The organism is Mesorhizobium sp. M7A.F.Ca.MR.148.00.0.0 (assembly GCF_003997735.1).
Lineage (GTDB): Bacteria > Pseudomonadota > Alphaproteobacteria > Rhizobiales > Rhizobiaceae > Mesorhizobium.
In genome coordinates this window covers 1-48819 of record NZ_RZTB01000037.1, presented here as the reverse complement: position 1 = coordinate 48819, position 48819 = coordinate 1, and the positions used below count along the sequence as shown (strand labels likewise).

The following is a 48819-nucleotide window of genomic DNA, read 5'->3' as shown; positions in this document are numbered from 1 at the left end:
AATGTCTAGGTGATGGAAGCCACCATTGCCTTTCCCGTGCTGGTCGGCCTCGTCGGCGTCGCGCTGTTCTTCGACTTTCTCAACGGCTTGCACGATGCCGCCAACTCCATTGCCACCATCGTCTCCACCCGCGTGCTAAGGCCGCAATACGCGGTATTGTGGGCGGCTTTCTTCAACTTCATCGCCTTCATGTTCTTCGGCCTCCACGTCGCCGAGACAGTGGGCAAGGGTATCGTCGATGTCAGCATCGTCACCCCGGCGGTCATCTTCTCGGCGCTCGTCGGCGCCATCGTCTGGAACATCGTCACCTGGATCGCCGGCATCCCGTCGAGCAGCTCGCATGCGTTGATCGGCGGCCTGGTAGGTGCCGGTGTGGCAAAGGCAGGCGTGGGCGCCATCGTCTGGACAGGGCTTGGCAAGACGGTTGCGGCAATCGTCCTGTCGCCAGCGACCGGCTTTATCCTGGCGCTCGTCCTGATTCTTGTCGTCTCGTGGCTGTTCGTGCGCCAGACGCCGTTTGCGGTCGACAGCACGTTCCGCGTCATGCAGTTCTTTTCCGCCTCGCTCTATTCGCTCGGGCACGGTGGCAATGACGCGCAGAAGACCATGGGCATTATTGCCGTGCTGCTCTATTCGCAAGGCATGCTTGGCGCGACTTTCCATGTACCGCTCTGGGTTGTCCTCACCTGTCAGGCGGCACTGGCGCTCGGCACCCTGTTCGGCGGCTGGCGCATCGTCCACACCATGGGCTCGAAGATCACGCGGCTGAACCCGATGCAGGGTTTTTGCGCCGAGACCGGCGGGGCGATCACCCTGTTTGCCGCGACCTGGCTCGGCATTCCCGTGTCGACCACGCACACCATCACTGGCGCCATTATCGGCGTCGGCGCCGCCCGCCGCGTCTCGGCCGTGCGCTGGGGCATTGCCGGCAACATCGTCATTGCCTGGATCGTCACCTTGCCGGCCACCGCTTTGATTTCGGCGCTCACCTACCTGGCGGTTGGCCTGGCGAGGTGACGTAAAGAAATCTACCTGTCCACAAGGTTCAGGATGTTGCCGTCCGGGTCCTTGAACCAGGCGACCTTCATTCCGTAACCGACGTGGAGATCGCCCTCCAGCGTCAAGCCCGGCATCTCATAGTGCTCGAAGGTGACGCCCTTCGTCTTCAGTTCCTTGACGATGCTGCCGATCTCGTCGCCAACCATCCATGTCACCGCTGTCGCCTTGTTGGTTCCGGCAAATTGGGAGTGATAGACGTTGATGGTGGTATCGCCACTTTTGTAGACGATCAGTTCGCCCCCCTCGTCGTGCACCTGTTTCAAGCCAAGCGTTCCCTCATAGAAAGCCTTGGCTTTCGCGAGATCCTTCACCGCGAGATTGGCCGTTGCATTGCTGTTTGCGAGCATGATGGTCTCCTTTCCTGGTTGTCGACCCCGTGCTGGTCACCGAAATAGGTCGCCGCGATCGTTTGACGACTGTCGCTCGACCTGATTGTTGGCCGCATCGGCGCTCGATTATCTGGAAGACGTTTGGCGCGGATGAAATCCGACAGGACCCGCCGCTTTTCCAGGCACGCCAAGGCAGCCATTGCTCCACGGCTTGGTTCTGTCCGGAAACTGCATTATCTCAGGTGCAAGCTGCATCTCAGGCGCAAGCTGCGTAAGGAAAAACTGCCATGTCCGTCACCAAGGAAATCGTCATCGAGCGTCTGAAGACGGTCAACGGGCCGGATTTCACCGGCAACATCGTCGACCTCGGCATGGTTTCGGAGATTTTCATCGCCGACGGGAAGGTCTTCTTCTCGATTACCGTTCCCGCCGCTCGTGCCCAGGAAATGGAGCCGCTGCGCGCCGCCGCCGAGCGCGTCGTCAAGGCAATCCCCGGGGTCGCCGGCGCGGTCGTCGCGCTGACGGCCGAGAAGAAGGGCGGCGGCATGGAGGCGCCGGTTCCGTCGCGCCCCGCACCCAGGCCCGTTCCGCCGGCTGCGCCCGCTGCCGCCGCGCCGCGTGCGGCTCCGCACGCGCCCGCCTCGCACAGTTCGGGCAAACGTGGCGTGCCCGGTATCGAGGCGATCATTGCCGTTGCTTCCGGCAAGGGCGGCGTCGGCAAGTCGACCACCGCCGTCAACATCGCGCTCGGCCTCGCCGCCAACGGCCTGCGCGTCGGCGTGCTGGATGCCGACATCTACGGACCGTCCATGCCCAGGCTGCTCAACATCCACGGCCGGCCGCAGACCGTCGACGGCAAGATCCTGAAACCGATGGAGAATTACGGCCTGAAGGTAATGTCGATGGGTTTCCTCGTCGACGAGGAAACGCCGATGATCTGGCGCGGCCCGATGGTGATGTCGGCGCTGACGCAGATGCTGCGCGAGGTCGAATGGGGCCGTCTCGACGTGCTCGTCGTCGACATGCCGCCCGGCACTGGCGACGCGCAGTTGACCATGGCCCAGCAGGTGCCGCTGGCTGGTGCTGTCATCGTCTCGACGCCACAGGATCTGGCCCTGATCGACGCGCGAAAAGGCCTCAACATGTTCAAGAAGGTCGACGTCCCGTTGCTCGGCATCGTCGAGAACATGAGCTATTTCATCGCCCCGGACACCGGCAAGCGCTACGACATCTTTGGCCATGGCGGCGCCCGCCGCGAGGCCGAGCGCCTCGGCGTCACCTTCCTCGGTGAGGTGCCGCTCGAAATGGGCATTCGCGAAAGCTCGGATGCCGGCACGCCGGTTGTCGTCTCCAAGCCCGATGGCCCCGAAGCGAAAATCTACCGCGACATCGCCTCGAAGGTCTGGGACCGGGTCAACGAAGAGCGTGGTGCGGCTGCTGCTGCCGTGCCGAGTATTGTGTTTGAATAGCAGGCGCCGCCGTGCTGCAGCCTAGGCCGCGCCGACCTTCTCGCCAAAGCTGGAAAAAAACTGTCCAGCCAGTTTCTTCGAGGTCGATTCGATCAGACGGCTGCCAAGCTGTGCGATCTTGCCCCCGACATCGGCCTTGGCCGCGTAGTTCAATATCGTGGCGTCGGGTCCATCCGCCGTCAGCGTCACGTCGGCGCCCCCCCTGGCGAAGCCTGCAATGCCGCCCTTGCCTTCGCCCTGGATGGTGTAGGAGTGCGGCGGCTTCAGGTTCTTCAGCGTCACTTCGCCGTTGAACGTCGCCTTGATCGGTCCGATCTTCACCACCACGGTTGCCGCCATCTCGGTCGGCGACTTCATCTCCAGGCTCTGGCAGCCGGGAATGGTCGCCTTCAAGACCTCGGGATCGTTCAGCGCTTCCCACACTTTTTGCAGCGGTGCGGCAATGCGCTCCTCGCCTTCGATCACCAAAGCCATGAAAACCTCCCGGACAAGACTGCCCGAACCCGTAACGCACGGCTCGGTGCGTGTCTATCGCACCAAAGTCCGGTTGCGACCGCACGCCCTCTTGCCTGCTCCCGCGCGTTGCCATATCGATTTGTCTTACAAATACGGAGACCATGATGGCAGGCGCCCCCACCCATAAGAAAAAATTTCGCTCGCAGGAGTGGTTCGACAATCCCGACAACCCGGGCATGACGGCGCTCTATCTCGAGCGCTATCTCAATTACGGTCTGACGCGCGCCGAACTGATGTCCGGCAAGCCGCTGATCGGCATCGCCCAGACCGGCTCGGATCTGTCGCCTTGCAACCGTCACCATATCGAACTCGCCAAGCGTGTGCGCGAAGGCATCGTCTCGATGGGCGGCATTCCTTTCGAGTTTCCTTGCCATCCGATCCAGGAGACCGGCAAGCGCCCGACCGCGGCACTTGACCGCAACCTTGCCTATCTCAGCCTTGTCGAGGTGCTCTACGGCTATCCGCTCGATGGCGTCGTGCTGACCATCGGTTGCGACAAGACGACACCGGCCCTGCTGATGGCGGCGGCCACCGTCAACATCCCGGCGATCGCCCTGTCGGTCGGCCCGATGCTCAATGGCTGGCACAAGGGCAAGCGCACCGGCTCCGGCACCATCGTCTGGGAATCACGCCAGCGCCTGTCGGCCGGCGAAATCGATTATGACGAGTTCATGGACATCGTCGCCTCGTCGGCGCCGTCCACCGGCTATTGCAACACCATGGGCACCGCCACCACGATGAACTCGCTGGCCGAGGCGCTTGGCATGCAGTTGCCGGGCTCGGCCGCCATTCCCGCGCCCTACCGCGAGCGCGGCCAGATTTCCTATGAGACCGGAAAACGCATCGTCGAGATGGTGCATGCGGATCTGAAGCCGTCCGACATCATGACGAGGGAGGCTTTCGAGAACGCCATCGTCGTCAACTCGGCCATTGGCGGCTCGACCAACGCGCCTATCCATCTCAACGCCATCGCCCGCCACCTTGGAGTCAAGCTCGACAATGACGACTGGCAGACGGTCGGCCTCAATGTGCCGCTGCTGGTCAATTTGCAGCCGACGGGCGAATACCTCGGCGAGGACTACCATCATGCCGGCGGCGTGCCGGCGGTCATCGCCGAACTGATGAAGGGCGGGCTGTTGCCGCATCCCGGCGCGCGCACCGTCAACGGCAAGTCGATCGGTGAGAACAGCGAGGGCGTTGCCAACGAAAATCCCGACGTCATCCGCTCTGTCGCCAAGCCGCTGAAGGCCAATGCCGGCTTCATCAATCTTCGGGGCAATCTGTTCGATTCGGCGATCATGAAGACCAGCGGCATCTCGCCGGAATTCCGCGAACGCTATCTCTCCAACCCCAAGGATCCCGAGGCTTTCGAAGGTAACGCCATGGTTTTCGACGGGCCGGAGGATTACCACGCCCGCATCGACGACCCGGCGCAAGGCATCGACGAACACACCATCCTGTTCATGCGCGGCGCTGGCCCGGTCGGCTATCCCGGCGGTGCCGAGGTCGTCAACATGCAGCCGCCGGCCTATCTCATCAAGAAGGGCATCCACGCGCTCGCTTGCATCGGTGACGGCCGCCAGTCGGGCACGTCGGGTTCGCCCTCGATCCTCAACGCCTCGCCGGAAGCCGCGATCGGCGGCGGACTGGCGCTGCTCAAGACGGGCGACCGGGTCCGCATCGACTTGCGCAAGGGCACGGCCGACATCCTCGTCACCGACGACGAGATCACCCGGCGCCGCGCCGAGTTGCAGAACAATGGTGGCTTCCACTATCCCAAGCACCAGACGCCCTGGCAGGAGATCCAGCGCGGCATGGTCGCGCAGTTCTCGGAGGGGATGGTGCTGAAGCCGGCGGTGAAATACCAGGATGTCGCGCACACCAGCGGCGTGCCGCGGGACAATCATTGATCTGAATCGACGGATGGCGGCTTGATCAAATCAGGCCGCCGTCGGTTTTCCGGTCAGCGTGTTGCATCCCGGCCGGGTGGGTCGAGAACGGTCACCGTCCTTGACAAGCGCGCCCAACAAATCCACCATCATGACAAGGGGTGCATCGCGACGACCCCGTGAGGCGTCAGCCCAACGTTCGCGTCCAAGCTTCTCTTTTCAGGAGGTGGACGCCATGCCGTCAACAACCGCTATCACCGTACCGCAATTGTCCCGGCTCATAGGTCTGCCGGGTGCACCTGTCATTGTCGATGTTCGCATAGATGAAGATTTCGACGCCGATCCGCGGCTGTTGCCGGCGTCGTGCCGGCGCGATTTCAAAACCGTTTCGACCTGGGCCGCTGCATTCGCCGGCAAGCCGGTGGCCGTCGTCTGCCAGAAGGGGCAAAAGCTCTCGCAAGGCGTCGTCGCATGGATGCGCCATGAGGGGATATCAGCCGAATCCCTTGAAGGCGGCTTTGAGGCCTGGCGCGATGCCGGGGGGCTTCTGGTCCGCACCGCCAAGTTGCCGCCACGCAATGAAAAGGGCGCCACCGTCTGGGTGACGCGATCCCGCCCGAAGGTCGACCGCATCGCTTGCCCATGGCTGATCCGGCGTTTCCTCGACCCCGACGCCGTGTTCCTGTTTGTCGAACCCGCTGAAGTATTGGCTGTTGCCGACCGCTTTCAGGCCGTGCCGTTCGACATCGACAATGTGTTCTGGAGCCATCGCGGCGAACGCTGCACCTTCGACACCATGATCGAGGAGTTCGGGTTGGAATCCGGGGCGCTCGATCGCCTGGCGTTGATCGTGCGCGCGGCCGACACCGCAAGCCTCGACCTGGTGCCCCAGGCGGCCGGTTTTCTGGCTGCCTCGCTGGGTCTGTCGCGTATGTTCCGCGACGATTTGGAACAACTGGAAGCAGGCATGCTGCTCTACGACGCGTTCTTCCGCTGGTGTCGCGACGCCACCGAAGAAACGCACAACTGGCCCGCTGCGGGGAAACCGACATGAGCGCTCTCGTCCCGGCGGATACAGCGGAAAACATCCCGGTTCCGGCTGCGCCGACCTTCGCGGAAGCCACGAAGGTCTGGGCGAAAATCGGATTGCTCAGCTTTGGCGGTCCGGCCGGGCAGATCGCACTGATGCACAAGGAACTGGTCGAGGAGCGGCGCTGGATCGGGGAACGGCGTTTCCTGCATGCGTTGAATTACTGCATGCTGCTGCCTGGCCCGGAAGCCCAGCAACTCGCCATCTACATCGGTTGGCTGCTGCACAGGACGGCCGGTGGCCTTGTCGCCGGCATCCTGTTCGTCGTGCCGGGCGCGCTTGTCATGCTCGCCTTGAGCAGCCTGTACGTCCTCTATGGCGACATGCCGCTCGTCGCGGCGCTGTTTTTCGGGGTGAAGGCGGCGGTGCTCGCCATTGTCATCGAGGCGGTGATCCGGATCGGGCGACGCGCCCTCAAGAACCGGGTCATGGTGTCGATCGCGGTCGCGGCGTTCATTGCCATCTATGCGTTGAATGTGCCGTTTCCGCTCATCGTCCTTCTCGCCGGCCTGACGGGATGGCTGGGGGACCGCGTTGCTCCCGGCCTGTTTTCCGGCTCGGCCCATGGCAAGGACGGTGTTGCCGACTCCAAGGGAGCGGTCGACCTGATGTTCGAGCGTGGCGAACTGGCCCATGTCAAACCGACCAAATGGCACGCGCCGCGCACCCTCGCCATCTGGCTGCCGATCTGGCTCGGGCCTGTTCTTTTGATCTGGTGGTTCACCGGCTCCGCAAGCGTCTGGACCGAGATAGGCCGGTTCTTCAGCCTGATGGCTGTCGTCACCTTCGGTGGCGCCTATGCGGTGCTCGCCTATGTCGCGCAGGCAGCCGTCCAGTCCTTCGGCTGGCTGGCGCCGGGTGAAATGGTGGACGGTCTTGGACTTGCAGAAACGACGCCAGGACCGCTCATCCTGGTGCTGCAGTTCGTCGGCTTCATCGCCGCGTTCCGCCATTCCGGCTCGCTCGACCCGTTACTTGCCGGATCGCTGGGGGCGCTGCTCACCCTGTGGGTGACGTTCACGCCCTGCTTCTTCTGGATATTCCTCGGGGCGCCCTACATCGAGGCCTTGCGCGGCAACAAGGCATTGTCGGCCGCACTGGGCGCGATCACCGCCGCAATTGTTGGGGTGATCATGAATCTGGCCCTATGGTTTGCTTTGCATGTCATTTTCCGTGAGGTGCACGCGACGGGGCTTGGCATGAACGTGCCGGTGCTTTCGTCCATCGACTGGCGTGCGGCCTTGCTATCCGTGGCCGCCATGGTCGCCATCCTGAAGCTGAAAGTCGGCATGCTGCCGACACTCGCGCTATCCGCCCTTGCAGGGGTCTTGCTGGCGGCGGCTGGTTAGACAGCACCGCCTTTGTAATCCGCTTGCCCACCACCTAAGTGGGCTGGAAACGGAAGGAAACATCATGGCCGGACGGCGCTCTTCCCTCGGCTTCCTCGGAATGTTCGGCCGTTCGGGCGACTTGAGGCAGCTCGACGATGCCTTGCGCGGCGCCGATCTGCATCCAGCCCTTGTGCCGGAGGGCGTGAAGCTTACCCTCGTCAACCTGATGAAGGATCGCTGGCCCGACGAGCCGCCGCCGGGCACCTATGCGTCGGTGGCACAATTATGCAGCTATTGCATCGCGGGTCCGGAAACCTTCGAGCAAGCCAATGGCCATGAGCGGACGCTGGAAGCCGAGCGTCGCATCGAGGCGGCACTTGAAACCGGCGACAGCCTCGACGCGCAGATCGTGCTGATGACGCTGCATGCCAAGCTCATCAACGCTGAAGTCGTCGACCGATACGGGCTCAGCGCGGAATGACGCGAAAGGCAAGATCTGCCTGATCCCCTGCGGCAGCCGAGCCGATCAGGCCCGGCTGATCTCCTCGAGATACCAGCCGATGTAGCGCAGTTCGTTGTATTCCATCGGCGCGATCGGTCCGGGCACGAAATAGTGCGAGCGCACGCCGCGCGCGGTGTGCTCGATGATCTTCTTGTCCTCTTCGGTGGTGACCTTCCACAGCCAGGTCAGCTTCTCCAGATCGTAGTCCTGGCCCTCGACCGCGTCGCCGCGCACCAGCCAGATCAGCTCCATCTCACAGGTACCAGCTGTTTTCGGGATGAAACGATAGATCATGCCGTGATCGGGATAACAGACGAGAAAGGTCGTACCGCCAAGATGGATCGATGTCACGCCACCATCATAGTCGGTGAAACGGCCCATCAGCGGCGCGACCGGCGAGCCGTCCTTGCTGCCGCTGGAAACGCCGTCATAGAGCGCATAGCGGAAAGTGTGGATCGCCTCCTGTCCGGCGGCCGAGTTCTGCCAGCGGTTGGCGCTGCCGATCTCGATGCCGAGCGCGCAGGTGCGTTGCTCCATCGCGGCATTGAGCTGCTCGATCATCTCGGCCGGTTTTTCCAGCGCATGCGTCTGCGAATATTCCGGATGCGCCGGCCCGCAATGGTAACATTCGACATAGTTCTCGACGGCGAGCTTCCAGTTGGCGTCGAGCGCATAGGACTGGCGATACGCCACCTTGGCGTCGCCCCAGCCATATTGGCCGCAGCTCGTGCGCAGCGACTGTTCGATCGGATCGAAATCGAGCGGCGTCTCGGCGAAGGAAATGAAGACCAGCCCGGAAGCGACGCGGACATGAAGCTTCTTCAGCCCGTGCGCCGAGCGGTCGAAATCCTTTGGCATCAGGCGCGCGGCACGCAAGGATCCGTCATTGGAATAGGCCCATGCGTGGTAGGGGCACACGAACATCTTCGCATTGCCCTTCTCCTTGGTGCAGACCTCGGCACCACGGTGGCGGCAGACATTGAGCATGGCATGCACGGTGCCATCCATGCCGCGCGTCAGGATGACCGCCTCGTCACCCAGCTTGAACAGCTCGAAATCGCCCGGGTTCGCGATGACGCTGGCATGCGCCAGGCAGTGCCAGTGGCGGCGAAAGACACGTTCCATGTCGCGCTCGAAGATCGCCAGATCATGATAGAAGGCGCGCACCAGGCCGTGACCTGGCCGATGAGATGCCACCAGCCGATCGATCGCGTCGCCGTCGGTGGGTGCTTGCTGGATAGGATGCACACTCATTTGTCGTTCTGCCCGATGGTTGATCCCGGAGCAATTCCAGGAAAAGTGTGAAGCGGTTTTCTGTTAGGAATTGCGTCAAACGAAGAGCGCAATTCCAGGAAAAGTGTGAAGCGGTTTTCCGTCCTGAATTGGTTCCGGGTGGTGGCTGTATGGCTGCACGAACTCGTCTCCGGTCAGGCACCCATTTGCGTGCGCGGCAGGTGGATCAGGTTGCCGAAGCGGGCACGCAATCTGTCGTCGACCTGTTTTGGCACGTGGCGCGGAAATCGCTCGGCAAGAATGCGTTTCTTCTCGGTGATCGCACGCAGCAATATATCAGGCCGGCCTTTTTCGTTCCATTCCTTCGGCGAGGAACGATCGCCGAGGGCGGGATAGAAGTGCTCGGTCTGCATCAGCTTGAGCGTTTGTTCGTTGTCGAGATAGTGGCCCGGACCCTTGAGGCAGACCTCGGCGATGCTGTCGATCGACAGGGCCTCGTCAGTCACGTCGATGCCACGCGCGCAGCCCAGGCAATGACCGAGCATGTCGTTGTCGATGACCAGGCTCTCCAGGCAGAAGCCGAGCAGCGAGGCATGCATGCCGGCCGCCTCGTAGACGAGGTTGAGGCCGGAGAGGCCGGCCATCACATTGGTGATGCCCTTTTCGTAGCCGGACTGAATATCGGGCAATTTCGAATCCGTCATGCCGGCGGCGGAGCCACCGGGCAGGTCGTAGAATTGCGCCATCTGGGCACAGGCCGCCGTTGCCACCGACTGCTCGGCCGACCCGCCCGCCATGGCGCCGGTGCGCAGGTCCGACATGAACGGCCATGCGCCGAAGATCGCCGGATGGCCGGGCTTGAGCGCGTTGACATAGACGAGGCCGGCCAGCACTTCGGCCACTGCTTGCACGACGGCGCCGGCCATCGCCGCGGGTGCCGTGGTGCCGGACTGGCCGGTCGACAGCAGCAGGATCGGGATGCCGCCTTCGACGCAGGCCTCAAGCACGCCGCAGGCATCCTCGGCGAACTTCATTGGCGGCACGACGAATGAGTTGGAGTTGGAAACGAACGGCCGGGCACGGAAATTCTCCTCGCCGCCGGCGATGGCGTACAGCATTTCAAGCGCAGGCTTCACGTTCTCACGCACGGTGAAGGATGTTCCGACGTGCTTCGATGTTCCCATCACACAGGCATAAAGCGTGTTGAAATCCATCTCGAGCGGATCGGCGATGTCGCGCGCCACCATCGGCCGCTGGAAGAAATGGATGTTGTCCAGCCCGTCGACGATGCGGGCGGCATCATAAATATCCTGCAGCTTGGACTCGCGGTACTCGCGCTTCTCCAGATCCACCAGGTGCACGGCGATGCCTGCCGTGCCGTAGTGCACGCGCTTGCCCTGGACCACCATGTCGTGCCTGGGGTCTTGGCCATGAAGCGTGAAATGTCGTGCCGCTCGCTTGATGGTGTCGAGCACGAGCGCGCGCGGAAAGCGGACGCGGCCATCGTCGCCGTGGACCGCCCCCATCTTGGTCAGCACCTTTATGCAGGAAGGAATGGCGTTGGCGAAACCCACTGTCTCCAAAAGCGTCAGCACGCCCTCGTGGATACGCTCGCGGTCATCCCCGCGCAGCGGCCCGTAGCCGCCGCCCTCGATGGCCTTGTGCTGTGGTCTGGTATCCTCCACCAGGGGAGATAATCGCATGGCATGTCCTGTTTCGCGAAGACCGGAGCGCTGCGGACGACGGTTCGCCGGCGTGTCCTGCTGTTCGACAGCCACTGGCATGGAAGCACTCCACCTTCGTCGGCAGGAATTCGTGGCGGTTGGTCCACCATCGGCCTGCTTCTTCCCCTGACGCCGACTATGCCGCTGGCACTGGCCCATCCTATGGGCCAGCTGGCCCAGTTCCATGTGCCAGAGCTAAAATACCGGAGCCGCTGCGAACGGCTCCGGTCACGAGAGATCGACGATGGATCAGGCGGCCGCGGGTCTGCGTCCGGCGGCCGTGGCCAGTTCGCGAATGCCTGGCTCGATGTGCTGCAGTGCGATCGACGAGATGCCCAGCCGCATGAAACGCGAAGGCTTTTCAGTGCGATCGAAGAAACGGTCGCCTGGCTCGATGATGACGCTGCGCGAGGCGGCTGCCTCGGCCAGCCCGCGCGAATCGGTGCCGCGCGGCCCTTCGAGCCACAGCGACGTGCCGCCGGCCGAATCGGTCGAACGCCATTCCGGCAGGAAGGCGGAAATCGCATGGACCAGCCGCTTACGCCGCTCGTCGAAGGCTGAAGACAGCCGCCGCACCAGCGCCTCGTGGTGGCCGAGCGACAGGAACAGCGCTACGGCGCGCTGATTGTTGGCCGGCGGGTGACGCAGCATGAAGCGGCGCAGCGCCCTGAGCTCCGCGATCAGTCCGGCGGACGCCACGATGTAGCCGAGCCGCAGGCCCGGAGCCAGCGTCTTGGACATCGAGCCGACATAGACGACGCGGCCAGAACGATCGAGGCTCTTCAGTGCTTGCTGCGGTGCCTCGTCGAGAAGCTGGCTGTCATAGCCGTCCTCGATGATGATCTGGTTGTAGCGGTTGGCTCGCGCCAGAAGATCCTGCCGCCGCTCTGCCGACAACGGCACCATGGTCGGGCAATGATGGCTGGGCGTGACGAAGACGAAGCCGGAATCGTTGGGGATAGAAGCAGTTACGATGCCGGACTGGTCGACCGGCACCGGCTGTATCTCCGCGCCGGCAAGGCGGAAGATCGAGCGGGCATCGGGATAGCCCGGGTCTTCCATCGCCACCTTGGAGCCTTTGGACATCAGCAGCGTCGCCAGCATGTAGAGCGCGTTCTGGGCGCCCAGCGTGACGATGATTTCGTCCGGGTTGGCAAAGATGCCGCGCCGGGGCAGGAGCCGCGCCTGGATCTGCTCGATCAACAGCGGATCGTCACGGTCGACCATGTCGGACGCCCAGTTGCGGATTTCCAACACGGCAAGGGCCATGCGGTTGCACTCGCGCCACTCGGCGGTCGGGAACAGCGCCGGGTCGAACTGCCCGTAGACGAAGGGATAGGACGACTTGATCCAGTTCTCGTGCTTGGCCGGCGGCGGCATGTCGCTGGCGGCGATCTTGCGGCGTGCCTTCCAGTCGATCTCGTTGGCCTGGTCGGGCGCCTTCTGGTGCGGCTTGGCCGGTGTCGCCAGCACATCGGGATTGACGAAATGGCCACGCCGCTCGCGCGCCACCAGGAAACCCTGGTCGACGAGCTGCTGGAACGCCAGCACCACGGTTCCGCGAGCCACGCCAAGTTTTTCGGCCAGGATCCGGCAGGAAGGAAGCGGCATAGAAGCGGCGATCTGGCGGTCGAGAATGGCGGCTACGATGGCCTGGCGGATCTGCGCCTGCAGGGTTTGGCCGGATTCGGCCGAAATCCGGAACAGGCCGGACCATATCGCCGTGTCGTTTCGCTGTGGCATGGGAGATTTCCTTGATGGCCAGCCTTTTCCGCTTGGCTGGACCAGCCGAACGTAACCGTGGCACAAGGGGTTGCGCCAATCAATTTTTCTGATCGTTGGGATTTATGCCAGTGATCCTTCACGTCCTTTTGATGCCGCGTTGCGGCATCCTGGGGTGACGCGGCGCCTCATCCCGGCGATGACACCGTACGTGACGTCTGCGTCATCGCCGCGTGACGTCTGCGTCATCGCTGGGTGACGGTGTGCGTCATCGCTGCGCATTGAATCGGGTGGAGTTCGGCCCGATAGATTGTCGCGACGACACGCGCCGGAAACATCCGGTCCGTAATGATGGCTCGAGGTCTCGGAGTTTGGCAGTGGATCAATCGTCCTTTCAAAAACAGCTCGCCGCCTTGCGTGACCACCGCGCGGCGGTGCCCGCCAACATGCGCCAGGCCTTCGCCGCCGATCCCAAGCGGTTCGTGGAATTCTCCGCCACCGACGGCGATCTGCTGCTCGACTGGTCGAAATGCGCGGTCGACGCGACCACCATGGATCTGCTGGAAAAGCTCGCCCAGGCCGCCGATCTCGAAGGCCGCCGCGCCGCCACGTTCGCCGGCAAGAAGATCAACGTCACCGAGGACCGTGCCGTGCTGCACACGGCGCTGCGCAACCTGACCGGCAAGGGCGTCACCGTCGATGGCCAGGACGTCAAGGCTGACGTCATCGCCGTGCTCGACGCCATGGGCGCCTTTGCTGATGCCGTGCGCTCGGGCAAGGCGGCTGGCGCCACCGGCAAGAAGATCACCGACATCGTCAACATCGGCATCGGCGGTTCCGATCTCGGCCCGGCCATGGCGACGCTGGCGCTGGCGCCCTATCATGACGGGCCGCGCGCACATTACGTTTCCAACATCGACGGCGCCCATATCCACGACACACTGAAGGGCCTGTCCGCCGAAACCACGCTTTTCATCATCGCTTCCAAGACCTTCACCACCGTCGAAACGATGACCAACGCCGAAACCGCTCGGAAATGGGTGCAGGAAGCACTGGGTAAGGAAGCGGTCGGCAAGCATTTCGCCGCCGTCTCCACCGCACTCGACCTGGTGGCCAAGTTCGGCATCGAGCCGGATCGCGTCTTCGGCTTCTGGGACTGGGTCGGCGGCCGCTATTCGCTCTGGGGCGCCATCGGCCTGCCGGTGATGATCGCTGTCGGCCCGCGGAATTTTCGCGCCTTCCTCGATGGCGCGCACGAGATGGACGAGCATTTCCGCACCGCGCCGGTGCAGGAGAACCTGCCGGCGCTGCTTGGACTGGTCGGCTGGTGGCATCGCGTCATCTGCGGCTACCCGGCGCGCGCCGTCATCCCGTATGACCAGCGCCTGTCCAGGCTGCCGGCCTATCTGCAGCAGCTCGACATGGAATCGAACGGCAAGAGCGTCACCCTCGAAGGCACAGAGGTGACGACGCCGACCGGACCGCTGGTCTGGGGCGAGCCCGGCACCAACGGCCAGCATGCCTTCTTCCAGCTGCTGCACCAGGGCACCGATTTCATCCCGGTCGAGTTCCTCGCCGCGGCGGTCGGCCACGAGCCGGAACTCAAACACCAGCACGATCTGCTGCTCGCCAACTGCCTGGCGCAGTCGGAAGCGCTGATGAAGGGCCGCACGCTGGACGAAGCCCGCGCCCAGATGCTGGCCAAGGGCATGAAGCCGGCCGAGGTCGACAAGATAGCCCCGCACCGCGTCTTCTCGGGCAACCGGCCCTCGCTGACCATCCTCTACCGCAAACTCGACCCGCGCACCTTCGGCCGGCTGATCGCGCTCTACGAGCACCGCGTCTTTGTCGAGGGCACGCTGTTCAACATCAACTCCTTCGACCAGTGGGGTGTCGAACTCGGCAAGGAACTGGCCACCGGCCTGTTGCCTGTCGTGAAGGGCAAGGAAAGTGCCGCCAAGCGGGATGCATCGACCGCTGGCCTCGTGGGATTCATCCACCATTTGCGTGGCTCGGAGTGAAAAGTTTGGCAGACATCAAGGGAATATTGTTCGACAAGGACGGAACGCTTGTCGACTTCAACGCCACCTGGCTCGGCATTGCCGATTTCATGGCCATGGATGCGTCCGAGGGTGATCGCTGGAAAGCCGACAGGCTGCTGGCCGCCGCCGGCTTCGATTTCGCCAACAAGCGCTTCAAACCGGACTCGATCTTTGCGTCCGGCACCAATCTCGACGTCGTCGAATTGTGGTTCCCACGCCTGTCCAACGAGGACCAGATGCTTGCGGTTGCCCGCTTCAACGAAATCACCTCGATACAGGGCTCGACAATGGCTGTGGCATTGCCCGGCATCGTCGACACCTTGACGGCCTTGCACAGGAAATCCTACCGGCTTGGCGTCGCCACCAACGATTCGACCAGCGGCGCGGAAAAGACGCTGGTGACGCTCGGCGTCGCCCAATTGTTCGACGCGGCCTATGGCTACGACGCGGTGGCCAATCCGAAGCCGGCGCCCGACACCATCCTGGCCTTCAGCGACCTCACCGGCCTCAAGCCGGCGGAAATCGCCATGGTCGGCGACAACAGGCACGACCTCGAAATGGCGCGTGCCGGCGGCTGCGGGCTGGCGGTCGGCGTGCTCTCCGGCACCGGCACCCGCGAATCGCTGGCCGGCATTGCCGATGTGGTCCTGGATTCGGTCGCCGACCTGCCGGATTTTCTCTCGGCGCGGGTCAAGGAGACGATCTGACGGCGGAGGCCGGGCAAATTAACTTGGGCTTTCCCGCCCACGGCTGAGATTGGTGGAAAGGAGACGGGCTGTTCCCTCAAAGGCGGACCTTGGTCCACCGCCAGATTTGGGACCGCTACGCACCTGCAGAAGGGCGCGATCGATTTTGCACGATCAGGGCTACCTCGGACGTATGATGAGTTCCCCATTCGCACAAGGGCGCGAGTACTCCGGCCAGGCTTTGACCAAAGTCGGTTAGTTCATACTCGACGTGCGGCGGCACCGTCTGAAAGTCAATGCGACGAATAACGCCATCATCCGTCAGTTCTTTCAGGTGCTGGATCAGCATTTTCTCGCTCACGTTGGTAACGAGCCTGCGGAGTTGACCGGTGCGTTTGGGCCCGCTGGCCAGATGATAGACGACAAGCGGCTTCCACTTGCCTCCAAGGATGGCAAGAACCGCTTCCAGGCCGCATTGGAAATTTGTCTCGGTCACGTCGATCTCCGAATTTTGGCACTTACCAAATAGTCGGTACTGGTTTGCAGGTCTGTTCTGACTTACCTGGATCGGACGACGGTGTCGATGTGCAAAAGCCCAAAGGAAATCACCATGGCCAAGATCCTCGTAACCGGCGCAACCGGCAATATCGGCCGAAAAACTCTCCAACATCTCCTGAAGCGGTTGCCCGCCAGCGATCTCGTCGGCCTGGCCCGCGATCCCGCCAAGGCGGCCGATCTGGCGGCCGATAGGATTGAGATCCGCCAGGGCGACTATCTCGAATATGACGGACTGGTGCGCGCGTTCGAGGGCATTGATAAGCTAATGCTCGTATCCGCCACCGCCTTTACCGATCGCAATACCCAGCACCAAAATGCCATTAGCGCAGCTCGGCAGGCGGGCGTTAAGCACATCGTCTATATGCCGATCATCCACGAAGCAGGATCCGCCTTCACCTTGCCGGATATCACCGAGCAGGATTTGTTCGTCGAGGAAAAACTGAAGGCATCCGGCCTAGCCTACACGCTCGTCCGTCATCCGCCCTTTATCGAGAGCATCCCATTCTACATCGGCGGAAACGCCCTGGAGACCGGGGTTCACGTGCCGGCTGGTGCGGGCAAGGCGGGCTATGCCAGCCGTGACGACCTAGCAGAGGCGCATGCCATTGTGCTGAGCCAAGACGGCCATGAATACAAGACATACTCGCTGTATGGCGATCCCGCCGTGTCCTTCGCGGATGTCGCACAGATCCTGTCGGATGTCAGCGGCAAGCGAGTGCCGTTTGTTTCCGGCTCGGATCACGATTACATCGCCCACTTAGTGGCGGCGGGTCTGCCCGAGCAGGCCGCCCGCTTCGCGCTTGTGTGGGTGCAAGGCATCAACGCCGGAGAATGGGGCGGCACGGCGGGGGATCTCGAGAAACTCTTGGGCCGCAAGCCGATGACAGCGGCCGAGTTCTTGCGGGCCAACCATGCGGCACTCCAAGCTTGAGACGGGGACCTTGAAGAACTGAGCGTTAGACAACGCAACATCGACATTGCCGGGGGTGATGGCAGCAACGCGCCATCCCGCCGTTTTGCGACTCGCCGAGCCACCCTACGACGCCCGAATAACGCGCCTTGGATCATACCCCAATTTTGCGCCGCCGAATGTCAGCTCTGTATGGCAGCCTTCTGGCAGTCGTACTCACCTGACAAAGGTCCGGGACGAGGTCGAACCCGGCCATTCCGAGTGACTGGGATTGATCTCAGCGTCAGCGCTCTTCCGCCTCAAACGAAAAGACACCGCTCGGCTTGGTTGCAGCACCCTTCGCGTCGCCGAAATCCGGCACCTGGTATTCGGCGAGCAACCGCAGTCGGGACAGCGGCAGATCGTTGCGACGGGGATCGCCGACCAGCACGTCGATGCCGGCTGCCAGGCAGCGATCGAGGAACGGGGTGACGCGTAAAGCAACGTCGCGCCCGTAGAAAACATCGCCTGCGAGCACGAGGTCAACTGCCGGCGGCGGACCGGCGGTGATGTCTTCGCCTATTATTGTGATGGCAACGCCGTTGGCGACCGCGTTGAGCTCAAGAGCGGCAACGCCGTTGCGGTCGATCTCGGCGGCGATCACTTCGCGTGCCCCGGCCTTGGCGGCAGCGATGCCGACAAGGCCGGAGCCGGCACCAAGGTCGAGCACGCGGCGTCCCGCCACGGTTGTTGGATGGTCAAGGACATAGCGTGCGAGCACGGTGCCGCCGGCCCATGCATAGGCCCAGTAGGGCGGTTGTGGCTCCGGCGCGTCTTCCGCATCGTCTTCGGGCTCGACGAGCCGCCTCAATCCGCTGCCGGGGTGAGCTGTATAAAACTGGATTTCTGGAAGCGCAGGCACGGGGACAAGGCGCATGTTCGCCTTGATGAAGGTTGCCGGGTCGAGGCGTGAGCATCGATCCAGAGCATCGTTGTCGGCAAGATCGCCGTCCACTATTCGCGCAACGCTCGCCGCAGGATCTTGCCGACCGGCGTCTTCGGCAGCTCGGTCCTGAATTCTATGTATTTGGGCCGCTTGTAGCCGGTCAGGTTCTCGCGGCAGAAGGCGGTGAGCGTCTCTGCGGTCAGCGCCGGATCCTTCTTGACCACGAACAGTTTCGGCACCTCGCCCGAATGCTCGTCCGGCACGCCGACCGCCGCCACTTCGAGCACGCCCGGATGCATGGCCACGACTTCCTCAAGCTCGTTGGGATAGACGTTGAAGCCCGAAACCAGGATCATGTCCTTCTTGCGGTCGACGATCTTGGTGTAGCCGCGCTCGTCCATGAAGCCCATGTCGCCGGATTTGAAGTAGCCATCCTTGGTCATCACCTTGGCGGTCTCATCGGGCCGGTTCCAGTAGCCCGCCATCACCTGCGGTCCTCGGATGCAGACCTCGCCGACCTCGCCGAGCGGCAAATTGTTGCCGTCGTCGTCGCGGATGGCGATCTCGGTCGAGGGCAGCGGCAAGCCGATGGTGCCGGTGAAGTCGCCGGCGGTGAACTTGTTGGCGGTGGCGACCGGCGAGGTTTCCGAGAGGCCGTAGCCTTCGGTGACCGAACAACCGGTCAGCGTCTTCCAGCGTTCGGCGACGCCCTTCTGCACCGCCATGCCGCCGCCCAGCGTCAGGACCAGCGGCTTGAAGTCAAGCTTGCGGAAATCCTCATTGTTGAGCAGCGCGTTGAACAGCGTGTTGAGGCCGGGAAAGATGTGCACCGGATACTTCTGCAGTTCCTTGACGAAGCCGGGAATGTCGCGCGGATTGGGAATGAGCACATTGCGGGCGCCTTGCTGCATGCCCATCAGTGCGTTCACGGTCAGCGCGAAAATATGATAGAGCGGCAGCGCGCAGATAAAGTTGGGGTGCGCCGGTTTCGGCTTGATCGTGTAGGCGTCCTCCATCCACTGCGCGTTCTGCGCGACGTTGGCGAGCACGTTTCTGTGCAGCAGTGTGGCGCCCTTCGACACGCCCGTGGTGCCGCCCGTATATTGCAGGAAGGCGACATCGTCGGCTTCCACCTTGGCCGGCTTGAAGCCCATGCCGGCGCCGGCCTTCATGGCGGCATTGAACTTGACATGGCCGGGCAAGGACCATGCCGGCACCATCTTCTTCACCCGGCGAACGACGAAATTGACGATGGTGCCCTTCAGGCCGCCGAGCATGTCGCCCATCGCGGCGACCACCACATGCTTGACCGCCGTCCTCGCGATCACCGCCTGCAAGGTGTTGGCGAAGTTTTCCAGGATGACGATGGCTTGCGCACCGGAATCCTTCAACTGGTGTTCGAGCTCGCGCGGCGTGTAGAGCGGATTGATATTCACCACGACATAGCCGGCGCGCAAGATCGCCATCATCGCCACCGGATATTGCAGCACGTTCGGCATCATCAGCGCGACGCGCGCGCCTTTCTGCAGGCCTTTCGATTGCAGGTAGGCGCCGAAGGCCGCCGACAGCCGCTCGACATCGGTGTAGCTGATGGACTTGTCCATGCAGGTGAAGGCCGGCTGCGCGGAAAACTGCTTGCAGGCGCCGACGAGGAAATCGCCGATCGAGCTGTAGGGCAGGGCGCCGATCTCCGCCTGCACGTTTTTCGGATAGCTCTTGAGCCACGGCTTTTCCGGCAAGCCGGCGGCCAGCGCCGTCAATGCTTTCGGCAATCGGTTGGCGATGGCGTCGGCCGGCCTTGCCGCCGGTGGGGCCTTCACCGCCGCCGCAGCCTTCGACGCCTGCTTGACAGCAGGCTTTGCCGCACCCGCTTTACTCCCCGGCGCCGTCTTTCCGGCCGCGGCCTTGGCCGGGGCTTTCACCGCCGGCTTTGTGCTTGCCCTTACGGGCGCCGCGGCCGCCTTCGGCGTGGCGGCTTTGGCAACGGGTGCTTTCGGCTTGGCAGTGCCGGCTGCTTTCGACGGCGCCTTGGCTCCCGCTTTCACCGTCGTCGTCCTTGATGCTTTTGCCACCCGTTCCTCCCTGGACAAGTCTTGTTCATTCGCGCCGCGCTCGCCCCTGAATTGACCTCGCCTCTGAATTGACAAGGGCGCCCTCCGCTGCGGTCGTTATACCCTATGTATTGCCTCCCTTGGTGACCGTGCAAGTCTTGCCCTTGCGGCAACACGGCGAAAGATTTGCCGTCGAAAGTCCTTGCCGCCGCCAGCGCTGCCAAACGGTGTTCTGGCGCCTCCCTCGGCCGCTCGGAAGCGCGGGGAACATTTATATCGTCAGCTTGGCGATCAATAAAAAAAGTCGGTTGTTAACAATCTCGTGAATGGAAGAAACTGCTAATTTTTTCTGCAATCTGGCAAAATAGCGGATTTTTTTCCTGCTTCCCGCGGGGTAAGCAAACGGGGTGTTCCAAAGCCGGAAAAACGGTGCTTATATGCGCGCTTCGCGAGCCTGATAGAGGGGCTTGGAAGAACATCAGGGAGTGCTCAATGAATAAGAAGCTGACTTTTGCAGCCGCGTTGCTGGCTGCAAGCGTCCTGGGCGGCGTGGCCAATGCGAAAACTCTGGTCTACTGCGCGGAAGCTTCGCCGGAGGGTTTCGATCCGGCGCCGTATACCGCAGGCCAGACGTTCGACGCGTCATCGCGCACCGTCTTCAACCGCCTTGTCGAATTCGATCACGGCAAGACGACGACCTCGCCGGGCCTGGCCGAGAGCTGGACGATCTCCGACGATGGCAAGGAATATGTCTTCAAGCTGCGCAAGGGCGTCAAGTTCGCCGCGACCGACTATTTCACCCCGACGCGCGACTTCAACGCTGACGACGTGGTGTTCTCGTTCGAACGCCAGGTCGACAAGAACGGCCCTTGGTTTCAGTACATTCCGGGTATTGCATACCAGTATTACAATGACCAGTTCGGCGAAAACATCGCCAAGGTCGAGAAGGTCGACGACCTGACGGTGAAGTTCACCCTCAAGGAGCCGGCGATCACCTTCATTCCAACGCTGGGCATGGATTTCGCTTCGGTCGTCTCCAAGGAATATGCCGACAAGCTGCAGGCCGACAAGACGCCTGAGCTGTTCAACCAGAAGCCGATCGGCACCGGTCCGTTCATCTTCGTCGACTACCAGACCGACGCCGCCATCCGCTACAAGGCCAACCCGGACTATTGGGGCGGCAAGCAGAAGATCGACGATCTGGTCTTCGCCATCACCACCGATCCGGCGGTGCGCGCGCAGAAGCTCAAAGCCGGCGAATGCAACATCATGTCGTACCCGGCACCGGCCGACATCGCCGGCCTGCAGGCCGATCCGAACCTGAAGGTCGAGGAGCAGGAAGGCCTCAATGTCGGCGCGCTGATGTACAACACCCAGCAGAAGCCGTTCGACGACGTGCGCGTCCGCAAGGCCCTCAACATGGCCATCAACAAGAAGGCCATCATCGACGCCGTCTTCCAGGGCGCCGGGCAGGTGGCGATCAATCCGATCCCGCCGACCATGTGGTCCTACAACAAGGAAGTGAAGGACGATCCTTACGATCCGGATGCGGCCAAGAAGCTGCTTGAAGAGGCCGGCGTCAAGGACCTCAAGATGAACGTCTGGGCCATGCCGGTGTCGCGCCCATATATGCCGAACGCGCGCCGCACCGCCGAACTGATCCAGTCGGACTTCGCCAAAGTCGGCGTCACCGTCGAGATCGTCAGCTACGATTGGGGTGAATACCTCAAGCGCGCTTCCGCGGTCGATCACGACGGCGCCGTCATCGTCGGCTGGACCGGCGACAATGGCGATCCGGACAACTTCCTCGGCGTGCTCCTGAGCTGCGCTTCCGTCGGTTCGAACAACCGCGCGGAATGGTGCAACAAGGACTTCGATGCGCTCATCAACAAGGCCAAGACCGTTTCGGACCAGGCCGAGCGCACCAAGCTCTATGAACAGGCACAGGTCATCTTCAAGGAACAGGCACCCTGGGCGACGCTCGCTCACTCCAAGGTGTTCATGCCGATGCAGAAGACCGTCACCGGCTTTGCGATGGATCCGCTCGGGATCCACCGCTTCGACGGCGTCGATATCGCCGAATAAGGTTGCGAAACGGGGGCGCCACCATGTGGTGACGCCCCCACTCGCCCGCCATGCTGCGTTATATCCTCGGCAAGCTCGCCCTCATCATCCCGACCTTCATCGGGATAACCATCCTCGCCTTTGGCTTCGTGCGCATCCTGCCCGGTGATCCGGTGCTGGTGCTTGCGGGCGAACGCGGCCTGTCGCCCGAACGCCACACGGCGCTGATGCACCAGTTCGGTTTCGACCTGCCGATCTGGCAACAATATCTGACCTATCTGACCAACATCCTCAGCGGTGATTTCGGCACCTCGTTTTCAACCAAGACCCCGGTGCTCAAGGATTTCCTGGTTCGCTTCCCGGCAACGGTCGAGCTCGCCATCTTCGCCATGATCTTTGCCGTTGTCCTGGGTGTCGCCGCCGGCATCTTCGCCGCCATCCGCCGTGGTTCCTGGTTCGACCAGCTGACCATGGGCACGGCGCTGGCGGGCTATTCCATGCCGATCTTCTGGTGGGGCCTGCTGCTGATCATCGTCTTCTCCGGCACGCTGCACTGGACGCCGGTTTCCGGCCGCATCGACCTTCTCTATTTCTTCAAGCCGGTGACCGGTTTCATGACCATCGATTCGCTGATCTCGGGCCAGAAGGGCGCATTCCGCTCGGCACTGTCGCACCTCGTCCTGCCCACGATCGTGCTCGGCACTATCCCGCTCGCAGTCATCGCCAGGCAGACGCGCTCGGCGATGCTCGAAGTGCTGGGTGAGGACTATGTCCGCACCGCGCGTGCCAAGGGCCTGGCGCCGCGCCGCGTCATCGGCCTGCATGCCTTCCGCAACGCGCTGATCCCGGTCGTCACCACCATCGGCCTGCAGGTCGGCACGCTTTTGACCGGCGCCATCCTGACCGAGAGCATCTTCTCCTGGCCCGGCATCGGCAAATGGATGATCGACGCCATTTCCAAGCGCGACTATTTCACCGTGCAGGGCGGGTTGCTTTTGATCGCGCTGATCGTCATGTCGGTCAACCTCATCGTCGACGTGCTCTACGCCGTCATCAACCCACGCATCCGGGCCAACTGACATGAGCAACGAAGGCCCAGCCACCATCGAAGCCGCGACCGTCGTCAAGCCGCAGGACGCGAGGCTGCAGATGTTCGGCGAGTTCTGGCACTACTTCTCCGTCAACAAGGGCGCGGTGATCGGGCTCTTCGTCTTTGCGCTGCTGATCCTGATCGCCATCTTCGCGCCGCTGCTGGCGCCCCATTCGCCGGACGATCAGTTCCGCGACTTCTTCCTGACGCCGCCGGCCTGGCAGGAAGGCGGCAACGCGCAGTTCCTGCTCGGCACCGACGCTGTCGGCCGCGATATACTGTCGCGGCTGATCTACGGCTCGCGGTTCTCGCTCGCCATCGGCTTCGTCGTCGTCACGTCAGCGCTGATCTCAGGCGTCATTCTCGGCCTGCTCGCCGGCTACTGCCGCGGCTGGGTCGACACGCTGATCATGCGCGTCATGGACATCATCCTGGCCTTCCCGTCGCTGCTGCTGGCCCTGGTGCTTGTCGCGGTTCTCGGCCCTGGCCTCGTCAACGCCATGATCGCCATCGCCTTTGTGCTGCAGCCGCATTTCGCCCGGCTCACCCGCGCCGCCGTGATGGCCGAGAAGACCCGCGAATATGTCGTCTCGGCCAAGGTCGCCGGGGCCAGCCATCTCAGGCTGATGCTGGTCACCATCCTGCCCAACTGCATCGCGCCGCTGATCGTGCAGGCGACGCTGTCCTTCTCCAACGCCATCCTCGAGGCGGCGGCCCTTGGCTTCCTCGGCATGGGCGCGCAGCCGCCGACGCCGGAATGGGGCACCATGCTGGCCGAAGCGCGCGAGTTCATCCTGCGCGCCTGGTGGGTGGTGACCTTCCCCGGCCTCGCCATCCTGATCACCGTCTTCGCCATCAACCTGATCGGCGACGGCCTGCGCGACGCGCTCGACCCCAAGCTGAAGAGGTCGTGAGCATGCCTCTGCTCGAGATCAAGAACCTCACCGTTTCCTTCGACACCGCGGCCGGACCGTTCATGGCCGTGCAAGGCATCGACCTGTCGGTCGAGCCGCGCGAAGTGCTGGCGATCGTCGGCGAGTCCGGTTCCGGCAAGTCGGTGGCGATGCTGGCGGTGATGGGCCTGTTGCCCAACACCGCAACCGTCAAGGCCGACCGCATGGCCTTCGACGGCGTCGATCTGCTGAAGCTCAGCCCGTCCGAACGCCGCAAGATCGTCGGCAAGGACATCTCGATGATCTTCCAGGAGCCGGTCGCCAGCCTCAACCCGTGCTTCAACGTCGGCTTCCAGATTGAGGAGGTGCTGCGCTTCCACATGGGCATGGATCGCGCTCAGCGGCGGGCCCGCGCCATCGAATTGATGAAGCTGGTCGGCATCGCCGATCCGGAAGAACGGCTGAGCTCGTTTCCGCACCAGATGTCGGGCGGCCAATGCCAGCGCGTCATGATCGCCATCGCCATCGCCTGCAATCCGAAGCTGCTGATCGCCGACGAGCCGACGACGGCGCTCGACGTCACCATCCAGAAGCAGATCCTCGATCTGCTGGTTTCGCTGCAGGCCAAATACGGCATGGGCCTGATCATGATCACCCACAATATGGGCGTGGTGGCCGAGACCGCCGATCGCGTCATCGTCCAGTACAAGGGCCGCAAGATGGAAGAGGCCGACGTGCTGTCGCTGTTTGAATCGCCCAAGAGCAACTACACGCGGGCGCTTTTGTCGGCGCTGCCGGAGAACGCCGTCGGCGACCGGTTGCCGACCGTTTCCGACATGATGTTCGAGCCGGCGCCTTCGGCAGTTGGAGCCGCCTCATGAGCACCACGGTTCTCGAAGGCAAGAACATTGTCCGCGACTACCACATCGGTGGTGGCCTGTTCACCGGGCCGCGTACCGTGCACGCGGTCAAGGGCGTCTCGTTCAAGGTCGACAAGGGCAAGACGCTGGCCATCGTCGGCGAGAGCGGCTGCGGCAAGTCGACGCTCGCCCGCATCATCACGCTGATCGATCCGGCGACGTCAGGCGACCTGTTCATCGACGGCAACAAGGTCGACATCGCCAAGGGCGGATTGACCAAAGAGATGCGCCGCAAGGTCCAGATCGTCTTCCAGAACCCCTATGGATCGCTCAATCCGCGCCAGAAGATCGGCGACGTGCTGGGCGAGCCTCTGCTGATCAACACCGACAAGCCGGCGGCCGAGCGGCGCGACCTTGCGATGAAGATGCTGAAGAAGGTCGGCCTCGGCCACGAGCACTACAACCGCTATCCCCATATGTTCTCGGGCGGCCAGCGCCAGCGCATTGCCATTGCCCGCGCGCTGATGCTCAACCCAAGCCTGCTGGTGCTGGACGAGCCGGTCTCGGCGCTCGATCTTTCTGTGCAGGCACAGGTGCTCAACCTGCTCGCCGACCTGCAGGACGAGTTCCAGCTGACCTATGTCTTCATTAGCCACGATCTGTCCGTGGTGCGCTACATCGCCGACGATGTGATGGTGATGTATTTCGGCGAGGCGGTCGAATACGGCTCGCGCGACGAGGTCTTCGCCGACCCCAAGCACAGCTACACCAGGACGCTGTTCGCCGCGACCCCGCGCGCCGACGTCGCCTCGATCAAGGCAAGACTGGCGAAGAAGAAGGCGGCTTGAGCCAAAACCCAATTACTCTGAACGATTGAGTTTTGCCCGAACACGACTTACGTCTTCCGCGAAGTGGACGGCAGCTTTGCGCCCAAGTCGTCCACCAAACTCTGTTTGCGCGATGCCTGAAAGCTGATAGCAAACCGATCGCGTTTATCTGAGGAAGTCAGTGACTACTTTCACCGTGGCGACCGGATTCTCCTCCATGATCCAATGTCCCGAACCGGGAATGACGCCCTCGGTAACGTTGTCCGCGGCGAAGCGCATCACCGTCGCCATTTGAGTACCGAACGACATTTCTCCTCCGATTGCCAGCAAGGGCATCTTCAGCTTTCCTGACGTTTCCAGGATCGCCTTGTTGTCGAGCGCGTCCTGGTCGAAGGCTGCGAACTGCGCGAAGCCGGAGTGCATCGCGCCCGGCAAAGCGTAGAGAGCGGCATAGTGCTCACGGGACGCTTCGTCGAAAAGTGATGGATCGGCAGAAAACTCGTTCCAAAATCGGTCGAGATAAATCCGCTCCCGACCTGCCACGAGCCGCTCCATATCCGGTCCACCGAACCTGAAATGCCAGAGAAGCGGGTTCTTGAGTATTTCTTCCCAGGGGCCGACGCCGGGAACAGGTGCGTCGATCAGCACAAATTTGGACACCTGATCCCGATGCTGCGCAGCAAAGGCAAAACCCACCATATTGCCAATGTCATGCGTGACGAGATCGACGCTTTGGATATTTAGGCTGCGCAGCACTGCTTCCATGTCGGCAGCCTGAGTTTTCTTGTCGTAGCCAGTCTCAGGATGAGACGACAGACCCATGCCACGTAGATCCGGCACGATGACCATGTGATCCTTTGCCATTTCAACGGCGAGCGGCTCCCACATGTCTCCCGTCTCACCGTACCCGTGCAGCATTAGTACCGCAGGACCGGAACCACCTACGCGCACGTGGATCGTCACACCGTCCGTCTTGACCTCGCGCGCTTCGAAGCTGGCCGGAAACGGTTTAACGTTGGCGCTGGCGGTCTGCGTGGCCAGCAACAGCGCAGTACAAAAGATCAACAGCTTCGACATCGCTTCACTTCCCCATTGTCTACCGATCGGTATATAAAAGGCAGATCGATTCACGCGTCAAGCGATAATATACCAGTCGGTACAATAAAGAGAGTGAGTGACTATGGGCAGGCCGAGAGAGTTCGATACCGAGAAAGCACTCGTGCAGGCGATGCGGCTTTTCTGGCGCAAGGGCTACGAGGGCACATCGCTGACTGACCTTACTGAAGAGCTAGGCATTACGCGCCCCAGTCTCTACGCGGCGTTCGGCAACAAGGAAGAGTTATTCCTGAAGGTGCTCGACCGCTATGACCGCGAGACGTCGCATTTCATCCAGAATGCCTTGGACGCGCCAACTGCACGCGCGCTTGCTGCGGGGCTGATATATGGTGCATGCGCGTTCCACTCCGACACGAGAAATCCGCCAGGTTGCCTTATGGTGCATGGTGCCCTGATAGGGAGCGACGACAGCGCGTCGGCCCGCAAGGAGACAAATCTTCGACGCGGGCAACTTAGAAACCAAATAGCTAAACGTCTCGAACGTGCTCAGATAGACGGTGATGTCGGCAAGGACACCGATACAGGTGCCCTCTCAGGATACCTGGTTGCAATTCTGCGCGGCATCGCCGTCGAGGCCGCGAGCGGAGCCCAGCCAGACGAACTCCACCGCATCGCTGATGTCGCGATGAGAGCCTGGCCGACTCAATAGCCATTCTACCGATAAATGCTGACAGTCCGTTGTCGGCCCCGTTCCCACCGTCCCCAAAATGCATATCCGAATGGCCGCTTCGGGCGCGATCCTAACGTCCATTTCAGCTAGGTGGAATAACTTGGCGTCGCACAAATGCGCTGAAGGTAGATGGAGCCCACGCCGGTTCGGCCTGACTGCATCTCGCTCTAGACGCCGATCACGACAGCTTGGCGATGATGGCGCGCAGTGCCTCGCCGAAACGTTGGATCTCCTCGACCGTGTTGTAGTGGACCAGCGAGGCCCGGATGGCGCCGCTGTCCATTGAGAGGTTGAGACGCTTCATCAGTCGCGGCGCATACATATGGCCGTCGCGGATGCCGATCTGCATCTCGGCCATTTCCTCGACGACCCGCTGCGGCGACAGTGTGCCGATGTTGAAGCAGAAGGTCGGCACACGCTCAGTGATGCGGGCCTCGTCGGCAACGCCGTAGATGGTCGCGCCGCAACCTTTCAGCACGGCCAGCATCTCACGCGCCAGCACCAGCTCATAGTCGCGGATGGCGCCCATGCCGGCAACGATGTTGTCGCGCCGCGAGCGGTTGTTGGACGGCGCCAGATTGCGGCCGATCAGTTCCAGATACTGCACGGCGGCATCCATCCCCGAGACGTTCTCGTAGATGAAGGTGCCGGCCTCGACCTTGTACGGCGGCTCGTTGGGGATGAAATCCTCGCGGAAGGTCGGCAGCCGCTTCAGCGTTTCGAAGCGGCCCCACAGGAAGCCCATATGCGGCGAGAAATTCTTGTAGCCGGAGCAGACGAGATAGTCGCAATCCCAGGCCTGCACGTCGATCAGCCCATGCGGTCCGTAATGCACGCAGTCGAGGAACACTTCGGCGCCGACCGCGTGCGCGATCTCTGCCACCGAAGCGACATCGACGATCGAGCCGATCGAATGCGCGGTGACCGTGCAGGCGACGAGGCGGGTGCGGTCGGAAACCAGCGGGCGCAGATCGTCGACATGCAGATTGCCGTCCTCGCGCATGCGCCACCATTTGAACTTGGCGCCGGCCGATTCCAGCGCCAGCCAGGTCGCGATGTTGGCGTCATGGTCCATGTCGGTGACGACGATCTCGTCGCGCTCCTGCAGCATCTGGCCGATGCCGAGGCTGACCAGGCGGATGAACGAGGTGGCGTTCATGCCGAAGCAGATTTCCGCCGGGCTATAGGCATTGATCAGCAGCGCGACGCTTGTCCGCGCATCGGCGACCGACTGGTCGACCGTGACGCTGCGGCCATAGCGGCCGCCACGCTGCACATTGTGCGAAACCAGATGGTTGGTCACCGCGTCGAGCACGCTCTGCGGAATTTGCGCGCCGGCGGCATTGTCCAAAAAGATGAAGTCGCCGGCCCGTTGCAGGGCTGGAAACATGGCGCGGATGGCGTCGACGGGGAACGCGGTGGCATTCGCATTGTCGGTCTGGTGCTTGTTCACGGGGTAGGCTCCTGCGGAGGACTTGGGCGGGGTGGGATCGGTTGACGAGGTCAGCGCTTCTTTTCGGTCTTGAAGCGCTCTTCAAGCAGGCTCACGAGGCGGACCATCGGCCAGAGAAAGATGAGATAGACAAGGGCTGCGCCGATCAGCGGCGAGGGGTTGGCGTAAAGCGACTGCGCGTTGGTCGCTTCCTTCAAGAGTTCCGGCAGCGCCACGGTCGAGGCGAGCGAGGTGTCCTTGAACATCGAAACGCAGTTGCTGGTCATCGGCGGGATGACGACGCGGATCGCTTGGGGCAGCACCACTTTGCGCAAAGTCAGGAGGAACGGCAGGCCAAGCGCCTGCGACGCCTCGAACTGGCCCCGCGGAATGCTCTCGATGCCGGAACGGAACACTTCTGCCGAGTAAGCCGACATGATGAAGGCAAAGGCCGTCACCGCCGAGGCCCAGGACGACAGGCGTATGCCGAGGAAGGGCAGCGCGTAGTAGATCAGGATCAGCACGACCAGCACCGGCAGGGCGCGGAAGATGTCGGTGTAGCCGACCGCGAGCCAGCGCAGCGGCTTCGGCGCATAGAGCCGCACCAGGCTGATCCCCAGGCCGATGGGGATCCCGATGCCGATGCTCAAAATGCCGAGCAGCAGCGTGTTCAGGAAGCCGCGCAGCAGCGCCGGCAGGCTGGACATGATGACGTCGGGGTTAAAGAAGGTATCCAGCAGCGACATGGGAGCGTTCCCGAACCCGAGAGCAATCATGCTCAGGTTAAAACCAATATGCCTCGCAGATAGCGAGGCGGTCGGCGCGGAAGCCGGCGCTGGAGCATGAAATGAATCGTGCCGGCCTGGAAAGCCGGCACGATGTCAGCGCAGCTTTCAGCTCAGGCCTTCGGCAGCGGCATTTCCTTCATGGTCGAGGAGTCGGCCGGCGCGTCGCTGCCGAACCACTTCTTGTGGATGGCGGCCAGGGTGCCGTCCTTCTTCATCGCGCTCAGCGCATCGTTCAGCTTGCCCAGCAGCGGGTGGTCCTTGGTCATCATCAGGCCGTATTGCTCACCGGTCTTGATGCGCTCCTTGACGACCAGGTCCTTCATCTTGGTGAAGGAATACTCCATGCCCGGAATGTCGCTGACGGCCGCATCGACGCGGCCGGCGCTGAGGTCGAGCAGCAGATTCTGCTGCGTGTCGTAGCCCTTCACGTCGCTGAAGCCATCGGCTTCCTGATGCGCCTTGACCCAGGTTTCGCCGGTCGAGCCGGACAGCACGCCGATGATCTTGCCCTTGAGGTCGGCCTCGGCCTTGATCGCGCTGTCGGTCTTGGTGGCGATGCCCATGTCCGAATCATAATAGGGCTGCGTGAACGACTGTGACTTCAGCCGCTCCGCCGTGATGGTGATCGACGAGATGGCGACGTCGATGCGCTTCGAGGTGGTGGCGGCAAACAGTGCCTGGAAACCGAGATCGGCGATGTCGGTGGTCATGCCGATGCGCTTGGCGGCTTCGTTGACGATGTCGACTTCAAAGCCTTCGAAAGTGCCGCTCTCGTTCTTGTACTCGAAGGGTGGATTGGTCGGGTAGGCGCCGACATTGAGCACATCGGCGGCATAAGCGGTGGCGGGGCCGGCGGCGATGCCGATGGCGGCGGCGAGAAGAAGCAATTTGCGACGTGTGAAGCTCATTTGTGTTCCCTCTGTTGTTGATCGGGCGGGTTGCTCCCGCACGGTTTTTTGCCGCCCCGCACCGCAGGGCGTCAATTCATGGCAGCGACCAATGCCGTCATGGTTGGCGACGTTTTTTGTTGCAGATCGCGGATCTGCGCGCGCACGTCATTGAAGGCATGGCGCGCATTGGATGACGACTGGGACAGTATGAACGACAAGAACTGAGACTCCCACCCGGAGCACCCACGATGGACTGGCCGGCACGATGGACTGGTCTGCACGATGGACTGGCCGGCAAGCCCGTCCGGCAAGGCAATCGCCATCGACTGTGGAATGCTTATCCAAAGTGCGGCGCTTTTCAAGGCGAAAGTTTTAAGCTTAAAAAGCTGCGGTGTCGGTTGCGTGGCGGACACCGTGCGGCCCGCTGGAACCGATACCCGCGAGCGATGGCGACCCGAAGCTATTTCAGGCTTGAAATATCTCGGCGCGGGCCTAGCGTGTGCTCTCTCGCCGGGAGGTCGCGACATGAACAAACCACCCCCTTTGCACGGCCCGAACAGATTGAAGCTTGGCGTCTTTTCGACCAATGCCGATGGCGGCCTTGCTATCACAGACGTTCCGGAACGCTGGACGGCGAGCTGGCAGGATAATGTGACGGCGGCTCAGATCGCCGACCGCGCCGGGCTGGAGTTCATGCTGCCGATCGCGCGCTGGCGCGGTTTTGGCGGCCGCAACAAGGTGCGGGAATGGTCGTTCGAGACCTTCACCTGGGCGGCGGCTCTTGCCATGGCCACCGAGCAGATCGGGCTGTTCATGACCGTGCATGTGCCGCTGGTGCATCCGCTCTATGCCGCCAAGGCGCTGGCGACGGTCGACCATATCAGCCAGAGCCGCGCGGGCTTGAACATCGTCTGCGGCTGGAACCCGAAGGAATTCGGCATGTTTGGCACGCCGTTGGTCGAGAAGGGCTACGATCAGGCGGCCGAATGGATCGAAATCCTGGAAAAGCTTTATGCCTTGGCCGAGCCGCTCGACTATGAGGGCACCTATTACCGCCTCAAGGAAGCCGTCAGCCGGCCGGCCAGTCTGCAGGTTCCGCGCCCGGTGACCATGAACGCCGCCTTCGGTGGGCCGGGCCGCGATTTCGCCGCTGCCCGGTGCGACTATCTGTTCACGACCTTTTCCGAAATGGGCGATGCCGGCAAGCATGTCGCCGATATCAGCGAACGGGCCGACAAGGCAGGCCGCGACGTAGGCGTCTACACGGTTGCGCATGTCGTCTGCCGCCCGACGATGGAAGAGGCGCAGGCCTACTACGCGCGCTATGCGGTCGATATGGCCGACCACGATGCGGTCGATGCCCATATGGCCGGCAAGAAGGAATTCTCGCAGTCGCACGACCCGCACGCCTATGACCGCTACCGGCAACGCTTCGCCGGCGGCGCCGGCACCTACCCGCTGATCGGAACGCCGGAAACGATCGCTGCCGACATGGCCGCCATCGCCGGGCATGGCTACCAGGGCATCGCGCTGTCCTTCGTCAACTACACCAGGGAGTTGCCCTATTTCTGCGATCACGTGCTGCCGATTTTGAGACAGGCGGGACTGCGGGAGTAGTAGCTTTGCTCCGGGAAGCGGCTGCCTGTTGGCGGTCAGGGATTTCATCATCAGTTTAGGTAGAGCATTCGGAATTTGCCGAAGCCTCCCCAACTTCGTCATCCACGGGCGGAGCAGGAGCGAAGCTCCGTCGCGGAGACCCGAGGATCCATGCCGCGACATCGGCCAGCAAGTGCGACGGAGCAGAACCATGCATTGCTGCAACGCTTTGAGGTCCCGGCATGGATCCTCGGGTCTGCGCCGCGTCGCTTCGCTCCTTGCTCCGCCCGTGGATGACGAAGCGAGGGGCGTTTACTCCGGACGAACGAACTCCCTATTCCGGGATGACGGCAGTTGCCTGAATCTCCACCTTGGCGCGATCCTCGACCAGCGCCATCACCTGCATGGCGGCCATCGCCGGAAAATGCCGGCCGATGACCTCGCGATAGGCCTCGCCGATGCCCCTGAGGTTGGCCAAATACTCGGCCTTGTCGGTGAAATACCAGGTCATCGAGGTGATGTGCTGCGGCCCGGCACCGGCTTCCGCCAGCACCGCGACGATGTTCTGAAGCGTTTGCCGCACCTGGCCGACAAAATCGTCGGTCTCGAACTGGCATTGCCCGTTCCAGCCGACCTGTCCGCCGACGAAGACGAGCTGCCCGCGTGCCGCGACGCCATTGGCGTAGCCGACAGGTTTCGCCCAGCCTTCCGGCTGCAGAATCCTGTGCATTCAAAACCTCCCGGTATTCCAAAACCCAATTTTCAAAATCGAACGCTCGTCAAAATCTCTGCCGTCAGGCCGCGCCCATCACTTGCCTCGCGATCACCACTTTCTGCACGTCGGAGGCACCTTCATAGATGCGCAGCGCGCGGATCTCGCGGTACAGGCTTTCGACGATATGGCCTTTGCGGACGCCGTCGCCGCCATGCAACTGCACGGCCTTGTCGATCACCTCTTGCGCCTTGTCGGTGGCAAACAGCTTGGCCATCGCCGCCTCGCGGGTAACCCGCGCGGCACCCATGTCCTTGGTCCAGGCGGCGCGGTAGACCAGCAGCGCCGCCGCATCGACGTCGAGCGCCATGTCGGCGATATGCCCCTGCACCATCTGCAGTTCGGCCATTGGCGCGCCGAACAGTTTGCGTTCGGCCACCCGTTTGATGCTTTCATCCAGCGCGCGGCGGGCAAAGCCGAGTGCCGCCGCCCCGACGGTCGAGCGGAACACGTCGAGCACCGACATGGCGATGCGGAAGCCGTCGCCGGGTCTGCCGATCAGCGCAGCGGCCGGCAGGCGGACCTGATCGAAAGACAGCCGTGCCAGCGGATGCGGCGCGATCACTTCCAGCCGTTCCGCGATGCCAAGGCCCCTGGCGTCGCCAGGCACGACGAAGGCGGAAAGCCCCTTGGCGCCCGGCGCCTCGCCGGTGCGGGCAAAGACGACATAGAGGTCGGCGATGCCGCCATTGGAGATCCAGGTCTTTTCACCCGACAGAACGTAATTGTCGCCGTCGCGGGTCGCCGTCATTTCCGTGTTGGCGACATCCGATCCCGAGCGCGGTTCCGACAGGGCAAAGGCTGATATCGCCTTGCCGGCACGTGTCTTCGAAAGCCATTGCTGCTGCCCCGGCGTGCCGAACAGGCTGAGCGCGCCGGTGCCAAGCCCCTGCATGGCGAAGGCGAAATCGGCCAACCCGTCATGACGGGCGAGTGTCTCGCGCGTGATGCACAAAGTGCGGACGTCGAGTGGCCCCGGATTGTCTGGGTCGAGCGCCGTCGGCTTCAGCCAGCCGTCTCGCCCGAGCTTGCTGACCAGCTCGCGGCAGGCGGCGTCGACATCATGGTGGGAGACCGGCAGGTTTTTCGCGCACCATACGTCGAGCTGCTCGGCCCACTTGCGATGGCGGTCTTCGAAGAACGGCCAAGAGAGGAAGGAGCGGTCAGGCATGGGTGCTTCCACCACTATTCTCCAGGCCCTGCGCTCTACGGCGCCGGTAGGACAGAGGGGAGCGCTGCCCCGCCGACGTCTCCACGGAATGCATCATCCTCAATCCCCCTCGAACACCGGCTTTTCCTTGGCCACGAACGCCTTGTAGGCGCGCTCGAAATCGCGGGTCTGCATGCAGATCGCCTGTGCCTGGGCTTCCGCCTCGATCGCTTGGTCGAGACCCATCGACCATTCCTGGTTGAGCTGCGTCTTGGTGATGCCGTGCGCAAAGGTCGGGCCGGAGACGATGCGCGCCGCCATGTCGAGCGCGTCGGCCTCCAGCAAGGCGGCATCGACCAGCCGGTTGTAGAAACCCCAGCGTTCGCCTTCCGTCGCCGTCATGGTGCGGCCTGTGTAGAGCAGTTCTGCGGCGCGGCCCTGGCCGATGATGCGCGGCAGGATCGCGCAGGCGCCCATGTCGCAGCCGGCGAGGCCGACGCGGGTGAACAGGAACGCGGTCTTGGCTTCCGGCGTGGCGATGCGGATATCGGAGCTCATCGCAATGATGGCGCCGGCGCCGACCGCGACGCCGTCGACCGCCGCAATGATCGGCTTGCCGCAATTCAGCATCGCCTTGACGAAATCGCCGGTCATGCGGGTGAAGGCGAGAAGCTGCTTCATGTCCATCTTGACCAGCGGCCCGATGATGTCGTGGACATCGCCGCCGGAGCAGAAATTGCCGCCATTGGAGAGGAACACCACCGCGTCGACATCGTCGGCATAGACGAGGTCACGGAACGTGTCGCGGAGTTCCGCATAGCTGTCGAAGGTCAGCGGGTTCTTGCGCTCCGGCCGGTCGAGCCGGACCTTGGCGATCCTGCCCTCGACCTCCCACAGGAAATGCTTCGGCTTGCGCCCGGCCATTGCGGTCATTCGCGTCCCTCCCAGTTGCTGCGAAACGAGGTCAGCATGCCGGTCAGCTGGCGCGCGTCGTCCTCGCTGACCTTGCCGAGCAATTCACCGATCCAGCCTTCATGCGCCGCGGCGATTGTGGCGAAGGCCTGCGTGCCTTCCTCGGTCAGCCGCACCATCGACGTGCGGCGGTCGCCATTGCGCCTCGCGCGGGCGACAAGTCCTTCCGAAACCAGCCGGTCGACGATGCCCGTGACATTGCCGTTGGAGACCAGCAGGAAACGCGACAGGTCGCTCATCAGCATGCCTTCCGGCATCCTATAGAGTGCTGCCATCACGTCGAAGCGCGGCAGCGTCGTGTTGAACTCCTTCTTCAGCCGTTCGCGCAGCTCGGCCTCGATCGTGCGCGAGGCGCGCAGCAGCGTGATCCACAGCCGCAAGCGGTCCTTGCCGGGTCCCGACGGCGCGGGCAGGGGGCCGGCTACCATGTTTCGCCTCCTGAGATGGAAATCGCCTGTCCGGTGATCGACTGGGCGGCGTCGCCGCACAGCCACAGCACGGCGGCGGCGACCTCATCCGGCTGGATGAAGCGGCCTTGCGGGTTGGTCGAGGCGAGGCTTGACCGCGCTTGCTCGACCGAGCGGCCGGTCTTCTCGATGATGCGCTGGATGGACTCTTCCAGCATTTCGGTTTCCACAAAGCCTGGGCACACCGCGTTGACGGTGATGCCCGATTTTGCCGTTTCGGCGGCAAGCGCCCGCATCAGGCCAACGACGCCATGCTTGGCGGCGACGTAAGACGCGACGTAGGCGTAGCCTTTCAGGCCGGCGGTCGAGGCGATGAAAACAATTCGTCCTGTTTTCCGCACGGCCATGCCGGCCAGCGCCGGCTTCACCGTCAGGAAGGCGCCGGTCAGATTGACGTCGAGCGTTCGCTGCCAGTCGCTGAGCGCGGTTTTGTGCGCCGGGGCGCTGCCGGCCATGCCGGCATTGGCGACGACGATGTCGAAGGGGCCGCGCGCGGCTTGCGCCGTCTCGTAGAGCGCCGCCATTGCCACTTCGTCGGTGACATCGGCGGCAATGCCGAAGATGCTGTCGTTCTCGCCGGCCACCTCAGCGAGCTCTGCTTCCCGGCGGCCGCAGATGGTGACGTCGATGCCGGCAGCAGCCAGCGCCAGCGCGATGGCCCGCCCGACGCCGGAGCCGCCGCCAGTGACCAGCGCATGCTTGCCGGGTATCGTCGCGGCGGCCGTCATACTTTCAGCCCCGCTGCGGCGTCGCGCTCGGCCAGACGGTAGAGCTGGTCGCGCCCGGGCAGATAGGGATCCGGCCATTTGACACCACGGTCGCCGAGCGTGACGGCGGCATGCAGTGTCCAGTAGGGATCGGCGAGATGCGGCCGTGCCAGTGCGACGAGGTCGGCGCGGCCGGCCATCAGGATCGAATTGACATGGTCCGGCTCGTAGATGTTACCGACCGCCATCGTCGCCATGCCGACTTCGTTGCGGATGCGGTCGGAAAACGGCGTCTGGAACATGCGGCCATAGACAGGCTTGGCCAGTGCCGAGGTCTGGCCTGCTGAGACGTCGCAGATGTCGACGCCGGCCTCGTGCAGCAGCCGTGCGATCTCCACCGCGTCGGCCGGTGTGACGCCCTCGATGCCCACCCAGTCATTGGCCGAAATGCGCATCGAGATCGGCTTCTCCGCCCGCCAGGCAGCGCGCACCGCGCGGAAGATTTCGAGGGGATAGCGCATCCGATTGTCAAGCGAACCGCCATATTCATCCGTGCGCCGGTTGGTGACCGGCGTGATGAAGGACGACAAGAGATAGCCATGCGCAGCGTGGATCTCGAGCATGTCGAAGCCGCAACGATCGGCCATCTCGGCCGAAGCCACGAATTCGTCGCGCACGCGGTCCATGTCCGCGCGATCCATCGCCTTCGGCACCTGATTCTGCGGCGACCACGCCACGGCCGAGGCGGCGATCACCGGCCAGTTGCCGGAGACCAGCGGCACGTCGGTGCCTTCCCAGCCAAGCCGGGTCGAACCTTTGGCGCCGGAATGGCCGATCTGGGCGCAGATCTTGGCTTCTGTCTCGGTGTGGACGAAATCGACCAGCCGCTTCCACGCCACCTCATGTTCGGGCGCATAGAAACCGGGACAACCAGGCGTGATGCGGCCTTCCGGGCTGACGCAGGTCATCTCGATATAGAGGAGCCCTGCGCCGCCCTTGGCCCGCTCGGCATAATGGGTGAAATGCCAGTCGGTCGGGCAACCGTCGACCGCCTTGTACTGCGCCATCGGTGAGACGACGACGCGGTTCTGCAGCCTCATGTCGCGCAGCTTGAACGGCGCGAACATCGGCGCGCGGCGCAGGGTGTTGCCGCCGGCGCCCGCCTGGCGCTGGAACCATTCCTCCGCGCTTTCAAGCCATTCGGCATCGCGCAGCCGCAGATTCTCGTGACTGATACGCTGCGAGCGGGTCAAAAGCGAATAGTTGAACTGCACCGGATCGAGGCCGAGATAGCGCTCGACCTCCTCGAACCATTCCAGCGAATTGCGCGCCGCCGATTGCAGCTTCAGCACCTCGGTGCGGCGGGCATCCTCATATCTACGGAAGGCGGCATCCAGGTCCGGCTCGGTTTCGACATATTCGGCCAGCGCCACGGCACTTTCCAGTGCCAGCTTGGTGCCGGAGCCGATCGAGAAATGGGCTGAGGCCGCCGCATCGCCCATCAGCGCCAGATTCTTGTAGGACCAGCGCTCGCACAGCACGCGCGGGAAATTGATCCAGGCGGAACCACGGATATGGTTGGCATTGGTCATCAGCGCGTGGCCGCCGAGGTGTTTTTCAAAAATCCGCTCACAAACGGCGATCGATTCCTGCTGCGACATCGCGCCGAAGCCGAAGGCAGCCCAGGTCTGTTCGCTGCACTCGACGATGAACGTCGCGGTGTCGCTGTCGAACTGGTAGGCGTGCGCCCAAACCCAGCCATGCTCGGTCTTCTCGAAGATGAAGGTGAAGGCGTCGTCGAATTTCTGGTTGGTTCCGAGCCAGACGAACTTGCATTTGCGGGTGTCGATGTCTGGCTTGAAGATGTCGACGAAAGCGTTGCGCGCCCTGGAGTTCAGGCCGTCGGCCGCGACGACCAGATCATGCGTCTCCATGTAGGGCTTGGGATCTGCAATGTCGGTCTCGAACATCAGCTTGACGCCGAGTTCGCGCGCCCGGCGCTGCAGCAGGACCAGCAGCCGCTTACGGCCGATGCCGCAGAAACCGTGACCTGACGAGACCGTGCGCACGCCGTCATGGATGACGGCGATGTCGTCCCAGTAGGCAAAGTGCTTCTTGATCCAGACAGCGCTGACCGGGTCGTTTTTCGACAGATTGTCGAGCGTCTCGGCCGACAGCACGACGCCCCAGCCGAACGTGTCGTCGGCGCGGTTGCGCTCGAACACCGTCACATCGTGCGCGGCGTCCCTCAGCTTCATCGAAATGGCAAAGTAGAGGCCGGCTGGTCCGCCGCCGAGAACCGCAACCTTCATGTCTGCGATCTCCTCTTCGCTTGCTGGAGTTCAGTATCGCGCCGGCGACACGATATTTCAAGCTTAAAGTTTTATATCAAAACGATTGTCCTGACATGGCGAAAGCGCGCCTGCGTGTCATCGCGCAAGCGCGCTGCCGGATCACTTTTCCGGGTTCTTCGGGCTCCACAGCACCGTCTCGGCGCCCTTCTCATAGGCCATTCCATCGGGATAGCTGATCGCTTCCAGTTGCAGTCCCCACGGCGCCTGGAAATAGAGGATGGTCTGGCCGGCGGCCGGCCCTTCCTTGACCGGCAATGGTCCCATTCTGGTCTTGACGCCCTTGCCTTCGAGATAGGCTTTGGCAGCGGCGACGTCGTCGACATAGAAGGCGATGTGGAAGCCGCCAATGTCGCTGTTCTTCGGCGTTAGGTTCTTCTGGTCGGGCGCGGTGTATTTGAACAGCTCTATGTTCGATCCATAGCCGCAGCGGACCATGGTGACCTCTTCGATCACCGCCTTCGGGTCGACGCCAAGGAGATCCTGCATGAAGGTGCCCTTGTCGTCGGCGAACGGACCGAACGACATCGCCTTCTTGCAGCCGACCACTTCGGTGAAGAAGTCGACCGCTTGCTTCATATCGGGAACGGTGATGCCGGTGTGGTCGTGGCCGCGCATGCCCGGGATCGAATCCGCCGAGGCGATGCCGGCGCTGCCGAGCATCCCGGCGGCCAGCGTTGCAATTGCGATTGTGGTCTTCATGTCAGTCCTCTCCATTTGGCGGGACTTGGGTCTTTGTGGTCGCACGTTCGAGGCCCGCTCTTCGGCGTGCGTATGCATTCATGTCGGCGCCTTGACGGCGGAAGGAATGTCCAGCCAGCTCGCATCGATCTCGGGCAGCGGAATGGTCGCGATGAGATCGCGCGTGTAGCTTTGCCGCGGCTTGTCGAACAAGGCGTCGGTGGCGCTCGCTTCGACGATCATGCCTTCGCGCATGACGATCACTTGCCGGCACAGCCGCCGAATGACAGACAGATCGTGGCTGATGAAAGCGACGGTCAGCCCCATTTCCGCCGCCAGCTTCTCCAGCAGGGTCAGGATCTGCGCCTGGGTCGACACATCCAGCCCGGAGACGATCTCGTCGGCCAGCACGAATTTCGGCGACAGCGCCAGCGCCCGCGCAATGCCGACGCGCTGGCGCTGGCCGCCCGACAGTTCGTGCCGATAGCGGCTGGCGAAACTTTGCGGCAGGCCGACACGCTGCAGCGCCTCGGCGACTCGCGCCTTCAGATTGTCGCCAAGGCCGTTCTGTTTCAGCGGCGCGGCAATAATGCTGGAAATGGTGCGGCGCGGGTTGAGCGACGACATCGGATCTTGAAAAATCATCTGCAGATTGCGGCGCAGAGGCCTGAGCTCCGCTTCCGGCAGATGGGTGATGTCGCGGCCGTCGAAAGTGATGCTGCCTGCGCTGGGTTCCAGCAGGCGCACCAAAGCGCGGCCGAGCGTCGACTTGCCGGAACCGGATTCGCCGACGATGCCGGTCACCGAGCCCCTGGGCAGGTCGAAATCCAGGCCCTTCAGGATTTCGACCAATGGCGCGCGGCCGATCAGTGGCTTGCGCGTCATGTCGGGCAGCGCGACCTTCAGCCCGCGCACGGAGAACAACGGTTCAACCATGCGGCCGCCTCCAGGCTTGGTCGGCGGCAGCGATCTCCGAAGCAAGCCCGGCCAGCACCGCCTCGTCCACCGGCTTCAGCGAGGCGAAAGGATCGGTGTAGCGTGGCGTCGCCGCCATCAGCGCTCGCGTGTAGGGATGCTGCGGTGCTGCGAAGAGGGCAGCCGTGTCGGCCTCCTCCACCACCTTGCCGGCATAAAGCACCGAGACCCTCTGGCTGATTTTGGCGACGACGCCGAGATCATGGGTGACGAACAGGATCGCCGTGCCATGCTCGCGCTGCAACTGCACGATCAGCCGCAGGATCTGTTTTTGCACGGTCACATCAAGCGCCGTGGTCGGCTCGTCGGCGACGATCAGCCTTGGCTCCGCGGCGAAGGCCGCAGCGATCAGCACGCGCTGGCGCATGCCGCCGGACAGTTCGTGCGGATAGCTTTTCAGCACGCGGTCGGGATCGCGGATTTGCACCTCGTCCAGCAATTGCCGGATGCGGGTATCGGCCTTCTCGCCACTCCAGCCGAGGATGCGCACCAGCCGGTCGGTCATCTGCGAGCCAATGCGCCGCGACGGGTTGAGCGCGGTCAGCGGGTCCTGCGGGATCAGCGCCGTGCGCGCCCCGATCAGCGTGCGTCGTGCCTTGGGTTGCAATTTGCCGAGGTCTTCACCCTCGAGCAGCATGTCGCCTTCGACAATGCGCACGCTCGACGGCAGCACACCGAGCACCGCCTTGCCGATCATCGTCTTGCCGGCGCCGCTTTCGCCGACCAGCGCGCGGACCTCGCCGGGCTGGACGGAGAGCGACACCGAGCGCAATACGCGCTGGCCGTTGGGCAGCACGGCGCTCAGATCCCTGATGTCGAGACAGGCGCTCATCGCAGCACCGGATCGAAACGCGTCTTCAGCGCCTCGCCGAACTGGCTGAACGACAGCACGGTGAGGATCAGCGTGATCAGCGGGAACACGAGCACCCACCAGGCCTGATGGATCGACAGCCGGCCCTCGGCGATGATGCCTCCCCAGGTCGGATCGTCGGTCGAGATCGACAGATTGACGAAGGACAGGATCGCCTCGACGATAACGGCGATGCCCATTTCCAGCGACAGCAATGCGACGATCGACGGCACCACATTGGGCAGCACTTCGCGCAGCATGATGCCGATGCGGCCATGGCCGGCGATGCGGGCATTCTCGACATAGTCCATGCGCGACTGACCCATTGTCTCGGCACGGATCACCCGGCAGAAACGCGTCCAGTCGATGATGGCGATGGCCAGGATGACGGAACTCAAGCCCGTGCCGAGCACCGCCACCAGCAATATGGCGAACAGCACCGGCGGAAAGGCCATCCAGACATCGACGACGCGCGAGATGATGCGGTCGGCCCAACCGCCGAAATAGCCTGCGATCAGGCCTAGCGTCGAGCCGACCAGGCACGCAGCGACGGCTGCGGAAAAGGCGACGATGAAGGCGATGCGGCCGCCAAAGATCAGCCTCGACAACAGATCGCGGCCGAGGCTGTCGGTGCCGAGCCAATAGCCGGGTTCGGCTCCATTCATCCAGAATGGCGGCAACCGCTCCAGCATCAGATCCTGCGCCAGCGGATCCTGCGGCGCGACCAGCGGCGCGAAGATTGCCGCCAGAAGCGCCAGCAGCAGCCAGCCGCCGGCCAGCCACAGGCGTGGCGACACACCTCGCCTTCGAGCACGGCCCTCATCCATGGCGCAGCCTCGGATTGAGCAGCGCATACATCATGTCGACGCTGAGGTTGATCAGCACGAACAGCAGCGCGAAGACCAGCACGATGCCTTGAATCAAAGGCAGGTCGCGGTTGATGACCGCGTCGATCGCCATATTGCCGAGGCCCTCATAGGAGAACAGCCGTTCGACGATGACGGTGCCGCCGATCAGGAAGGTGAACTGCACGCCGACCAGTGTCAGCGTCGGCAAAGCGGCATTCTTCAAGGCCTCGCGCAGGATGACCTGCGTTTCCGAAAAACCCTTCACCCGTGCCAGCACGACGTAGTCGAGGTCGAGCACTTCCTTCAGCGACTGTTTCAGCAGCTGCGAGATGATTGCTGCCAGCGGCAGCGCCAGCGCCACGGCCGGCATCAGCATGTGCTTCAGCAGATCCCAAGTGAGGTCGAGGCGCAGGCGCAACAGGCTCTCGAACAGATAGAACTGGGTGACGAAGGGCAGGTCCAGTTGCGGCGACACCCGCCCGGAAATGTCGAAGATCGGCACCAGCACGCCGAACAGCAGGATCAGCACCAAGCCCCACAGGAAATCGGGAATCGAAAGCGCCGCGCCGCTGGCGATGTCGATGCCGGCCTCGACCGCCGTGCCGCGTTCGCGCGCGCCGATGATCGCCGTCGTGCCGCCGATCGCCACCGCCATCACAAGCGCGACGATGGCGAGTTCCAGCGTCGCCGGCAGCCGGTTGAAGACGAGACCCAGCACATCCTGCCGCAGCGAAATCGAAGTGCCGAAATCGCCCCGGGCCACGCCCGACAGCCAGATGAAGAATTGCTGGACGATGGTCTTGTCGAGGCCGTAGAGCGCGCGCAGCCGGGCAATGTCGGCATCCGTCGCGCCGGGCGGCAGCATCATGGCGATCGGATCGCCGGGTGCGACGCGGATCACGACAAAGACGACGACGGCCACGCCGAACAGCGTGATCAGCATCGTCAGAAGACGGATCATGAATCTTTGCAGGAGCATTCTGGCGCAGGCCTAATGCGTTTCAGTGATTAATCGGACGAACAGCCCCCTCATCCGGCCGCTTGCGGCCACCTTCTCCCCGAGGGGAGAAGAGGTCGCTGACGGCTGAGCCAGTCTCTTCTCCCCAGCGGGGAGAAGGTGGCCCGAAGGGCCGGATGAGGGGGCCTGCGCAAGTTGGGAGAAGACACGCCGTCTCGCGACGGGGCGCCTTCCCATATTGGTCAGGCCGGGGTCATCAGGGCCGGCAGCAGCGCGCCGGACACATGCTGCACCACATTGACGCCCTTGGCATGCACGATCGGCTGCGCATACTGGATCAGCGGCAGCACATAGGCCTGCTCGGCGATGTGTTTGTCGACAGCCTTCCAGCCGGCGATGCGCTTGGCCTCGTCCTTTTCGCCCCACAGCGGGTTGATCATGTCGATCAGGTCCTGGCTGTCCCACACCGAATGCGGGCTCGGGCCGTACATGGCAAAGCCGGTCGAGGTGGTCGGATCGCCGATGGCATTGCCCCAATTGTAGAAGGCGGCCGGCGCAAGCTTGTCGGCGGCGCGCAGTTCGTAGTGCTTGGCGATCTCGTAGACTTCGATCGTCGCCTCGATGCCGACCTTGCGCCACATGCCGACGATCGCCTGGATCATCTCATAGTCCTTGGGCTTGAAGCCCTTGGTCGTCTGGATGGTGAACTTGACCGGCTTTTCCGGCGAATAGCCGGAAGCGGCTAGCAATTCCTTGGCCTTTTCCGGATTGTGCTCGACCTTGATCGACGCGTCGTAGGATGCGTATTCCGGCGTTTCCAGCGTATCGATCGGCTGGCCGTAGCCGCGCAGCAGGCGATCGACCAGCAGCTTCTTGTCGACGGCCATCACGGCGGCCTGGCGGACGTTCTTGTCCAGCATCGCCTCGATGTCGTTGAAGAAGATCATCCCGATGTCGGAAACGTTCTTGCACGAGCCGGCAAGCCCGTCCTTGGCGATCAGCCGGTCATACTCCTCATAGGGAATTTCGAGCGTCACTTGCGAGGAGCCGGATTCGATCTCTGCGACTCGGCTTGCCGCGTCGGCGACGAACTTGATCGTCACATTCTCGAAGGCCGGCTTGCCGCCCCAATAGTTCGGGTTTGCCTTGAGCCGCAGGAAGGCGTTGCGCTCGAATTTTTCGACCATGTAGGGGCCGGTGCCGATCGGCGCCCTCTCGAAACCTCCGGCGCCGACCTTCTCGTAATAGGCCTTCGGCATGATGTAGCCGGTCAGGAACGACATCCATTTGAAATAGACAGGGTCGAACTGCACGACGTCGCCCGTGATCTTGTTGCCGTCGATCTTGAAGTTGTTGACGTTCTTCCAGACGAACTGGATCGGATTGCCGGTCTTTTCGTCGCCTGCCCGCTGCAGCGACCAGACGACGTCCTCGGCAGTGAACGGCGAGCCGTCATGCCAGGTCACGCCCTCGCGCACCGTCATCATGATCTTGGTGCGGTCGTCGTTCCAGCCCCATTCGGTGAGCAGGCCCGGCGCGAAGGACAGGTCGGGCTTCTGTGGGATGAACTGGTCGAACACCGACTGGTACAGCCCCTGGATGGTCGGGTTGACGGCCGAGGGGCCGGTGGTTGGATCCCAGGATGGCAAGTTGACGTTGTAGGCGATGGTCAGTTCGCCGGCAGCCGCCCTAGCGATCGGCGGCAGGCCGACGGCGGCCACCCCGAGTGCCGCGGCGCTGTATCCCAGCAATTCACGTCTGTTGATTGTCATGGTCGTTCCCCTTGTTGGTTTTGTTTCTGCGCGCGGCGTCTTAGTTCATTGGTTCAGGCTTCTTGGGCAGCAGCGCCTTGCCCCTTGCAGCCTCAAGGAAATCCTCGGCTCCTACCTCCCGCCAAGATGTTGTGCGAGCATGAAGCCCGACGCCGCACCGGTGCCGGCGCCCGGCCATGTCGCGGCTCCAGTGAGGTGCAGATGCGCCACCGGCGTGTTCCAGCCGGCATAGCCGCGCGCCGGGCGGAACAGGAAGTTCTGCGCCAGATGGTGGCTGCCGCAGACCTGATCGCCGCCGACGAGGTTCGGGTTCTCGCGCTCGAGATCGATGGGCGAGAAGACGGCACGGCCGAGGATCTTGTTGCGCAGGCCGGGCGCGTAGGTCTCAATGATGTCGAGGACGCGGTCGGCGTAGACCTCCTTGACCTTGTCCCAATGCGCCGGCGCGATCTTGCCGGCGGCATCGCCCAGGATTTCGGCGGGCAGCATGCGCACCTGCACCCACAGCACATGCTTTCCCTGAGGCGCCCGCGACGGGTCGATCGCCGTCGGCTGGCCGACAACCAGCACCGGCTCGTCCGGCAGCATGCCCGCCATCGCCAGCTGATAGGTGCGCGACATGGCGTCGAGCGACGGAGACAGATGCACATAGGCGAACTGCCGAAGCTCCGCTCCGGCGCGCCAGTCCGGCAGATCGTCGAGCGCCAGGTGGATCATCATGGTGCCCGGCGCGTGGCGGAATGTTTGCATCGCCGTATCGAAGCCGGCATCGCCCGAACCGTTCGCCAGCAGCTTGCCGGTCAGCGCCTTGGGCGCGACGCCGGCAATGACCGCCTTGGTGGCGCTATGCGTTTCACCCGAGGCGAGCCGCACGCCGGTAGCCTTGCCGGCTGAAACCGTGATTTCCGCTACCTCGGCCCCGGTGACGATCCTGCCGCCGGCGGAGGTCACCATGCCCGACAGCGCCTTGATGATGGTGTCGGCGCCGCCCTTGCCCAGCACCATGCCGAAGCTCTGGTTGGCCATCGATTCCAGATAGGGGAAGACGGCGCCGCCGGCGATGTCCGGCGCGAAGTCGAGATGCATGCCCCAGGTGGCGAGCGTTGCCCTGATATGCGGCGACTCGAAAGTTTCCTCCAGCCAGGCGCGGGGTGAGGACAGCAGCAGCCGGCCCGTATCGAGCGCGCCGGCAATGCCCTTCTTGCGCCACAGGTTCCACGCCGTGCCGGCAAGCGCGCGGGCACTCATCGGCGAACCCAGCAGCCGGAACAGATGCTCGGCCTCCGCCGGGAAGGCGGCGACCAGCCTGCGCCATGTGGCGGCGTCGGCAGCGGAGAAGGCGGCGATGCGCGCGGCGGTCTTTTCCAGATCGTTGCTGACGCCGAACCAGCGTCCGTCGGGGAATGCGCTGGCGAAACAGTCGACGACCGGGGCGAACTCCAGCCCCTGCGCTTTCAATTCATTTGCATATTTCCGGTGGAAGGCCGAGCCGGCGAAGAGGCTGAGATTCATCGCGCCGAAATCGTGGCGGAAGCCGGGGAGGGTGAATTCGCGCGTCTGGACGGCGCCGCCGATTGTTGCACTGCGCTCGAAAATCCCGGTTTTCCAGCCTTTGAGCGCCAAATGCGCGGCGGATGCCAGACTGTTGTGGCCCGCCCCGACAAAGATGGCGTCGAACTCGCTCACGCCTCGTCCCCATTTCCTTTATGCTTAAAGATAATTGCAGATGCATATGTTTTCGTCTAGTAGGATATTAAGGGCCGAGACGAGCCTTGATCATCACACGAAAGAGGGAACTTCAAACCATGGACACCCAAAAACTCCTCGGCGAAGTCGCCGGCCAGCTTCTTTCAGGCGCCATCAAGGTGGTCGACCTGTCGGCGCCGCTCGGGCCGGACACGCCGTTGATCAAGCTGCCGCCGGAACTCGCCGTCGACACGCCGAAGGTCGAGATCCACAACATCTCCCGTTACGACAAGAACGGTCCGTGGTGGGCCTGGAACTGGCTGAAGCTCGGCGAGCATTCCGGCACGCATTTCGACGCGCCGCAGCACTGGATCTCCGGCAAGGATTATCCGGACGGCGCTACCGACACCATTCCGGCGCAGAATTTCGTCGGCCCGGTCAATGTCATCGACTGTTCGAAGGAAGCCGCCGCCGACCCCGATTTCCTGCTCACCGTCGACCACATCAAGGCCTGGGAAGCCGAGCATGGCGCGATCAATGCCGGCGAATGGGTGGTGATGCGCACCGACTGGTACAAGCGCAACGGTTCGGAAGCCGAGTTCCTCAACGCCAACGAGACCGGGCCGCACACACCCGGGCCGACGGCCGAAGCCATCCAGTTCCTGATCAGCAAGGACATCAAGGGCTGGGGCTCGGAGACGATCGGCACGGATGCCGGCAAAGCCGGCGGCATGGAGCCGCCATTCCCGGCGCACACGCTGATGCACAAGGCCAACCGCTACGGTCTTGCCAGCCTCTGCAACCTCGACCAGCTGCCGCCGAAGGGCGCCATCCTGATCGCAGCGCCGCTCAAGATCGAACATGGCACCGGCAGCCCGATCCGCGCGCTGGCGCTGGTTTCGAAGGGCTAAGCGAAAGCGTTTGCCGTGACCCAGCCGGATCACATCATCGTCGGCAGCGGCATCAACGCACTGGTCTGCGCGGCGATGCTCGGGGGCAAAGGGGCGCGTGTGCTCGTCCTGGAGCGCAACGACCGCATCGGCGGCTGCCTGCGCACCGAGGAGATCACCGCGCCCGGCTTCATCCATGACGTGATGGCGACGACCTTCGTGCTGTTCATCACCTCGCCGGCCTTTGCGGCACTGGGCGCCGACCTCGCGCGACACGGGCTGGAGTTCTGCCACACGGGAACGCCGACCGGCGTGCTGCGGCCGGACGGCAGCCATGCCGTGTTCACCACCGACCGTGCCGCCAACGTCGTCGCCCTTAATGCGATCGCGGCAGGTGACGGCGACCGGCACGCGGACGATGTCGGTGGCATCGAGCGCAATGCCGGCCTGCTGTTCGGCCTGCTCGGCGGCAGCCTGTGGTCCTATCCGACCGCCAAGCTGCTGGCCGGTGATGGCTGGCGGCGGGGCCCGCGTGGCCTTGCCGCTTTTCTCGGCGAGGCACTCGTGCCGGCGCGCGGCTGGCTCGAAAGCACCTACCAGTCCGAAACCATTCGTGCGCTGTGGGCGCCCTGGGTGCTACATGCTGGATTAGGCCCTGAAGATGCATTCTCCGGCCAGATCGCCAAGGTGATCGCCTTCGCACTTGAGGCGGCCGGAGCCCCTATCGTCAAGGGTGGCGCGCAGAACCTGCTGGCGGCCTTCGAGGCTTTGATCCGGGAACGCGGCGGCGACATCCGCACCGGCGCCGATGTCGCTTCGATTGTCCAGAGTGGTGGTCGCGCAACCGGCGTGCGACTGGCATCGGGCGAAACGATCACGGCCAACAAGAGCGTCATCTGCTCGGTCACACCGACCCAACTCTATGGTCGGTTGCTCGGCAGCGAGGCTCCCAAAGCCGATGTCGAGGCGACGCAGAAATATCGCTACGGCAAAGGCAATTTCCAGATCCACTACGCCTTGGACAAACCGCCCGCATGGCGCGGCGAAGGCCTGGACAAGGTCGCGCTGCTGCATTTGACGCCTGGGCTGGATGGCGTCTCGAAAGCCTGCAACGAAGCGGCGCGCGGCATGCTGCCGGAGGTGCCGAGCATCTGTGTCGGCCAGCCGCATGCGCTCGATCCGTCGCGCTGTCCGGAGGGCAAGGCCATCCTGTGGCTGCAACTGCCCGAAGCTCCCCGCCACATCAAGGGCGACGCCGCCGGCATGCTGCAGGCGCCGGCTGACGGGCAATGGACCGACGCTTTGCGGGAAGCCTATGCCGACCGCGCAGAAACGATCCTTGCCAGCCATATCGAGGGCTTCAAGGACAGCGCCATCGCGCGCCGCGCCTATTCGCCGGCCGATCTCGAGGCGATGAACATCAATCTGGTGGGTGGTGATCCCTATGGCGGTTCCTCGACCATCGACCAGTCCTTCCT

At 63.1% G+C, this 48819-nt stretch carries 44 protein-coding genes; 18 read left to right on the top strand and 26 right to left on the bottom strand.

Going from position 1 to position 48819, the window contains the following annotated elements; all coding sequences use genetic code 11:
• Positions 1-12 precede the first annotated feature (12 nt).
• Entirely contained in the window at positions 13-1017 is a 1005-nt protein-coding gene (locus tag EOB49_RS16310) for an inorganic phosphate transporter (RefSeq protein WP_127381560.1), read from the top strand.
• Positions 1018-1028: 11 nt separating this feature from the next.
• Here EOB49_RS16310 and EOB49_RS16305 read toward each other — a convergent pair whose 3' ends face one another.
• The gene (locus EOB49_RS16305) at positions 1029-1406 is read right to left on the bottom strand and encodes a VOC family protein (RefSeq protein WP_127317735.1); all 378 of its coding nucleotides are present in this window, start codon (positions 1404-1406) and stop codon (positions 1029-1031) included.
• Positions 1407-1675: 269 nt separating this feature from the next.
• Here EOB49_RS16305 and EOB49_RS16300 point away from each other — a divergent pair, with 269 nt between their 5' ends.
• The gene (locus tag EOB49_RS16300) at positions 1676-2857 is read left to right on the top strand and encodes an Mrp/NBP35 family ATP-binding protein (RefSeq protein WP_127381559.1); all 1182 of its coding nucleotides are present in this window, start codon (positions 1676-1678) and stop codon (positions 2855-2857) included.
• A 21-nt stretch (positions 2858-2878) separates the two neighbouring features.
• Here the strand turns inward: EOB49_RS16300 and EOB49_RS16295 are convergent, their stop codons facing one another.
• On the bottom strand, positions 2879-3331 hold the full coding sequence (locus tag EOB49_RS16295; protein ID WP_127381558.1) for a carbon monoxide dehydrogenase subunit G: 453 nt from the start codon (positions 3329-3331) through the stop codon (positions 2879-2881).
• Positions 3332-3477: 146 nt separating this feature from the next.
• Here EOB49_RS16295 and EOB49_RS16290 point away from each other — a divergent pair, with 146 nt between their 5' ends.
• The 4 genes from EOB49_RS16290 (at position 3478) to EOB49_RS16275 (ending at position 8164) form a co-directional block, all read left to right on the top strand.
• Positions 3478-5283 (top strand): IlvD/Edd family dehydratase, encoded by a 1806-nt coding sequence (locus tag EOB49_RS16290; protein ID WP_127317739.1) that lies wholly within the window; start codon positions 3478-3480, stop codon positions 5281-5283.
• A gap of 214 nt (positions 5284-5497) precedes the next feature.
• Positions 5498-6316 (top strand): chromate resistance protein ChrB domain-containing protein, encoded by an 819-nt coding sequence (locus EOB49_RS16285; protein ID WP_127381563.1) that lies wholly within the window; start codon positions 5498-5500, stop codon positions 6314-6316.
• The gene (gene chrA, locus EOB49_RS16280; protein ID WP_127381557.1) at positions 6313-7701 is read left to right on the top strand and encodes a chromate transporter; all 1389 of its coding nucleotides are present in this window, start codon (positions 6313-6315) and stop codon (positions 7699-7701) included. The genes EOB49_RS16285 and chrA overlap by 4 nt, the downstream gene beginning before the upstream one ends.
• 64 nt (positions 7702-7765) lie before the next feature.
• Entirely contained in the window at positions 7766-8164 is a 399-nt protein-coding gene (locus EOB49_RS16275) for a hypothetical protein (RefSeq protein ID WP_127330695.1), read from the top strand.
• A 45-nt stretch (positions 8165-8209) separates the two neighbouring features.
• On the opposite strand, the gene EOB49_RS16270 is transcribed toward EOB49_RS16275, so the two are convergent.
• The 3 genes from EOB49_RS16270 to EOB49_RS16260 form a co-directional block, all read right to left on the bottom strand.
• Positions 8210-9439: an aromatic ring-hydroxylating dioxygenase subunit alpha gene (locus EOB49_RS16270; protein WP_127381556.1), complete on the bottom strand. Its 1230-nt coding sequence runs from the start codon at positions 9437-9439 to the stop codon at positions 8210-8212.
• A gap of 173 nt (positions 9440-9612) precedes the next feature.
• Positions 9613-11202 (bottom strand): trimethylamine methyltransferase family protein, encoded by a 1590-nt coding sequence (locus tag EOB49_RS16265; RefSeq protein WP_127381555.1) that lies wholly within the window; start codon positions 11200-11202, stop codon positions 9613-9615.
• A gap of 189 nt (positions 11203-11391) precedes the next feature.
• The gene (locus tag EOB49_RS16260) at positions 11392-12885 is read right to left on the bottom strand and encodes a PLP-dependent aminotransferase family protein (RefSeq protein ID WP_024503382.1); all 1494 of its coding nucleotides are present in this window, start codon (positions 12883-12885) and stop codon (positions 11392-11394) included.
• Between the two features lie 356 nt (positions 12886-13241).
• On the opposite strand from EOB49_RS16260, the gene pgi reads away from it, so the two are divergent.
• Both pgi and EOB49_RS16250 read left to right on the top strand, forming a co-directional pair.
• The gene (gene pgi / locus EOB49_RS16255; protein ID WP_127381554.1) at positions 13242-14885 is read left to right on the top strand and encodes a glucose-6-phosphate isomerase; all 1644 of its coding nucleotides are present in this window, start codon (positions 13242-13244) and stop codon (positions 14883-14885) included.
• 5 nt (positions 14886-14890) lie between these two features.
• Complete coding sequence (locus EOB49_RS16250; protein WP_127381553.1) at positions 14891-15613, top strand: HAD family hydrolase; 723 nt, start codon at positions 14891-14893, stop codon at positions 15611-15613.
• A 115-nt stretch (positions 15614-15728) separates the two neighbouring features.
• Here EOB49_RS16250 and EOB49_RS16245 read toward each other — a convergent pair whose 3' ends face one another.
• Complete coding sequence (locus tag EOB49_RS16245; RefSeq protein WP_127267317.1) at positions 15729-16088, bottom strand: helix-turn-helix domain-containing protein; 360 nt, start codon at positions 16086-16088, stop codon at positions 15729-15731.
• Between the two features lie 114 nt (positions 16089-16202).
• Here EOB49_RS16245 and EOB49_RS16240 point away from each other — a divergent pair, with 114 nt between their 5' ends.
• Positions 16203-17081 carry an NAD(P)H-binding protein gene (locus tag EOB49_RS16240; RefSeq protein WP_127381552.1) on the top strand — a complete coding sequence of 293 codons (879 nt, stop codon included), beginning with the start codon at positions 16203-16205 and terminating at the stop codon, positions 17079-17081.
• 262 nt (positions 17082-17343) lie between these two features.
• On the opposite strand, the gene EOB49_RS16235 is transcribed toward EOB49_RS16240, so the two are convergent.
• Entirely contained in the window at positions 17344-17976 is a 633-nt protein-coding gene (locus EOB49_RS16235) for a methyltransferase (protein ID WP_127381562.1), read from the bottom strand.
• A gap of 77 nt (positions 17977-18053) precedes the next feature.
• Positions 18054-20057: a long-chain fatty acid--CoA ligase gene (locus EOB49_RS16230; RefSeq protein WP_127381551.1), complete on the bottom strand. Its 2004-nt coding sequence runs from the start codon at positions 20055-20057 to the stop codon at positions 18054-18056.
• A 471-nt stretch (positions 20058-20528) separates the two neighbouring features.
• Between EOB49_RS16230 and EOB49_RS16225 the strand changes: the two genes are divergently transcribed.
• The 5 genes from EOB49_RS16225 (at position 20529) to EOB49_RS16205 (ending at position 25791) form a co-directional block, all read left to right on the top strand.
• A complete protein-coding gene (locus tag EOB49_RS16225; RefSeq protein WP_127381550.1) occupies positions 20529-22121 on the top strand; it encodes an ABC transporter substrate-binding protein in 1593 nt (530 codons plus the stop codon).
• Between the two features lie 50 nt (positions 22122-22171).
• On the top strand, positions 22172-23179 hold the full coding sequence (locus EOB49_RS16220; protein ID WP_013891362.1) for an ABC transporter permease subunit: 1008 nt from the start codon (positions 22172-22174) through the stop codon (positions 23177-23179).
• Positions 23180-23249: 70 nt separating this feature from the next.
• Positions 23250-24104 (top strand): ABC transporter permease subunit, encoded by an 855-nt coding sequence (locus EOB49_RS16215; RefSeq protein ID WP_245472727.1) that lies wholly within the window; start codon positions 23250-23252, stop codon positions 24102-24104.
• A 2-nt stretch (positions 24105-24106) separates the two neighbouring features.
• Positions 24107-24964, top strand: a complete 858-nt coding sequence (locus tag EOB49_RS16210) for an ABC transporter ATP-binding protein (protein ID WP_127381561.1) — start codon at positions 24107-24109, stop codon at positions 24962-24964.
• A complete protein-coding gene (locus tag EOB49_RS16205) occupies positions 24961-25791 on the top strand; it encodes a dipeptide ABC transporter ATP-binding protein (RefSeq protein ID WP_023811483.1) in 831 nt (276 codons plus the stop codon). Before EOB49_RS16210 ends, EOB49_RS16205 begins: the two co-directional genes overlap by 4 nt.
• 144 nt (positions 25792-25935) lie before the next feature.
• On the opposite strand, the gene EOB49_RS16200 is transcribed toward EOB49_RS16205, so the two are convergent.
• Positions 25936-26847 (bottom strand): alpha/beta hydrolase, encoded by a 912-nt coding sequence (locus EOB49_RS16200; RefSeq protein WP_127381548.1) that lies wholly within the window; start codon positions 26845-26847, stop codon positions 25936-25938.
• 103 nt (positions 26848-26950) lie between these two features.
• Between EOB49_RS16200 and EOB49_RS16195 the strand changes: the two genes are divergently transcribed.
• Positions 26951-27535, top strand: coding sequence for a TetR/AcrR family transcriptional regulator (locus EOB49_RS16195; RefSeq protein WP_245472726.1), 585 nt, complete (start codon positions 26951-26953; stop codon positions 27533-27535).
• A gap of 199 nt (positions 27536-27734) precedes the next feature.
• Here EOB49_RS16195 and EOB49_RS16190 read toward each other — a convergent pair whose 3' ends face one another.
• From EOB49_RS16190 to EOB49_RS36490, 4 genes are all read right to left on the bottom strand, one after another.
• Positions 27735-29009, bottom strand: coding sequence for a cysteine desulfurase-like protein (locus tag EOB49_RS16190; RefSeq protein ID WP_127381546.1), 1275 nt, complete (start codon positions 29007-29009; stop codon positions 27735-27737).
• A gap of 50 nt (positions 29010-29059) precedes the next feature.
• Entirely contained in the window at positions 29060-29734 is a 675-nt protein-coding gene (locus EOB49_RS16185; RefSeq protein WP_023811481.1) for an amino acid ABC transporter permease, read from the bottom strand.
• Between the two features lie 152 nt (positions 29735-29886).
• Positions 29887-30684, bottom strand: a complete 798-nt coding sequence (locus tag EOB49_RS16180; protein ID WP_127268313.1) for an ABC transporter substrate-binding protein — start codon at positions 30682-30684, stop codon at positions 29887-29889.
• Between the two features lie 71 nt (positions 30685-30755).
• A complete protein-coding gene (locus tag EOB49_RS36490; RefSeq protein ID WP_164781702.1) occupies positions 30756-31079 on the bottom strand; it encodes a hypothetical protein in 324 nt (107 codons plus the stop codon).
• A 112-nt stretch (positions 31080-31191) separates the two neighbouring features.
• On the opposite strand from EOB49_RS36490, the gene EOB49_RS16175 reads away from it, so the two are divergent.
• On the top strand, positions 31192-32283 hold the full coding sequence (locus EOB49_RS16175) for an LLM class flavin-dependent oxidoreductase (protein ID WP_127381545.1): 1092 nt from the start codon (positions 31192-31194) through the stop codon (positions 32281-32283).
• Positions 32284-32596: 313 nt separating this feature from the next.
• Here the strand turns inward: EOB49_RS16175 and EOB49_RS16170 are convergent, their stop codons facing one another.
• From EOB49_RS16170 to EOB49_RS16110, 13 genes are all read right to left on the bottom strand, one after another.
• Complete coding sequence (locus tag EOB49_RS16170; RefSeq protein ID WP_127381544.1) at positions 32597-32992, bottom strand: RidA family protein; 396 nt, start codon at positions 32990-32992, stop codon at positions 32597-32599.
• A gap of 64 nt (positions 32993-33056) precedes the next feature.
• Positions 33057-34205 (bottom strand): acyl-CoA dehydrogenase family protein, encoded by a 1149-nt coding sequence (locus tag EOB49_RS16165; RefSeq protein ID WP_127381543.1) that lies wholly within the window; start codon positions 34203-34205, stop codon positions 33057-33059.
• A 99-nt stretch (positions 34206-34304) separates the two neighbouring features.
• The gene (locus tag EOB49_RS16160; RefSeq protein WP_127381542.1) at positions 34305-35117 is read right to left on the bottom strand and encodes an enoyl-CoA hydratase family protein; all 813 of its coding nucleotides are present in this window, start codon (positions 35115-35117) and stop codon (positions 34305-34307) included.
• A complete protein-coding gene (locus EOB49_RS16155; RefSeq protein ID WP_127381541.1) occupies positions 35114-35584 on the bottom strand; it encodes a MarR family transcriptional regulator in 471 nt (156 codons plus the stop codon). The genes EOB49_RS16160 and EOB49_RS16155 overlap by 4 nt, the downstream gene beginning before the upstream one ends.
• The gene (locus EOB49_RS16150; protein ID WP_127381540.1) at positions 35578-36351 is read right to left on the bottom strand and encodes an SDR family NAD(P)-dependent oxidoreductase; all 774 of its coding nucleotides are present in this window, start codon (positions 36349-36351) and stop codon (positions 35578-35580) included. Before EOB49_RS16150 ends, EOB49_RS16155 begins: the two co-directional genes overlap by 7 nt.
• On the bottom strand, positions 36348-38642 hold the full coding sequence (locus EOB49_RS16145) for a bifunctional salicylyl-CoA 5-hydroxylase/oxidoreductase (RefSeq protein WP_127381539.1): 2295 nt from the start codon (positions 38640-38642) through the stop codon (positions 36348-36350). The genes EOB49_RS16150 and EOB49_RS16145 overlap by 4 nt, the downstream gene beginning before the upstream one ends.
• Positions 38643-38783: 141 nt before the next feature.
• Complete coding sequence (locus EOB49_RS16140) at positions 38784-39383, bottom strand: VOC family protein (protein ID WP_127381538.1); 600 nt, start codon at positions 39381-39383, stop codon at positions 38784-38786.
• Between the two features lie 78 nt (positions 39384-39461).
• The gene (locus EOB49_RS16135) at positions 39462-40298 is read right to left on the bottom strand and encodes an ATP-binding cassette domain-containing protein (RefSeq protein ID WP_127381537.1); all 837 of its coding nucleotides are present in this window, start codon (positions 40296-40298) and stop codon (positions 39462-39464) included.
• Positions 40291-41169 carry an ABC transporter ATP-binding protein gene (locus EOB49_RS16130; RefSeq protein ID WP_127321774.1) on the bottom strand — a complete coding sequence of 293 codons (879 nt, stop codon included), beginning with the start codon at positions 41167-41169 and terminating at the stop codon, positions 40291-40293. The genes EOB49_RS16135 and EOB49_RS16130 overlap by 8 nt, the downstream gene beginning before the upstream one ends.
• Entirely contained in the window at positions 41166-42014 is an 849-nt protein-coding gene (locus EOB49_RS16125) for an ABC transporter permease (RefSeq protein ID WP_127381536.1), read from the bottom strand. Before EOB49_RS16125 ends, EOB49_RS16130 begins: the two co-directional genes overlap by 4 nt.
• On the bottom strand, positions 42007-43014 hold the full coding sequence (locus tag EOB49_RS16120; protein ID WP_127381535.1) for an ABC transporter permease: 1008 nt from the start codon (positions 43012-43014) through the stop codon (positions 42007-42009). Before EOB49_RS16120 ends, EOB49_RS16125 begins: the two co-directional genes overlap by 8 nt.
• Before the next feature lie 221 nt (positions 43015-43235).
• Positions 43236-44765, bottom strand: a complete 1530-nt coding sequence (locus tag EOB49_RS16115; protein WP_127381534.1) for an ABC transporter substrate-binding protein — start codon at positions 44763-44765, stop codon at positions 43236-43238.
• Between the two features lie 111 nt (positions 44766-44876).
• Positions 44877-46451, bottom strand: a complete 1575-nt coding sequence (locus EOB49_RS16110) for an NAD(P)/FAD-dependent oxidoreductase (protein ID WP_127381533.1) — start codon at positions 46449-46451, stop codon at positions 44877-44879.
• Positions 46452-46570: 119 nt separating this feature from the next.
• Here EOB49_RS16110 and EOB49_RS16105 point away from each other — a divergent pair, with 119 nt between their 5' ends.
• A complete protein-coding gene (locus EOB49_RS16105; RefSeq protein ID WP_127271588.1) occupies positions 46571-47362 on the top strand; it encodes a cyclase family protein in 792 nt (263 codons plus the stop codon).
• A 15-nt stretch (positions 47363-47377) separates the two neighbouring features.
• A partial coding sequence (locus EOB49_RS16100; RefSeq protein WP_164781701.1) for an NAD(P)/FAD-dependent oxidoreductase occupies positions 47378-48819 on the top strand: 1442 nt, incomplete at its 3' end.

Coding starts and splice junctions, on each gene's coding strand:
- EOB49_RS16310 (WP_127381560.1), top strand. CDS start 13: ATGGAAGCCACCATTGCCTTTCCCGTGCTGGTCGGCCTCGTCGGCGTC.
- EOB49_RS16305 (WP_127317735.1), bottom strand. CDS start 1,406: ATGCTCGCAAACAGCAATGCAACGGCCAATCTCGCGGTGAAGGATCTC.
- EOB49_RS16300 (WP_127381559.1), top strand. CDS start 1,676: ATGTCCGTCACCAAGGAAATCGTCATCGAGCGTCTGAAGACGGTCAAC.
- EOB49_RS16295 (WP_127381558.1), bottom strand. CDS start 3,331: ATGGCTTTGGTGATCGAAGGCGAGGAGCGCATTGCCGCACCGCTGCAA.
- EOB49_RS16290 (WP_127317739.1), top strand. CDS start 3,478: ATGGCAGGCGCCCCCACCCATAAGAAAAAATTTCGCTCGCAGGAGTGG.
- EOB49_RS16285 (WP_127381563.1), top strand. CDS start 5,498: ATGCCGTCAACAACCGCTATCACCGTACCGCAATTGTCCCGGCTCATA.
- chrA (WP_127381557.1), top strand. CDS start 6,313: ATGAGCGCTCTCGTCCCGGCGGATACAGCGGAAAACATCCCGGTTCCG.
- EOB49_RS16275 (WP_127330695.1), top strand. CDS start 7,766: ATGGCCGGACGGCGCTCTTCCCTCGGCTTCCTCGGAATGTTCGGCCGT.
- EOB49_RS16270 (WP_127381556.1), bottom strand. CDS start 9,439: ATGAGTGTGCATCCTATCCAGCAAGCACCCACCGACGGCGACGCGATC.
- EOB49_RS16265 (WP_127381555.1), bottom strand. CDS start 11,202: ATGCCAGTGGCTGTCGAACAGCAGGACACGCCGGCGAACCGTCGTCCG.
- EOB49_RS16260 (WP_024503382.1), bottom strand. CDS start 12,885: ATGCCACAGCGAAACGACACGGCGATATGGTCCGGCCTGTTCCGGATT.
- EOB49_RS16240 (WP_127381552.1), top strand. CDS start 16,203: ATGGCCAAGATCCTCGTAACCGGCGCAACCGGCAATATCGGCCGAAAA.
- EOB49_RS16235 (WP_127381562.1), bottom strand. CDS start 17,976: ATGCGCCTTGTCCCCGTGCCTGCGCTTCCAGAAATCCAGTTTTATACA.
- EOB49_RS16225 (WP_127381550.1), top strand. CDS start 20,529: ATGAATAAGAAGCTGACTTTTGCAGCCGCGTTGCTGGCTGCAAGCGTC.
- EOB49_RS16220 (WP_013891362.1), top strand. CDS start 22,172: ATGCTGCGTTATATCCTCGGCAAGCTCGCCCTCATCATCCCGACCTTC.
- EOB49_RS16215 (WP_245472727.1), top strand. CDS start 23,250: ATGTTCGGCGAGTTCTGGCACTACTTCTCCGTCAACAAGGGCGCGGTG.
- EOB49_RS16210 (WP_127381561.1), top strand. CDS start 24,107: ATGCCTCTGCTCGAGATCAAGAACCTCACCGTTTCCTTCGACACCGCG.
- EOB49_RS16205 (WP_023811483.1), top strand. CDS start 24,961: ATGAGCACCACGGTTCTCGAAGGCAAGAACATTGTCCGCGACTACCAC.
- EOB49_RS16200 (WP_127381548.1), bottom strand. CDS start 26,847: ATGTCGAAGCTGTTGATCTTTTGTACTGCGCTGTTGCTGGCCACGCAG.
- EOB49_RS16195 (WP_245472726.1), top strand. CDS start 26,951: ATGGGCAGGCCGAGAGAGTTCGATACCGAGAAAGCACTCGTGCAGGCG.
- EOB49_RS16185 (WP_023811481.1), bottom strand. CDS start 29,734: ATGTCGCTGCTGGATACCTTCTTTAACCCCGACGTCATCATGTCCAGC.
- EOB49_RS16180 (WP_127268313.1), bottom strand. CDS start 30,684: ATGAGCTTCACACGTCGCAAATTGCTTCTTCTCGCCGCCGCCATCGGC.
- EOB49_RS16175 (WP_127381545.1), top strand. CDS start 31,192: ATGAACAAACCACCCCCTTTGCACGGCCCGAACAGATTGAAGCTTGGC.
- EOB49_RS16170 (WP_127381544.1), bottom strand. CDS start 32,992: ATGCACAGGATTCTGCAGCCGGAAGGCTGGGCGAAACCTGTCGGCTAC.
- EOB49_RS16165 (WP_127381543.1), bottom strand. CDS start 34,205: ATGCCTGACCGCTCCTTCCTCTCTTGGCCGTTCTTCGAAGACCGCCAT.
- EOB49_RS16160 (WP_127381542.1), bottom strand. CDS start 35,117: ATGACCGCAATGGCCGGGCGCAAGCCGAAGCATTTCCTGTGGGAGGTC.
- EOB49_RS16155 (WP_127381541.1), bottom strand. CDS start 35,584: ATGGTAGCCGGCCCCCTGCCCGCGCCGTCGGGACCCGGCAAGGACCGC.
- EOB49_RS16150 (WP_127381540.1), bottom strand. CDS start 36,351: ATGACGGCCGCCGCGACGATACCCGGCAAGCATGCGCTGGTCACTGGC.
- EOB49_RS16145 (WP_127381539.1), bottom strand. CDS start 38,642: ATGAAGGTTGCGGTTCTCGGCGGCGGACCAGCCGGCCTCTACTTTGCC.
- EOB49_RS16140 (WP_127381538.1), bottom strand. CDS start 39,383: ATGAAGACCACAATCGCAATTGCAACGCTGGCCGCCGGGATGCTCGGC.
- EOB49_RS16135 (WP_127381537.1), bottom strand. CDS start 40,298: ATGGTTGAACCGTTGTTCTCCGTGCGCGGGCTGAAGGTCGCGCTGCCC.
- EOB49_RS16130 (WP_127321774.1), bottom strand. CDS start 41,169: ATGAGCGCCTGTCTCGACATCAGGGATCTGAGCGCCGTGCTGCCCAAC.
- EOB49_RS16125 (WP_127381536.1), bottom strand. CDS start 42,014: ATGGATGAGGGCCGTGCTCGAAGGCGAGGTGTGTCGCCACGCCTGTGG.
- EOB49_RS16120 (WP_127381535.1), bottom strand. CDS start 43,014: ATGCTCCTGCAAAGATTCATGATCCGTCTTCTGACGATGCTGATCACG.
- EOB49_RS16115 (WP_127381534.1), bottom strand. CDS start 44,765: ATGACAATCAACAGACGTGAATTGCTGGGATACAGCGCCGCGGCACTC.
- EOB49_RS16105 (WP_127271588.1), top strand. CDS start 46,571: ATGGACACCCAAAAACTCCTCGGCGAAGTCGCCGGCCAGCTTCTTTCA.